Raw genomic sequence first — 56,020 nt, 5'->3', positions numbered from 1 at the left:
ATTGCGGCGGTGTCTTACTCTCCCACACCCTGTCGAGTGCAGTACCATCAGCGCTGGCAGGCTTAGCTTCCGGGTTCGGAATGGGACCGGGCGTTTCCCTGCCGCTATGACCACCGCAAAACTATGGGGAACACGGCGGGCGTGTTCGTTCTGCGGAACCCCCGACACGTGGTGGGGGGTGTCGTATGTGTGGACGCGAGCGTGTCTCCACCCGGCCGGCTTACCGGCGGGGTGGTGTGTGCACAGTGATGGTGTGTGTGCTTGTGTTACCCGACCCGAACACACCCGGAAATAGGGTGGTGGGTGAGTGATCGGCGTATTAGTACCAGTCAGCTCCACGCATTGCTGCGTTTCCACATCTGGCCTATCAACCCCATAGTCTGTAGGGCGCCTCAATGGAAATCTCATCTTGAAGCAGGCTTCCCGCTTAGATGCTTTCAGCGGTTATCCTTTCCGAACGTAGCCAACCAGCCATGCACCTGGCGGTACAACTGGCACACCAGAGGTTCGTCCGTCCCGGTCCTCTCGTACTAAGGACAGCCCTTCTCAAATTTCCTACGCACGCAGCGGATAGGGACCGAACTGTCTCACGACGTTCTAAACCCAGCTCGCGTACCGCTTTAATGGGCGAACAGCCCAACCCTTGGGACCGACTACAGCCCCAGGATGCGACGAGCCGACATCGAGGTGCCAAACCATGCCGTCGATATGGACTCTTGGGCAAGATCAGCCTGTTATCCCCGAGGTACCTTTTATCCGTTGAGCGACCGCGATTCCACAATCCACGGCCGGGTCACTAGTCCCAGCTTTCGCTCCTGCTCGACACGTCCGTCTCACAGTCAAGCTCCCTTGTGCACTTACACTCGACACCTGATTGCCAACCAGGCTGAGGGAACCTTTGGGCGCCTCCGTTACTCTTTGGGAGGCAACCGCCCCAGTTAAACTACCCATCAGGCACTGTCCCTGAACCCGATCAGGGTCCGAAGTTAAGGAATCCACTATGGCCAGAGTGGTATTTCAACGATGACTCCACACACACTGGCGTGCATGCTTCACAGTCTCCCACCTATCCTACACAAGCCACACCGAACACCAATACCAAACTGTAGTGAAGGTCTCGGGGTCTTTCCGTCCTGCTGCGCGTAACGAGCATCTTTACTCGTAGTGCAATTTCGCCGAGTTCGTGGTTGAGACAGTGGAGAAGTCGTTACGCCATTCGTGCAGGTCGGAACTTACCCGACAAGGAATTTCGCTACCTTAGGATGGTTATAGTTACCACCGCCGTTTACTGGGGCTTAAATTCTCCGCTTCGAACCGAAGTTCTAACAGGTCCTCTTAACCTTCCAGCACCGGGCAGGCGTCAGTCCGTATACATCGTCTTACAACTTCGCACGGACCTGTGTTTTTAGTAAACAGTCGCTTCTCCCTGGTCTCTGCGGCCACCACCAGCTCCGAGAAGCATGTTCTCATCACCGGGATGGCCCCCCTTCTCCCGAAGTTACGGGGGCATTTTGCCGAGTTCCTTAACCACGATTCTCTCGATCGCCTTAGTATTCTCTACCTGACCACCTGAGTCGGTAATAGGGTACGGGCGGCTAGAACCTCACGTCGATGCTTTTCTCGGCAGCATAGGATCACCGGATCACCCACCAGATGTGGGTGCCCATCAGCTCTCAGGCACATGACAGACGGATTTACCTACCTGTCGCCCTACGACCTTAGACCACGACAACCATCGCGCGGCCCGGCTACCTTCCTGCGTCACACCTGTTAACACGCTTACCTACTACACATTCAGGTCCCACCCTCAACCGTGCACCCGTCCCGAAGGACAGGAGACAGTCTCGGCCGGTTAGTATCACATGCCTCGGTATTGGCGGTTCTTCGCCGGTACGGGAATATCAACCCGTTGTCCATCGACTACGCCTGTCGGCCTCGCCTTAGGTCCCGACTTACCCAGGGCGGATTAGCCTAGCCCTGGAACCCTTGGTCATCCGGCGGACGGGTTTCTCACCCGTCTTTCGCTACTCATGCCTGCATTCTCACTCGTATAGCCTCCACCACTGGATCACTCCGCAGCTTCACCGGCCACACGACGCTCCCCTACCCAATACCACAACTCAACCAACCGGACATGCCGGCGGCTCATCACACGTGGTATTGCCACAACTTCGGCGGTGTACTTAAGCCCCGCTACATTATCGGCGCGGAATCACTTGACCAGTGAGCTATTACGCACTCTTTCAAGGGTGGCTGCTTCTAAGCCAACCTCCTGGTTGTCTTCGCAACTCCACATCCTTTCCCACTGAGCACACGCTTAGGGGCCTTAGTTGGTGGTCTGGGCTGTTTCCCTCTCGACTACGAAGCTTATCCCCCGCAGTCTCACTGCCACGCTTACACTTACCGGCATTCGGAGTTTGGCTGACGTCAGTAACCCGGTGGGGCCCATCAGCCATCCAGTAGCTCTACCTCCGGCAAGCAACACGCAACGCTGCACCTAAATGCATTTCGGGGAGAACCAGCTATCACAGAGTTTGATTGGCCTTTCACCCCTAACCACAGGTCATCCCCTCCATTTTCAACTGAAGTGGGTGCGGGCCTCCACACGCTCTTACACGTGCTTCACCCTGCCCATGGCTAGATCACTCCGCTTCGGGTCTAGGACACGCGACTGGGACGCCCTATTCGGACTCGCTTTCGCTACGGCTTCCCCACCAGGGTTAACCTCGCCACGCACCGCTAACTCGCAGGCTCATTCTTCAAAAGGCACGCCATCACCCCGAAAGGCTCTGACGGCTTGTAAGCACATGGTTTCAGGTACTATTTCACTCCCCTCCCGGGGTACTTTTCACCATTCCCTCACGGTACTCTCCGCTATCGGTCATCAGGGAGTATTTAGCCTTACCAGGTGGTCCTGGCAGATTCACACGGGATTACACGAGTCCCGTCCTACTCGGGAACCATCACACACAGCCGGCACACGTTTCGTCTACGGGACTCTCACCCACTCCGGTCAGGCTTCCCAACCTGTTCGACTACACACACCACAACCATGCCCAGGGAATGCAGACCCCGGACGGATAGCCCCACAACACCGCACATGCAACGCCTGCACGCTTGACACACACACGGTTTAGGCTCTTCCGCTTTCGCTCGCCACTACTCACGGAATCATTCTTATTTTCTCTTCCTGTGGGTACTGAGATGTTTCACTTCCCCACGTTCCCCCCACACACCCTATATATTCAGATGCGGGTCACGACACATGACATGTCGCGGGGTTCCCCCATTCGGACACCCTCGGATCACCGTTCGTTTACCAACTCCCCGAGGCTTATCGCAGGTTACAACGTCCTTCATCGGCTCCTGATGCCAAGGCATCCACCATGCGCTCTTGAACACTCACACACACCCCCACGCAGCCGAAACCACGCACCGGGCGCATCCGAGTCGGATAACACAAGAAACACAACAACAAAATCACACAGAACACCCCACACACATATGCGCGCAGGATGTCCAGATACTCGCGTCCACTATACGATTCTCAAACAACCAGCAGACCCCACCCCGCACACCGACCCGAAGGCCGGCACGGCAGCAGGACCGCCATCCACAGAAAAACACCCACCCACAAACGTGGGGGCCTGTTCTCCCAGGACCCAACAGCGTGTCCGTCCCCCACCCACCAGCAGCACACAGGCCACCGACAGGCAGGCACCACCCCCAGGACCCGAAGACCCCGAAGGCAGCAGTTCTTATGATGTTCCACCCATGAGCAACCACCCCGCACACACATGGCACGGGCATGGCAACACTGAAATGTGTTCGCTCCTTAGAAAGGAGGTGATCCAGCCGCACCTTCCGGTACGGCTACCTTGTTACGACTTAGTCCCAATCACCAGTCCCACCTTCGACGGCTCCCCCCACAAGGGTTAGGCCACCGGCTTCGGGTGTTACCGACTTTCGTGACTTGACGGGCGGTGTGTACAAGGCCCGGGAACGTATTCACCGCAGCGTTGCTGATCTGCGATTACTAGCGACTCCGACTTCACGTAGTCGAGTTGCAGACTACGATCCGAACTGAGACCGGCTTTCTGGGATTCGCTCCGCCTCACGACATCGCAACCCTCTGTACCGACCATTGTAGCATGCGTGAAGCCCAAGACATAAAGGGCATGATGATTTGACGTCATCCCCACCTTCCTCCGAGTTGACCCCGGCAGTCTCCTATGAGTTCCCACCATCACGTGCTGGCAACATAGAACGAGGGTTGCGCTCGTTGCGGGACTTAACCCAACATCTCACGACACGAGCTGACGACAACCATGCACCACCTGTACACCAGCCCAAAGGGCTGAACCATCTCTGGCACATTCCGGTGTATGTCAAGCCTTGGTAAGGTTCTTCGCGTTGCATCGAATTAATCCGCATGCTCCGCCGCTTGTGCGGGCCCCCGTCAATTCCTTTGAGTTTTAGCCTTGCGGCCGTACTTCCCAGGCGGGGCACTTAATGCGTTAGCTACGGCGCGGAATCCGTGGAATGGACCCCACACCTAGTGCCCAACGTTTACGGCATGGACTACCAGGGTATCTAATCCTGTTCGCTCCCCATGCTTTCGCTCCTCAGCGTCAGTTACAGCCCAGAGTCCCGCCTTCGCCACCGGTGTTCCTCCTGATATCTGCGCATTTCACCGCTACACCAGGAATTCCAGACTCCCCTACTGCACTCTAGTTCGCCCGTACCCACTGCACGCGCAAGGTTGAGCCTTGCGTTTCCACAGCAGACGCGACAAACCACCTACGAGCTCTTTACGCCCAATAATTCCGGACAACGCTTGTACCCTACGTATTACCGCGGCTGCTGGCACGTAGTTAGCCGGTACTTCTTCTGCAGGTACCGTCACCCGAAGGCTTCTTCCCTACTGAAAGAGGTTTACAACCCGAAGGCCGTCATCCCCCACGCGGCGTCGCTGCATCAGGGTTTCCCCCATTGTGCAATATTCCCCACTGCTGCCTCCCGTAGGAGTCTGGGCCGTGTCTCAGTCCCAGTGTGGCCGGTCGCCCTCTCAGGCCGGCTACCCGTCGTCGCCTTGGTAGGCCATCACCCCACCAACAAGCTGATAGGCCGCGAGCCCATCCCCAACCGAAAAACTTTCCACCACCACTCCATGCGGAGAATGGTCATATCCGGTATTAGACCCAGTTTCCCAGGCTTATCCCAGAGTCAGGGGCAGGTTACTCACGTGTTACTCACCCGTTCGCCACTCATCCACCCACAGCAAGCTGCAGGCTTCAGCGTTCGACTTGCATGTGTTAAGCACGCCGCCAGCGTTCGTCCTGAGCCAGGATCAAACTCTCCATAAGAAAAATACAATCCCAGCCAAAAGAAAAAGACAGAGAAACAAAACAAAATTCTGCTACTCCACCAAATTTTCAATCAACCAGTAAAACAAAAAACTGGCATCACAAAAACAAACAAACACGCTATTGAGTTCTCAAAGAACAGACGCACTTCGACTCACCCGGCGCTGCGCCGGCCTCCTCGAGGCAACTTGTCCATCTTACCAATCGATCTCGCTCTGTCAATCCGGCGTGCTGCCGGCCGTCAGATTCTCAATCGGATGTCCGCCTCGGTACCCGGCTCGGGGGCCGCTCTCCGTGAGGCGAACGATTAACCACTCTAGACCGATTCGATCTCGCTTTGCAAATCCCATTCCGGTGATCTGCGCCACACGGTTCGCCGTCCGGGTGACCCCGTCATGCTGTGCCGTGAGCGGTGCTGCTCTTCTGCTGTTCCAGTGGAAGCGGGGCTCAGTGATCCGTTCGTATCCGACCGATCCGGCCCGCTCGCTTCGGTGTTTCCGTCGAGCAACAGGGACGACTCTAGATCGACTCTCCCCGGTGATGCAAATTGGGGTCGAGATCCCGGCTGACGGGACTCGCGTCCCGGGCGGGCTCGACCATTGGGCCGGCCGCTGACAACCGGCGCGGGTGCACGGGCGAGGCGCGATTCAGCCGGCTCATTCGTCATCGACGGGTTCGGTGAGGTCCGCGGACTGGTTGCGGACGTTGCCGACCTCCCTGCTCACGCGGTAGCGCTCGACGGCTGCCGGATCGAAGCCTGCGAGGAGCTCGTCGAGCACCGATTGCGCCTCGTCCGCGCCCGCCGTCGGGTCGATCCATGCCGGGATGTCCCGCGCACGGATCATCACCGGCATCCGGTCGTGGACCTCGGCGAGGTGCCCCGCCGAGGCGGTGGTGAGGATCGTCGACGAGACGAGCCAGCCGTCGCGCACCGCGGGATCGGCGGAGTCGTCTCCCTCGCCCTCCGGTTCGGGCCGCCGCCGGAACTCGAAGAGCCCCGCCATGTAGAGCTGGCCCTCCGGAGCGTGCATGAGCCAGGGCGTCTTCGCTCCCGAATCGTCGGCCTGCCATTCGTAGTACCCCGCGACGGGGATCGCACATCGCCGGCGGGCGAACGCCGCCCGGAACATCGGTTTCGACGCGACGGTCTCGGAACGGGCATTGAACGCGCGGAAACCGATCTTCTCGTCCTTCGCCCAGCCCGGGACGAGACCCCAGCGCGCCGACTCGAGTCGCCGCACCGCCTCCCCGGTCTCCGCCGGCCGGTCGACGATGATCGGCAGGACCGCCCCGGGCGGCACGTTGTACCGGGGCGAGAACCGGTGGCCCACCGTGTCGATATCGAGCTCGTCGACGAGATCGGCGGGGTCCAGGGACATGTTCAGGCGTCCGCACATGGGGTCATCCTCTCATCCGCGCCCGCCGCGCGGGAGAGGGCGACTCCGGTGATCGCCTGCCGCGCGGGAGAGGACGACACCGGCGACCGCCGGCGAGCGGAGCTCGCCGTGGCCTCGGCAGCGGCCAGGTGGGACGGCGCCTCGCCGGGAGGCTCCCAGTGGGTCCCGCCGAACGGATGTCGGCACTCGTCGCGGGAGGACTCCCGGCACGCGTCGCCGCAAGGTTGCAGATGCTCATCGCCCGACGGATGCCGGCACTCGTCGCCGGATGTCTCCTGACACACATCGCCGGGAGGTTCCCGGCACGAGTCCTCGCTGCGACTCCCGGCACCCGTCGTCACTGGGACTCCGGACTGCGGCTCCGAGCACGCGTCGTCACTGGGACTCTCGGCGCGCTCCCTCATTACACTGGGGCGAGACCGCCGCCGGACAGGAAGTCGCCCGACAGGAAGAGAGGGTCAGTCGATGCCCGCCGAGTTCGACCCCATCGAGGAGTCGCGCAAGCAGTGGCTCGCGCACGGGTGGGCCGACGAGGCCGACGGCATGTCCCTGGTGACCTCGGTCATGCGCGTGCACCAGCTGCTGCTCGCGCGGGTCGACCGCACGCTCAAGCCGTTCGCCCTGACCTTCTCGCGGTACGAGGTGCTCGCGCTCCTCTCCTTCACCCGTCGCGGTTCCCTGCCGATGAACAAGATCACCAAGCGCCTCCAGGTGCACGCGACCTCGACGACGAACTCCGTCGACCGGCTCGAGGCCGCAGGGCTCGCCGCGCGCCGGCCCCACCCGGCGGACGGACGCACCACCCTCGTCGAGATCACCGAGGCCGGCCGCGACCTCGTCGCGCGCGCCACGGCGGCCCTCAACGCGGAGGTGTTCCTCTCCCCCGGACTCGACGGGACCTCGCTGCGTCGCCTCCTCGGCGACCTCGGCGCGCTCCGCACCGGACTCGAATCGCTCGACTGACTCCGCCGCCGGCGGGCTACTGCGGCCGTCGTCCGAAGAATTACTTGGACGTCCAACTTTCTGCCCCTAGACTGGCTCTCGAATGCGCCACGACGACGTGAAGGAGTTGCCATGGCCCGCAGCACCGCAGCTGCCCTGACCTTCGGACTCACCGACGACCAGATCGAGCTCGCCGACATGTGTCGGGAGTTCGCCGATGCCGAGATCGCCCCGCACGCCCTCGACTGGGACGCGGACCACCACTTCCCCGTCGATGTCATCAAGCGCACCGCCGAGCTCGGCATGGGCGGGATCTACGTGCGCGAGGAGCACGGCGGCTCGGGCCTCGGCCGGATGGACGCCGCGCTGATCTTCGAGGCGCTGTCGACCGGCTGCCCGTCCGTCGCGAGCTACATCTCGATCCACAACATGGTCGCCTGGATGCTCGACAAGTACGCCACGCCCGAGCAGCAGGAGAAGTGGCTCGTCCCGCTCACCGCGTTCGAGGCGCTCGGCTCCTACTGCCTCACCGAGCCCAACGCCGGCTCCGACGCCGCGGCGCTGCGCACCACCGCCCGGCGCGACGGCGACCGCTACATCCTCAACGGCGTCAAGCAGTTCATCTCCGGCGCCGGCGAGACCGATCTCTACCTCGTCATGGCCCGCACCGGTCAGGAGGGCTCCCGCGGGATCTCGACGTTCGTCCTCGAGAAGGGGATGGACGGCCTGACCTTCGGTGCGAACGAGAAGAAGATGGGCTGGCGCGCCCAGCCCACCCGCCAGGTGTTCATGGAGAACGTCAGCGTCCCGGCCGAGAACCTCATCGGCGAGGAGGGCGAGGGCTTCAAGATCGCGATGTCCGGGCTCGACGGCGGCCGCCTCAACATCGGCGCCTGCTCCCTGGGCGGCGGTCAGGCCGCGCTCGAGAAGGCCATCACCTACATGGGCGAGCGGCAGGCCTTCGGCACCGAGCTCACCGGATTCCAGGCGCTGCGCTTCACGCTCGCCGACATGCAGGCCCGGCTCGAGTCCGCGCGCTCGATGCTGTGGCGGGCCGCCGCAGCCTATGACGCCGGCGATCCGAACACCTCGCTGCTCTCCGCGATGGCCAAGCTCACCGCCACGGACACCGGCTTCGAGGTGGCCAATGACGCCCTGCAGCTGTTCGGCGGCTACGGATATCTGACAGAGTATGGAATCGAGACGCTGGTCCGCGATCTCCGCGTCCACCAGATCCTCGAAGGCACGAACGAGATCATGCGGGTGATCATCTCCCGCAAGAGCACAGGAGTGGGATAAATGGCGACCTCCCCCGATGACGAGGCGACTGTCATCATTCGAACCGTCGGTGCGCTCGGCCGCATCGAGCTCAACAAGCCCAAGGCGATCAACGCCCTGAGCACCGACATGGTCCAGACGATCGACGCCGCGCTGCGGCAGTGGCAGACCGACACGCAGGTGGCGGCGGTGCTCATCACCGGACGCGGCGAGCGCGGGCTGTGCGCCGGCGGCGACATCAAGGCGATCCATCGCGACATCTCCGAGGGCACGAACGCCGAGAACATGACCTTCTGGGCCGACGAGTACGCGATGAATCACGCGATCGCGGAGTACCCCAAGCCCTATGTCGCGATCCTCGACGGCATCACCATGGGCGGCGGCGTCGGCGTGTCCGTGCACGGCTCGCACCGACTCGTCACCGAGACCACGAAGATCGGGATGCCCGAGACCGGGATCGGCCTGTTCCCCGACGTCGGCGGCACCTACCTGCTCGCCCAGCTCCCGAGCGAGGTCGGCATGTACATGGGCCTGACCGGTGAACCGGTGGGCGCCGGCGCCGCGATCGCCTACGGCCTCGCCGACACCTACATCGACCGCGACCGCATCCCCGAGCTCATCGAGGCCCTCGAGGCCGAGGCGTTCGCCGTCGACACCGTCATCGCGCGGTTCGCCGAGGAGCCCCCGGAGAACGAGCTGTCGGTCGCCGAGGGGTGGATCGCCGCATGCTTCTCCGCGGACTCCGTGGTCGAGATCATCGACCGCCTGCGCCGCCACCCGAACGAGGACGCGCAGAAGACCGCGGACCTGCTCGAGACCAAGTCGCCGCGCTCGCTCGCGGTGACCTACGAGATGATCCGCACCGCGAAGGACATGAAGCTCGAGGAGGTCCTCGAGCGCGATCTCCGCGCTGCCACGGAGATCGGCAAGCGACCGGACCTCGTCGAGGGCATCCGCGCCCAGGTCATCGACAAGGACCGCAACCCGCAGTGGGATCCGCCCACCCTGGCCGGGATCACCGAGGACGAGATCCGGGCCATTCTCGACACCGAACAGGAGAGGACGGTCTTCTCATGACCGATTTCGACACCGTGCTCGTGGAGAAGGGTGACGGCTACGGCATCATCACCCTCAATCGCCCCCAGGCGCTCAACGCGCTCAACATGCAGGTGCTCACCGACGTCACGACGGCGGCCGCGGAGCTCGACGCCGACGACGAGGTGTCGGCGATCATCATCACCGGCGCGGACCGCGCCTTCGCCGCCGGGGCCGACATCAAGGAGATGCAGAGCCTCGACTTCGCGACCGCCTACAAGGCCGACTGGTTCGCCGGCTGGACCCGGCTGGCCGATGTCCGCGTGCCGATCATCGCCGCGGTCAACGGCTTCGCGCTCGGCGGCGGCTGCGAGCTCGCGATGATGTGCGACATCCTCATCGCCTCGACCAAGGCGAAGTTCGGGCAGCCCGAGATCAACCTCGGCGTGCTGCCGGGCATGGGCGGGTCCCAGCGCCTCACCCGCGCGATCGGCAAGGCCAAGGCGATGGACCTGTGCCTCACCGGCCGGATGATCGGTGCCGAAGAGGCCGAGCGCTCGGGCCTCGTCGCGCGCGTTGTCGAGCACGAGGAGCTGCTCACCGAGGCGAAGGAGATCGCCGCGGTCATCGCGGGCAAGTCCCAGATCGCCTCGGCGCTGGTCAAGGAGGCCGTCAACGTCGCGTTCGAGACGACGCTCGAACAGGGACTGCGCTACGAGCGCCGGCTGTTCCACGCCTCGCTCGCGACGAACGACCAGAGCGAGGGCATGGCGGCCTTCATCGAGAAGCGGGAGCCGAACTTCACCCACACCTGAGTGCCCGCCGCGCGGCGGGCCGTCGGGTCGCCCCTCGGATCGGACGTTCGTTCGCTCCTTCACGCACCGCCTCGGCGCGTCGACCCTCGCGCACGATCACGAGTTCCCCCTGGTCACAGACATGGACCAGGGGGAACTCCGCATTCAGTCAGCCCTGACTCTTTCGCCTGCCCTGCGGGTGCGTTAAAGTTCAGGAGAGGGCGCCCGCGCGCGCCCGCGTCATCGTCGACACTCCGAGGAGAACTCATGGCACTGCCCGAGGTGCTCACCCGTCCGCTGCGACTGCCGGTCATCGCGTCCCCGCAGTTCATCGCCTCCGGCCCCGAGCTCGTCAAGGCCCAGTGCCAGGCCGGCATCATCGGCGCGTTCCCGACCCTCAACGCCCGGCCGCTGCCGATGCTCGACGAGTGGTTCACCGACATCCGCGAATCCAACGAGGCCTACGCCAAGGCCAATCCGGGCTCCCCGGTCGGCACCTTCGCCGCGAACCTCATCGTCCACCGGACGAACAACCGGCTCGAGGAGGACCTCGAGCTCGTCGTCAAGCACGAGGTGCCGCTCGTCATCACCTCGCTCGGCGCCCGCGAGGACGTCTACGAGGCGGTGCACTCCTACGGCGGCGTCATCCTCCACGACGTCATCAACAACCGCTTCGCGCACAAGGCGATCGAGAAGGGCGCCGACGGGCTCATCCCGGTGGCCGCCGGCGCCGGCGGTCACGCTGGCTCGCAGTCGCCGTTCGCTCTCGTCCGGGAGATCCGGTCATGGTTCGACGGCCCGATCGCGCTCTCCGGGGCGATCGCCCACGGGCAGTCGATCCTCGCCGCCCTCGCGACCGGGGCCGACTTCGCCTACATCGGATCCGCCTTCCTCTCCACCCCGGAGGCGAACGTCCAGGACGGCTACCGGCAGATGATCGTCGACTCCGATGCCGACGACATCGTCTACTCCAACCTCTTCACCGGTGTGCACGGCAACTACCTGCGCGGCTCGATCGAGGCGGCCGGCCTCGACCCGAACGACCTGCCCGAATCCGATCCGTCGAAGATGAACTTCGGCTCCGGGGGCAATCAGAAGGCCAAGGCCTGGAAGGACATCTGGGGCTCCGGTCAGGGAGTCGGCGCGATCTCCGAGTCGCTGCCGACCGCCGAGCTCGTCGAGCGGTTCGCCGCCGAGTTCGACCAGGCGAAGAAGGACCTCTTCGCGCGCGTGGGCGCCTGAGTGACCCGAATCCCGACCGCGGGCCCGAGCACCGAGTGCTCGGGCCCGCGTCGTCGCTCCTGCGGAGCGGGGAGCTGAGCACATGGGCGTCATCGTCGCGGCGGCGTTCGCCTTCATCTGGTCGACCGGGTTCGTCGTCGGGCGGTTCATCCACGGCGCGGCGGAGCCCAACACCTTCCTCGCGCTGCGCTTCGCCATCGCCGCGGCGCTCCTGTTCGGCGCATGCGCGCTCGTGCGCCCGCGCATGCCGGACCTCAGGACCGTGGGCGCCCACCTGGGGATCGGGGGCCTCGTCAACGGCGTCTACCTGTGCCTCGTCTACGTCGCGATCGCCGAGGGGCTGCCCGCCGGCATCATGGCGCTGTTCGGCGGGTGGCAGCCGGTCCTCACCGTCATCGTCGCCGCGGTCGCCCACCGCTCCCTGCCGCGCCCGAGCGTCGTCATCGGGATCGTCGTGTCGCTCCTCGGACTCGGCCTCGTCCTCGGACCCGGGGCGAGCACGGGAGTCGTCACCGCAGGTCTCGTCGTCATGGCGCTCGCGTCGATCACCGCCCTGACGATCGGCACGATGCTCCAGCCTGCGGTGCGCAGCGCGGCGATGCTGCCCACGCTGGCCTGGCAGATGACCGGCGGGGCGATCGTCGCCGTGGGCGGGGCCGTGCTGCTCGGCGAGAGCCTGCCCGAGCCGAGCGCGCGCCTCATCGGTGCGCTCGCGTGGTCGGTGCTCGGGATCTCGGTCCTCGGGATGGCGCTCATGCTCCACCTCGTGCGCACCACCTCACCGACGACCGTGGCGATCGTCGTCCTCGCCGCTCCCCCGCTCGCGGCGATCCAGACCTACCTGCTGTTCGGCGACACCCTCACGCCGTTCCAGATCCTCGGGGTCGTCGTCGCGCTCGCCGGCGTGGGAGTCGCCCGGGTGGCCGCTCAGAGCAGCCAGAACACGAGCCCCACGAGCATGAAGTAGAGGGAGTTCGGCAGGGCCAGCAGCATGGTCTTCACCGGATCGACCTTCGTCCTGAGCGTCGCCCCGACGAGACCGCACACGACGAAGGCGGTGAGCCCCACCGGCGGCAGGTTCTGGGCGCCCGAGGCGATGTGCGAGGCGCCGAGGGCGACGTGGACGGGGTCCGCCGCCGAGGCGAGGAGCAGCGGGGCGGCGAACGGGACGACGACCGTCTGCGCGGTGGTCTGGGAGCCGGTGAGCATGCCGAGCACCGCGAGTCCGATGAACCCGCCGAAGGCAACGGCCTGCAATTCGAGTCCCGCGGCGGCCGCAGACACCTGGTCGACCGCGCCCGAGGCGTAGAACATGCCGACCATGAAGCCGGCGCAGAGCTGGATGAGGAGGGTCTGGCGCACGTTCCCGATCCCGGTGGCGACGATGCTGCCGGCCTCGCGTCGAGCGCGCGGATAGCACAGCGTCACGAGCGTGGCGACGATGATCGCGAGGACGACGACGTGGACGAGGCCCTTGACGATCGGCACCGTCTCGAGGGTCGTGACGACCCCGCCGAGCCCGGGCACAGCGGTGAAGACGTTGAGGCCGAACCCGCTGTTGAGGATCACGATGACGATGAGGACGAGGAGCGGGCCGAACACCGGCCAGGTGCGGCGGAGCATCGTGCCGAGGGACTCGGTGGGGGCGGAGCTCCGGCGTCAGGGACCGGCCGCGGACGAACCGGAACGATTCGAGGACGGCGAGGACGAGCGCGACGGTGACGGTGGCGTAGGCGATGAGGACGACGGGCCCCGGATCGGTCTCGACGAGTGAGGAGGAGAGGAACAGGGCCTGGGCGATCGGCGGCATGATCGAGCCGATCGAGGCGCCGACCATGATCATCATCGCGATCTGCTCGGGCTTGACCTTGAGCTCGGCGAGGGCGGTGATGACGAGGAAGCCGATGACGGTCGCGGCGGCGATCGCGTCGCCGAGCAGGGAGCCGGCGAGGGTGAGCGTGATGAAGATCGCGGCGATGAGGCCCTTGGGCGAGCGCCCGAACAGGCTCCGGAGAGTGTCGAGCACCGCAGTCATCGTGCCGAGCCGCACCTGGGACTCGGCGTAGATCGAGCCGAACAGGCTGAGCGCCATGACCCAGGCGAGCTTGTCGATGCCGTCGACGACGCCGAGGGCGAACTCGCCGGGGCCGACGCCGCCGATGACGGCCGCGGAGATGCCGGCGATGACGAGGGCCGCCCGGATGTCCCCGCCGATGAGCGGGATCGGCTTGACGAGCGCGACGAGGAACAGCAGGGCGATGGGGACGATGACGACGAGCACGGGGCACCTCGCGAGCGGTCGGAAGCGAACGGGTGTGACTCACACCATACTCCCAGGTGCCCATCGGATCCCTGCCGCGGGCCGATGATGGACACGTCGCGGCTCCGCCTCCGCGCTACCCTGGTCCCGACGACCGATCTCGCACCGGAACGGAGGCTCCCGTGCTCAGACTCCTCACCATCATCGCCATCGTGATCGGCGTGCTCGTGATCCTGGTCGTGCTCGCTGCGATCACCGTGGGAGTCATCCTCCTCGTCCGGCGCAGCAGAGCCCATCGCCCGCCGGCGTCGCCTCCCGGCCTGCCGCCGTACACCCCCGGACCTCACGGTCGGGCGTCTGAGGACCGGCCGGGCACGCAGCGGTGACGACGCAGCACTGCAGGTATTCGGTGGACGGCCGCAGGTGAATGACGACAGCGTCCCCGCTGCCGCGATGGTGCGCGGCGAGCGAGGGCGCTCGGAGGTCGGTGACCGGGGTTCTCAGAAGTCCCAGTCCTCGTCCTCGGTGTTGACGGCCTTGCCGATGACGTAGGAGGAGCCCGAACCGGAGAAGAAGTCGTGGTTCTCGTCCGCGTTGGGCGAGAGCGCCGACAGGATCGCCGGATTGACGTCGGTCACGCTCGACGGGAACATCGCCTCGTAGCCGAGGTTCATCAGCGCCTTGTTGGCGTTGTAGTGGAGGAACTTCTTGACGTCCTCCGCCAGCCCCACCGGATCGTAGAGGTCGTGCGTGTACTGCACCTCGTTCTCGTACAGCTCGAAGAGCAGCTCGTAGGTGTAGTCCTTGAGCTCCTGTTTCTTCGCGTCGTCGACCCGCTCGAGCCCGCGCTGGTACTTGTAGCCGATGTAGTACCCGTGCACGGCCTCGTCGCGGATGATGAGGCGGATGAGGTCGGCGGTGTTCGTGAGCTTCGCGTGGCTCGACCAGTACATCGGCAGGTAGAAGCCGGAGTAGAAGAGGAACGACTCGAGCAGGGTCGAGGCGACCTTGCGCTTGAGCGGCTCGTCGCCCCGGTAGTACTTGAGGATGATGTCGGCCTTGCGCTGCAGGCTCTGGTTCTCCGTCGACCAGCGGAAGGCGTCGTCGATCTGGCGCGTCGAGGACAGCGTCGAGAAGATCGAGGAGTACGACTTCGCGTGCACGCTCTCCATGAACGCGATGTTCGTGTACACCGCCTCCTCGTGCGGGGTGAGCGCGTCCGGGATGAGCGACACCGCGCCGACCGTGCCCTGGATGGTGTCGAGCAGTGTCAGTCCGGTGAAGACGCGCATGGTGAGCGTCTTCTCCTCCTCGGTGAGCGTCGCCCACGACTGCACGTCGTTGGACAGCGGCACCTTCTCCGGCAGCCAGAAGTTGGCCGTCAGGCGGTCCCAGACCTCGGAGTCGATCTCGTCGATGATCCGGTTCCAGTTGATCGCGTCGACGTGCGACACGAGGGTGAGCTTCTCACTCATGGTCTCTCCTCACAGATGTGTGTGCGTGTCCGGCCTGCTCAGAGCATGCAGGAGACGCAGCCCTCGACCTCGGTGCCCTGCAGCGCGAGCTGCCGGATCCGGATGTAGTAGATCGTCTTGATCCCCTTGCGCCACGCGTAGATCTGCGCCTTGTTGATGTCGCGGGTCGTCGCGGTGTCCTTGAAGAACAGCGTGAGCGAGAGCCCCTGGTCGACGTGCTTCGTCGCCTCGGCGTAGGTGTCGATGATCTTCTCGTAGCCGATCTCGTACGCGTCCTGGTAGTAGTCGAGGTTGTCGTTCGACATGAACGGCGCCGGGTAGTAGACGCGGCCGATCTTGCCCTCCTTGCGGATCTCGATCCGCGAGGCGACGGGGTGGATCGACGAGGTCGAGTTGTTGATGTACGAGATCGAGCCGGTGGGCGGCACGGCCTGGAGGTTCTGGTTGTACATCCCGTGCTCGGCGACCTGCGCCTTGAGCTCGGCCCAGTCCTGCTGTGTCGGGAGCGACACGCCGGCCTCGGCGAACAGCTCGGCGACGCGCGCGGTCCGCGGCGCCCACTCCTGCTCGATGTACTTCTCGAAGTACTCGCCGGAGGCGTACTTCGACTTCTCGAACCCGGCGAACGTGCGGCCGCGCTCCTTGGCGATCTCCATCGACGCGCGCACGCAGTGGTAGGCGACGGCGTAGAAGTACATGTTCGTGAAGTCGAGGCCCTCGTCGGAGCCGTAGTGGATCCGCTCGCGGGCGAGGAAGCCGTGGAGGTTCATCTGCCCGAGGCCGATCGCGTGCGACATCTCGTTGCCGCGCGCGATCGACGGCACCGAGTCGATGTCCGAGGTCTCGGACACCGCGGTGAGGCCGCGGATCGCGGTCTCCACGGTCCGTCCGAAGTCCTCGGAATCCATCGTCAGCGCGATGTTGAGGGAGCCGAGGTTGCACGAGATGTCCTTGCCCACCTCGGCGTAGCTCAGGTCCGCGTTGTACGTCGTGGGCTCCGAGACCTGGAGGATCTCCGAGCACAGGTTCGACATGGTGATGCGACCGTCGATGGGGTTGGCCCGGTTCACCGTGTCCTCGAACATGATGTACGGGTAGCCGGACTCGAACTGGATCTCCGCGAGCGTCTGGAAGAACTCGCGCGCGTTGATCTTCGACTTCTTGATCCGCGCGTCGTCGACCATCTCGTGGTACTTCTCCGTCACCGAGATCTCGGTGAACGGCACTCCGTAGACCTGCTCGACGTCGTACGGGCTGAAGAGGTACATGTCCTCGTTCGTCTTCGCGAGCTCGAAGGTGATGTCCGGGACGACGACGCCGAGGCTCAGGGTCTTGATCCGGATCTTCTCGTCGGCGTTCTCGCGCTTGGTGTCGAGGAACCGGTAGATGTCCGGGTGGTGGGCGTTGAGGTACACCGCGCCCGCACCCTGGCGCGCTCCGAGCTGGTTCGCGTAGGAGAAGGAGTCCTCGAGGAGCTTCATCACCGGGATGACGCCGGAGGACTGGTTCTCGATCTTCTTGATCGGCGCACCGGCCTCGCGGATGTTCGTCAGCGAGAACGCGACGCCGCCGCCGCGCTTGGACAACTGCAGCGCGGAGTTGATCGAGCGGCCGATCGACTCCATGTTGTCCTCGATGCGCAGGAGGAAGCACGACACGAGCTCGCCGCGCTGCTTCTTGCCGGCGTTGAGGAAGGTCGGGGTGGCCGGCTGGAAGCGGCCGGTGATGATCTCCTCCATGAGCGCGGCGGCGAGCTTCTCGTCACCGCGGGCGAGGAACAGCGCGACCATGACGACGCGGTCCTCGAAGCGCTCGAGGAAGCGCTTCCCGTCGAAGGTCTTGAGCGTGTACGAGGTGTAGAACTTGAACGCGCCGAGGAAGGTCTGGAACCGGAACTTGTGCTTGTAGGCGGCCTGCGAGAGGCGCTGGATGAACTCGAAGGAGTACTGGTCGAGCACCTCCTTCTCGTAGTAGTCGTGCTCGACGAGGTACCGCAGCTTCTCCTCGAGGTCGTGGAAGAAGACGGTGTTGGTGTTGACGTACTGGAGGAAGAACTGACGTGCGGCCTGCTTGTCGCGCTCGAACTGGATGCGGCCGTCCGCATCGTAGAGGTTGAGCATCGCATTGAGCGCGTGGTAGTCGAGGTCGGTCTCCTCGCGGATGATCGCCTCTAGATCGCGGTCGTGCGTAGTCGTTGACACAGTGAGTCCAATCCTTCGTCGACGGAGTCGACATCGTCGTCGGTGCCGAGGAGCTCGAACCGGTACAGCACCGGCACCTGGCACTTGCGGGCCACGATGTGGGCCGCCTTGCAGTAGTTCTCGCCGAAGTTCGTGTTCCCGGCCCCGATGACCCCGACGAGATTGTCACGGTTGGCCTTGACGTTGAGGAACTTGATGATCTGCCTGGGCACCGACCCCCGGTTGGGGCCGGCGCCGTAGGTGGGAGTGATGAGCACGAACGGCTCGTCGACGTGGAGCGTCTCCGACCGCGTCAGCAGCGGCAGCCGGAGGACCGGGTGCCGGAGCTTGCCGGCGAACCGGTGCGTGTACTCCGAGCCGCTCGAGTAGTAGACGACGAGCATCTCATGCGATGGCGGAGGCCGCGCCCTGTCCCGTGCCGAGGGTCGCGATCTTGTCCGGGCGGAAGCCCGACCAGTGGTCGTCGGCGGTGACGACGACGGGTGCCTGCATGTAACCCATGGCCTTGACCACGTCCAGAGCGTTCGGGTCGACGCTGAGGTCGACGGCCCGGTACTCCACGCCCTTGGCATCGAGGGAGCGGAAGGTGGCGGTGCACTGCACGCAGGCCGGCTTGGTGTACACGGTGATCATTCTGCTGTCCTCCGAAGACATCGATTCGCGGAGCGGAACCCGGTCGATCCCCGGATCCTCGCGGGTTCGCCGTGATCTCCGCGATCCCGACGCAACCACTAGATGTTGTGTTCGTGATCGAGAGTACCCCTAGATCGTGTGTTACACCAGTGTCATTCCGAGGGTGTCGAGCGCTGTGCACACGACGTGCACAGGACGTGCACACCCGTCCACAGACGGGGAATCACACCGGTGTGGTTCGGTCACCTGGAACGATGAGCGCGGCGGTCGCCCCGACCCCCGTTCGCGAGGTCGTTCCGTCCACCGCCCGTCCCCAGGGAGCGGGCCGTCGTCCACAGGAAAAATTTCTTCTCCGACGGTGTGTCCGATCGATGGGAGCATGTGACGGGACTGGCACAGCACTCCCCCGGATCGCGCCGCGGCCCGGTCTAGTCTGAGATCACCGGTCCCCACCGAGCACTCCCCCGGGAGAGCCGGAGCCGGTCCCGCAGCCGGGGACGGCACGGCGGGACCGGCCCCCAGCCGGCCGCACCCGCGCACCGCGCGCCCCGCCACCCACCTGAGAGGACACCCGATGAGCCAGCCAGCACCGGCGAACACGCAGGAGATCAGCCAGGCCTCGGAGATCCTCACCGCGGTCGAGAAGCACCTCGATCGCTTCGTCGTCGGGCAGGGGCGGCTCCGGGAGACCCTCGCGCTCGGACTCCTCACCGGCGGCCACCTCCTCCTCGAGTCGGTGCCCGGCCTCGCCAAGACCACCGCGGCCGCCGCGCTCGCCGGCGCCGTGGGCGGCGAGTTCGCCCGGATCCAGTGCACTCCCGACCTCCTCCCGAGCGACATCATCGGCTCCCAGATCTACAACTCGACCTCGGGCCGGTTCGAGATCCAGCTCGGCCCGGTGCACGCGAACATCGTCCTCCTCGACGAGATCAACCGCTCGAGCGCGAAGACCCAGTCCGCCATGCTCGAGGCGATGCAGGAGAAGCAGACGACGATCGGCGGCACCCGCTTCGACCTCCCCTCCCCCTTCCTCGTCATGGCGACCCAGAACCCGATCGAGCAGGAGGGCACGTACCAGCTGCCCGAGGCGCAGCTCGACCGGTTCATGATCAAGGACGTCCTCGACTACCCGAACCCGGGCGAGGAGCTCGAGATCCTCCGCCGCCTCGACGCCGGGGTGTTCGACCTCGACCGGCCGCCGGCCCCGGCGTGCTCGCTCGACGACGTGCGGACCCTCCAGCGCTATGCGCGCAGCATCTATGTCGACCCCGCCATCAGCCGCTACCTCGTCGAGGTCGTCGCGGCCACCCGGAACGCCGCCCGCTACATCGGACCGCTCGCCCAGTTCATCGAGTGCGGCGCCTCCCCGCGCGCCTCGATCGCCTTCACCAACGCCTCCCGCGCGCTCGCGATGGTGCGCGGTCGCAACTACGTCATCCCCGAGGACGTCAAGGACCTCGCGGTCCGCATCCTGCGCCACCGCATCCTCCTCAACTTCGAGGCCGTCGCGGAGAACATCCCCGTCGAGCACGTCATCGGCGAGCTCCTCAAGACGATCAGGACCCCCTGATGGCCGCCCTCCTCACCAAGGTCAAGGCGCGGATGACCATCCACGCCCACCGGAAGACGCGCGGTCTGCTCCAGGGCGACTACGCCTCGGTGTTCCACGGCCACAGCCTCGACTTCGACGACCTCCGCGAGTACGTGCCCGGCGACGAGGTCCGCGACATCGACTGGAAGGCCACCGCGCGCCACTCGACCCCGCTCGTCAAGCGCTACGTCGCGCACCGCCGCCACGCGCTCGCGCTCGTCGTCGACTCCGGCATGGACTTCGATGCGATCGCCGCCTCCGGCGAGCCCAAGCGCGAGCTCGCGATCCTGCTCGCCGGGATGGCCGGCTACCTCGCCGTCCGCCACGGGGACGACGTCATGCTCGTCCACGGCGACGCGCGCACGACGCACTCCTCGCCCATGAAGGGCACCGAGGCCCACCTCGAACAGCTCCTCCGCCGCATCCAGGCCGCCGGCCGGAGCGCGGCAGGCTCCCGCATCAGCGCCCAGCTCACGTGGGTCGCCGAGCACCTGCGGCGACGGATGATCGTCCTCGTCATCGCCGACGAGTCGCCGGTCACCGAGGAGCACCTGCCGCTGCTGCGCCGGCTCGCCGCCCAGCACGAGATCATGTGGCTCACCATCGCCGACGCCGACCTCTCGACCCTCGGGGGCGAGGCCGGGGCGCCGTACGAGATCACCGCCGCCGAGCGCGGCGGGCTGCCCGACGAACTCCTGTCCGGCGCCGCGCTGTGGGACGAGTACCACCGTGCCGAGGCCGCCCGCCGCCGGGAGACCGCGCTCACCCTGCGGCGCGCAGGCATCGCCCATGTCCGGGTCGCGCACTCCCAGGAGGCGCTCGGACAGCTCCGCCGACTCATGAAGAGGCAGCGCCGTGAACGCCGCTGAGCTCCATCCGGTCCTGCCCGCCTCCGACTGGTGGCTCGTCGCCGCCGCGGCGGGCATCGTCGGCGGGATCGTCCTCGTCGGGTGGCCGCTGCTCGTCCGCCTGTGGCGGGCCTCGGGCTCCCGCGCCGACCGCCTGGCCCGGGTGCCCGCGCACACCCGGCGGGACTACCTCGTCAAGATCGACGAGCTCGAGACCGCCTGGCGCCGCTCGGAGCTCGGCGACCGCGAGACCGCTCAGCGCCTCGGTACGGTCGTGCGCGATTTCGCGCGGGCCGCGTGGGGCATCGACGTCGGGCACATGACGCTCGCCGAGCTCCGCGCCCAGCGCATCGAGCCGATCGCCGACGCGGTCTCCCGGCTCTACGCCGCGGAGTTCTCCGACGAGGCCGCTCTCGACTGCCCGGCGGAGTTCGCCGCCTCCCGGAAGCTGGTGGGACGATGGTCCTGAAGTTCTGGTGGCTCGCCCTCGCCCTCCTGCCCGTCGCCGGGCTCACCGTGTGGCTGCTCTCCCGTCCCGGCAGGGCCGCAGCCGGCCGCGTGCCGGTCGCCCGCCTCCACCGCCTCACCGCGCTGCGCGCGTTCGCCCAGCGCCGGAAGGCCCTCCTCATCGGTGCGATCGCCGTGTTCCTCGTCGCGGCGTTCACCGCGCTCAGCGCCCTCGTCGGCATCGCGCGGCCGGCCCGCACGGAGACGATCAATCCGGAGCGGCACCTGCGCGACGTCATGCTCTGCCTCGACGCCTCGGGGTCGATGACTTCGTACGATGCCCAGATCCTCGAGTCGTACCTCGAGATGCTCGACTCCTTCGACGGCGAGCGGATCGGGATGACGGTGTTCAACTCCACCGCGGTGTCGGTGTTCCCGCTCACCGACGACTACCAGATGGTCGAGGAGTTCCTCGCGGAGGCGAAGCGCGGGTTCGAGACCGGCGGCCTCGAGGGCACCGACTTCCTCGCCGGCACGGTCGACACCGCGATCGGCGGCTCCTCACTCATCGGCGACGGACTGACCTCGTGCGTGGACAACTTCGACCGGCACGGCGAGGAGCGCTCCCGCTCGATCATCTTCGCCACCGACAACCAGCTCGCCGGCACCCCGATCTTCTCCCTCGACGAGGCGACCGACATCGCGGTGGAGGAGAAGGTCCGCGTCTACACACTCGCACCCCGCTCGCTGTTCGCGGGTTCCGAGATCTCCGAGCTGCAGACGACCGCGCGCGACACCGGCGGCGCCCACCACCAGCTCGGCAGCGCCCAGGCCGTCGGCGGGATCGTCGAGGACATCCAGCAGCAGGAGGCGCAGAAGACGAGCGCGAAGTCGATCACCCTCGTCCACGACCAGCCGGTGGTGCCGCTCGTGCTCACCCTGCTCGGGATCATCGCGTGCTTCGTCCTCGCCTGGAGGTTCTCCCTGTGAACGCGACGCAGCTGATCTTCCAGCCGATCCTCCCGTGGGCCGCCCTCGCGGCGCTGTTCGTCCTGCTCGTCGGCGGATGCATCGCGCTCGCCGTCCTCACCCCCGCCCGGCGCGGCCGCTGGATCCTCCGCGCCGCCGCGCTCCTCGTGCTCGGCACCGCGTTCACCCGGCCCGGGGTCCCGCTGCAGACGGTGAGCCAGACCGCCGCCGCGGCCGCCGACGTCTTCGTCCTCGTCGACACCACGGCCTCGATGGTGGCCGAGGACCAGGGCGGCGGGCAGACGCGCCTCGCCGGGGTCAAGGAGGACATGACCGAGCTCCTCGAGCAGGTGCCCGGAGCCCGGGTGAGCATGATCGCCTTCGGGTCGAGCGCGGCGGTGCGGGTGCCGCTCACCACGGACCACTCGGCGTTCGCCTCTGCGATCGAGACCATCGGGCCCGAGGTCACCCTGTACTCCGGCGGCAGCTCGGTGACCGAGGCCCGGGATCTGCTGCTCGAGCGGCTCGCCGACGCCGAGGAGCAGAACCCGGCCAATGCGCGCCTCGTCTACTACTTCGGGGACGGGGAGCAGACGGCGCGGTCGGAGCCGCAGTCGATGGCCGAGATCGGCCCGCACATCGACGGCGGCGCGGTGTTCGGCTATGGCACGACCACCGGCGGGCCGATGAAGGAGACGCGCTCGTACTACTCCGCGGACGAGGAGGCGGACTACATCGAGGACCCGAGCACCGGGGACCGCGCCCTCTCCGTCATCGACGAGGACAACCTGCGCACGATCGCGGGCGACCTCGGCGTCGACTACCACCACCGGACGACCGGCACTCCGCTGTCCGCCGTCCACACCGCTCCGCAGTTCGACGAGATCCTCGTCGACACCGAGGGGTTCGGCGGCATCACCGAGTACTTCTGGATCCCGCTGCTCGCGGTGTTCGCCTGGATCGTCGTCGAGGCGACGTTCGCGATGCGGCGCGTCCGCGCGCTCGCTCGGCTCCATTCCACGATCACCGAGGGGACGCCATGACCACCGGAACCCAGGATCGACCCGCATCCGCCGCGGGGACCGCGGACCGCACCCCGACCGGCGACGGCCCCCGCCGGCGCCCCGCGCGCCGAATGCGCCCCGCCGTGCTCATCAGCCTCATCGCCGGGGTCCTGCTGTTCGCCCTGAGCGCCTGCGCGCTGTACCTCAGCGGCCTGCTCAGCTCGGCCAAGGAGGCCTCGGAGTCCGGCGATCAGCGCTCCGCGGTGACGTCCGGCCAGCGATTCGAGCGGCTCAGCCCGTTCGAGCGGCACAAGGGACCCTTCGCCGTCGGCACCGCCGAGGCATTCGACCGGAACTACGACCGCGCGCGCCCCGCGCTCGAGCGCGCCCTCGAGCTCACGCCGGTGAAGGACGAGTGCGCGGTGCGCCTCAACCTCGCCTACGTCCATGAGAAGGAGGCGGAGGCGTTCCGCGACGCCGACGACGTCGAGAGCGCGAACACCTCCTTCGAGACCGCGCGCACGCTCCTCACCGAGGCCCCGGAGGAATGCCGTCCCGAGGGCGGCGGACAGGACCAGGCGATGGACGAGGCCGAGGAGCGCGTCGGCACCGCCCAGGACGAGATGAACAACCCCGGCGGGGGCGACGGCGACGAGGAGGGCTCCGGGCAGGACGGCGACGCGGGCGGCGAGGACGGGTCCAGCGAGGAGAACGGCGGCGAGGACGGCTCCGACGGGGAGACCGGAGGCACGGGCGAGGAGGGCGACTCCGGCGGCGGGCCGGCCGGGGAGACCGACGGCGAGACCGGCGGCGACCCGCGGCGCGAGGAACTCCGCGAGCGCCAGCAGGAGTCCCAGCAGCGCCAGGACGAGTCGAACGAGCGCAGGGACTCCGGCGGGTACTCCGACAAGCCCTGGTGACCGGGGGCCGGGCCCTTAAGCTCGGTGTCGGTCCGGTGCAGGCCCGGTGCCGGCCCAGCGTTGGGCCGGAGCAGGCCCCGGCGCTGGGCTACTCACCGGTAGCCCGATCTGGAGTACGGTGTCCTCAACGCTTCATCGGGGCCGACGGCGATCCCCTCGGCCCGACATCGCAGGAGGACCACGATGACCGATCAGACACCCCTCGGACCGGCGGACTACAGCCTGACCCCGCGCTTCGCAGGCCCGCCCACCTTCGGCCTGCTGCCGCGCCTCGACGAGGTCGAGGCGGCGCGACCCGGCGCTCCCGTCGACGTCAAGATCCTCGGCGTCCCGTTCGACGCCGGGGTGAGCTACCGCCCCGGGGCCCGGTTCGGGCCCGCGCACATCCGTCAGGCATCGAAGCTGCTCCGGCCCTACAACCAGGCGACCGACATCCACCCGTTCGCCGCACAGCAGATCGTCGACTGCGGGGACCTCGGCGTCAACCCCTTCGACATCGAGGCCGCGATCACCGCCGTCGAGGAGTCCGCCGACGCGCTGCGCGCCGACGGTGCGAAGCTCCTCACCCTCGGCGGGGACCACACCCTGGCGCTGCCCAATCTCCGCTCGGTGCACCGCACCCACGGGAAGATCGCCGTGCTCCACTTCGACGCGCACCTCGACACCTGGGACACCTACATGGGTGCTCCCTACACCCACGGGACGCCGTTCCGCCGGGCCTCGGAGGAGGGGCTGCTCGACCTCGAGCGGTGCATGCACGTCGGCATCCGCGGCCCCCTCTACGGGCAGGAGGACCTCACCGACGACGGTGTCCTCGGATTCCGGATCCTCCGCGCCGACGACTACGAGTTCCGGCCGCTGCCGGCCATCGTCGCCGACATCCGGCGCCGGCTCGGCGACGCCCCGGTGTACCTCTCGATCGACATCGACGTCCTCGACCCGGCCGCCGCCCCCGGCACCGGCACCCCGGAGGCCGGCGGGATGACGAGCCGGGAGCTCCTCAACTCGCTGCGCGGGCTCCAGGGCCTCGACATCGTCGGCGCGGAGATCGTCGAGGTCGCGCCCGCCTACGACCACGCGGAGGTCACCGGGCTCGCCGCGGCGCAGGTCGGCTACGAGATCCTCTCCCTGTGGGCCGCCGGCCGCGGCGGGGCCGACCGCCCGACCGGGCCGGTCGCCGAGCACCTCACCGGGGGTGCCGAGTGAACGACCTGCACACCGCCGCAGCAGCGACCCCGTCGGACACGCTGCCCGCGGCGAACCGCAACGGCGGACTCGCCGTCGTCGCCACGCTCGCGGCCCACGGGGTCGACACGATCTTCGGCATCCCGGGCACGCACAACCTCGAGCTCTACCGCCACCTGCCGCACTTCGGCATCGCCGCTGTGACTCCCCGCCACGAGCAGGGAGCGGGCTACGCCGCCGACGGCTACCACCTGCTCAGCGGCCGGCCCGGGGTCGTCATCACGACCTCGGGGCCGGGCCTGACGAACGTCGTCACCGCCGCGGCCACCGCCTACGCCGAGTCCCGGCCGATGCTCATCCTCTCCCCCGGCGTGCCCACCGGCATGGAGGGCGCGGACGCCGGGCTGCTCCACGAGACCAAGGACTCCTCCGGCGCGCTCAGCCATCCGCTCGTCTCCTCCCGCCGAGCCCGGACCGCCGAGGGGGCCGCCCAGGCCGTCGCCGATGCGTTCGCCCTCTTCGCCTCGAGCCGCCCCGGGCCGGTCCACATCGAAGTCCCCCTCGACGTCCTCGAGGGACCGTGGTGGGGCACCGCTCCGCACCCGCTCGCCCCGCGGCTGCCGCGCGCTACCGCGGACACCGTGGACCGGGCCGCCGGTCTGCTCCGGGGCGCCCGCCGACCCCTCATCATCGCCGGCGGCGGCTCCCGGCACGCCGCGGACCGCCTCACCGCGCTCGCCGAGCGCCTCGATGCGCCGGTGGCGACGACGTGCAACGGCAAGGGCGTGCTCGACGAGTCCCACCCGCTCGCCCTCGGCTCGAACATCCGGTTCGGTGCCGTGCAGGAGGCGAGCCGGGACGCCGACGTGCTCCTCGTGCTCGGCACCGAGCTCGCGGACTCCGACCTCTGGGGCGGATCCGTGGGAGCGCAGAACGGGCCGGCGCACGACCCCGCGGGATCGGCCGCGCCCGGCCCCGCCGGCACCACCGACGGCCTGGCGCTCGAGTCTGCGCGCGACGTCCGCGCCCCGCGCCCCGACGGGCAGCAGGTCATCCGCTGCGACATCGACCCCGATCAGCTCAACAAGAACCTCATCGGCGACGTCCTCGTCCACTCCGACACCGGGATCTTCCTCGACGCGCTCCTCACCGCCCTCGACGCGGGCCGCGGCGGTGCGGACGGCGACGGAGCCCCGCAGGGGTCCGTTGCGAGTGCCGCTGCGGACACCACCGACGGGCGGCGCCGGGCGGAGGACCTGCGCACGGCGTGCGCCGCCGAGTTCGACGAGGCGGGCATCGGCTCCCGGATCACCCGCGCCGTCGCCGCGGCGGGCGGCCCGGACGTCGTCATCGGCGGGGACTCGTCCCAGGTCACCTACGACGGGACCGTCCACGCCCTGCGCGCCCGGCGGCCCGATCAGCTCCTCTACATGCCGGGCTTCGCGACCCTCGGCTACGGCATCCCCGCAGCCCTCGGGGCGAAGATCGCCGCGCCCGAGCGGGCGGTCGTCGCGCTGTTGGGCGACGGTGCGGCGATGTTCTCTGTGCAGGAGGTCATGACGGCCGTCGAACTCGGACTCGCGATCCCCTTCGTCGTCGTCGACAACGGCGGCTACGCGGAGATCGAGGACCAGATGACCGCCCGGGACATGGCGCCGTTCGCCGTCCGCCTCGCGCGGCCCGATTTCGCCGCCCTCGGCCGGGCGATGGGCGCCCATGGCACCACCGTGGACGTGCCCGTCGAGTCCCCGAAGTTCGACTCCGCCGTGCGCGCGGCGGTCTCCGCAGCCCTCACCGCCGATCGTCCGACAGTCATCCACGTTCTCGCTCCCCGCTGAGCCACCGCGCTCCGCATCCGGTCCGCCGCCGCACCGCTGTCCACCCCTGAGGAGATTCCCATGGACGTCGCCATCGTCCTCCTGTACCTCGCCGCCATGATCGCCTTCGGGTTCTGGGGCCGCATGCGCGCCAAGAACCAGGAGGACTACCTCGTCGCCGGCCGCCGGCTCGGCCCCGTCCTGTTCACCGGCACCATGGCCGCCGTCGTGCTCGGCGGCGCGTCCACGGTGGGCGGAGTGGGACTCGGGTACGAGTTCGGCCTGTCGGGCATGTGGCTCGTGTTCTGCATCGGGCTCGGCATCGTCCTGCTGTCGTTGTTCTTCGCCCCGAAGATCCAACGGCTCGAGATCTACACGGTCTCCCAGATGCTCGAGCTGCGCTACGGCTCCGGCTCGCGCCTGGTCTCCGGCCTCATCATGACCGCCTACGGGCTCATGATCTCGACGACGTCGACGGTGGCCTACGGCACGATCTTCCACGCCCTGCTCGGCATCGACCGGGTGCCGGCGATCCTGCTCGGCGGGACGGTGGTCATCGTCTACTCGATGCTCGGCGGCATGTGGTCGATCACCCTCACCGACTTCGTCCAGTTCATCATCCAGACGATCGGGATCTTCCTCATCCTGCTGCCGCTCGTCATCACCGAGGCGGGCGGATTCGGAGCGATCAGCGCCGAGCTCGGGCCCACGGCGTTCGACCCGGTGGCGATCGGGCCCGAAGCGATCCTCACCTACTTCCTCATCTACACGCTCGGACTGCTCATCGGCCAGGACATCTGGCAGCGCGTATTCACCGCCCGCACCCCGGGGGTCGCGCGGTGGGGCGGGCTGTCCGCCGGCATCTACTGCCTGCTCTACGCCGTCGCCGGCGCGCTCGTCGGCACCGCCGCTCAGGTCATCGTGCCCGGGATCGAGGTGAGCGACGACGTATTCGTCGCCGTCGTCGACTCGTCGATGACGCCGGTGCTCGCCGGGCTCGTCCTCGCTGCCGCCCTCTCTGCGGTGATGTCGACGTCGTCGGGCGCACTGCTCGCCGCCTCGACGGTGTTCCGGCAGGACGTCGTCGAACCCGTGCTCGCCTCCCGCGGTGCTCCCCGCAACCGGATCGGCAGCGCGCTGCGCGGCGGACTCGTCCGCGAGACCGGCGACGAGGTGCGCGACTCCCGCCTCTACCTGCTCAGCCTCGGCGCGGTGACGATCGTGCTCGCCTGCATCATGCCGAGCGTCGTCGAGGCGCTCACCGTCGCCTACAACCTCCTCGTGTGCGGTCTGTTCGTGCCGATCCTCGGCGGCCTCGTCTGGCGCCGCGGCACGATCATCGGCGTGCTCGCGGGGATGATCGTCGGCGCGCTCACCACGATCGTCATCATGGTCGTCGCCGGCATCTACGCGAACCCGGCGATCTACCTCGGACTGCTCGCCTCCGCCGTCGCCTACGTCGTGGGCTCGCTCGCCTCGCGGCCGACCGAGCCCGAGATCCTCGCGGCCTGGCGGGAGCGCATCGCGCGCTGACCCGCCGTGCGCACGGGGTCGTGCGAGCGGGGAGGGTGCGGGAGCGTCAGCTGCGGAGGAGCGCGGCGAACCCCGCGATCATCGCCCGCGCGTCGACCTCGGTCCCCGGCTGGGCGGCCTCGGCCCCGGCGATGAGCGCGTCCTTGTCGAAGCCGAGCGCGGCGAGCTTCGCGGCGTCCCAGCTCCGGACGTTCTCCGGTCCCGCCTCGGGATGGAACTGGAGTCCCCAGGCCCGCTCCCCCAACCGGAAGGCCTGGATCTCGCAGAGCTCGCTCCGGGCGAGGAGCACGGCGCCGGGCGGCAGCGCGGTGATCCGGTCGACGTGGCTCTCGATGAACGCGGTCGAGGTCCGCAGCCCGCCGAACAGCGGGTCCGCGGCGGCCTCGGCAGTGAGGGTGATCGGTGTGGATCCCTTCTCCGGGGCGCCGGATTCGGCCGCCACCGCTCCCCCGCCGACATGGGCGAGGAGCTGGCCGCCGAGGCAGATCCCGAGCTGCGGCATGCCCCGGTCGAGCGCGTGCCGGACGAGGTCGGCCTCCGGGCCGAGCCACGGCGCACCGGCGGTGTCGTCGGGCATGTACCCGCCGCCGAGCATGATCATCCCGTCGTAGTCCGCGAGCGCCGCCGGCTCCGGGACCGACCCGGCCGCGCCGACGCGGACGTCGATGTCGAGGTGCTCGTCGATGAGCCACTGGGTGAGCCGGCGGGGTCCGGATTCGATGTCGTTGACGATGAGGAGTACGCGGGGCATGGGCGGTTCGGATCCTTCCGGGTCAGTGGTCGCCGGTGGTCGCGGCGTGGCGCGGGTCGTGGGCGTCGAGGACGGCGAGGACGTTCTCGTACCCGAGCTTGAGGAGCTCGGCGTCGCTCCAGCCGCGCCGCCCGAGCTCCTCGAACAGCGCGGGATAGGCCGAGGCGTCGTCGAGCCCGGTGGGCATCGAATCGGTCCCGCACAGGTCCGCGCCCAGGCCCACGTGATCGATGCCGACCTGCTCGCGCAGGAGGTCGCAGTGGTCGGCGACGTCGGCGGGCGTGACCGCGGGCGGGGTGCCGACCTCGCCGTCCTCGACCCAGCGCCGCCGGGCGTCGGTGACGAAGGAGGGGACGAACGTCACCATCGCCCCCCCGCCGTTGCCGGGCAGCCGGTCGAGCACGTCGGCGGGGATGTTGCGCGGGTGCGGGTTGAGCGCGTGCACGCAGGAGTGGCTGAAGATCACCGGCAGGTCGGTGATGTCGAGGGCCTGGTGCATGACGCTCGGGGCGACGTGGGAGAGGTCGACGATCATCCCGATCCGGTTCATCTCCCACACGACCTCCCGGCCGAATGCGGTGAGCCCCCCGTGGCGGGCCTCGTCGGTCGCGGAATCGGCCCAGCTGTGGGTCGTCGACCACGTGAGCGTCATGTACCGCACGCCCAGCCGGGCGTACATCCGCAGCACGTCGAGCGACTCGTCGATCTGCTGTCCGCCCTCGACGCCCAGCAGCGAGGCGACGCGGCCCGTCCCGCGTGCGGCGCGCACCGCGGCGGCGGTCGGGGCCCACACGAGGTCGTCGGGGTAGGCCTCGACCATCCGGTGGACGAGGTCGATCTGCTCGAGCGTGGCGCGCACGGCCTCCGGTCCGGTGACCGAGCTGTGGACGTAGACGGACCAGAACTGGGCGGCCACCCCGCCCGCATGGAGCTGGTCGAGCGTGGTGAAGGGCGACACTGCGGCGGAGCGGAGGTCCGCGACCGAGCGATCGCGGGTCTCGCGGAGATGCCAGGGCAGGTCGTTGTGGCCGTCGAACACGTCGATCATGTCAGTCGTCCTCTCCGGCGGGATGGGCCGCGCCGTAGATCTCGGGCTGGAGGTACGCGCCGATCGCCTCGCCGGCCCGCCGCATGAGCGGCATGACCTCGAGCACCCGGTCCGTGTCCGGCTCCCAGTTGGCGAACACCGCATAGGCGACCCGGGATTCCCGGGTCATCGCGACCCCGGCGTCGCAGCGCACGGTGGAATCGGTCCCGGTCTTGTTCCACACCCACGAGCCGCGGGTGTAGTAGTAGTGCGCGAGCGGGTCCGGCTCGAAGGCCGAGGCGACCATCGAGGTGTCGGCGCCCGCTCCGAGCCACCGCCGGAGCACCTCGGAGTGCGCCGCATCGAACAGCTCGTCGCGGGCGAGCCGGGCCATGAAGTCGGCGATCTCGCCGGCGGTGCCGCTCGACAGGCGCGCCGGGGCACCCGCGGGCCGCGGCCAGCGGAGGAAGTCGTGGAGGGCGGAGTCGGTGTAGCCGAGCTCCGCGACGGATTCGGCGACCCGGTCGAGGCCGACCCGGCGGAGCAGCACGTTGGTGGCGAAGTTGTCGCTGAACGCGCCGATGAGCATCCCGATGTCGAACACGCTCAGGCTGTCCTGCTGGAGGAGGTACCACAGCCCCGATTCGTCGACCCGCTCCGAGGGCCGGCGGCGCAGGCGCTCGTCGAGGGACAGCTCCCCGCGGTCGACCATCCGCAGGGCGGCGTGGAGGAGGAAGATCTTCGCGATGCTCGCCGTGGACAGCACACGGTCCGGGCCGTGGGAGAACAGGGTGCGGCCGGTGTCGATGTCGACGGCGAGCGCCGAGAACTCGACGCCGGGCAGCGCGGTGAAGTCGAGGGCGGCGCCGGTGCCGTCGTGCGGGTGCGGGTTCACGGATCCTCCTGCGGGTCGATGACGGTGAGGACGGGCGGTCCGTCCGCCGGGGCGGTGAGCTCGGCGGTGACACCGAGGGGGACGCTCAGGGCGTCGGGGGCGTGGCCGAACCCGAGCTCCCACACGACGGGCACGCCGAGGTCGGCGAGCGTGTCGCGCATGAGCGGCTCGACGGCGTCGAGGGGCCCGCAATCCTCCCACGAGCCGAGCACGACGGCCTGCGCTCCGGACAGCCAGCCGCTGCGCGTGAGCTGGAGCATGAGGTTGTCGAGTCGGTAGAGCTCCTCGTCGACGTCCTCGAGGAGGACGATGCCGCGCGCTTCGGTACCGGGGACGGGGTTCTCCGGGGCGCCGAGCGAAGCCGCGAGCAGGCTGAGGTTGCCGCCGGTGAGGCGGGCGCGGACCGGGGCGCCGGGCGCGGTGGGGACGAGGGTGCGCGCCGCGGGGCCGGACACCGTGCGTCCGCGCCACGGTGCGAACAGCCAGGAGCGCACGTCGGCCGCGATGGCCGTCGAGGTGCGGAACACCGCATTGCCGACCATCGGGCAGAACAGGGTGGGCACCCGCAGGTGGTGCGCCCAGGCCTGGTGGAGCGCGGTGACGTCGGAGGAGCCGGCAAGCAGCTTGGGGCGGCCGTCGGGGCGGAGCGCGTGGGTCCCGAGGAGCGGGAAGTCGAGGGAGTCGAGCAGCCGCATCGCCCCGTAGCCGCCGCGCAGGCAGATCACCGCGCTCGCGTCGGGGTCGCACCACGCGGCGGTGAGGTCGGCGGCGCGCTGCTCGTCGGTGCCGGCGAGGTACGGATAGTCCGGGTGGACGGCGCGCACGTGGGCACCGGGCACGACCTCGAGCCCCCAGGACTCGAGGGTCCGCACCGCGAAGGCGTACCCGGCGTCGTCGGTCGGCCCGGAGGCGGCGATGAGGTGCACCCGGTCCCCGGGCGCGAGCGGTGCGGTGTCGAGGAACGCCTCGGCGGCGGTGCGTCTCACCCGCTCACCCGGTCGAGCCGGAAGCTCGGCACCGCGGCGAGCAGGGTCCGGGTGTACTCGTGCTGCGGGTCGAGCAGCACCTGCTCGACCGGGCCGTGCTCGACGATCCGCCCCTCGTACATCACCGCCACGGTGTCGGCGATGTTCCACGCGAGCCCGAGGTCGTGGGTGATGACGAGCGCGGTGAGGCCGAGCTTCCGGCGCAGTTCGAGGATGAGGGAGAGGATCTCGCCGCGGACCGAGGCGTCGAGGCTCGCCACCGGCTCGTCGGCGATGAGCACCTCGGGCTCGAGGGCGAGCGCACCGGCGATGACGACGCGCTGGCGCTGGCCGCCGGACAGCTCCTGCGGGATCGACTCGAGATAGTCCTCCGCCGGCGTCATCTCGGTGTTCGCGAGGACTTCGAGCACGCGCGCCCGCTCGTCGCCGTCGAACCGCTGGACGCGCAGGCCCTCGGCGACGGACTCGTAGACGCTGAGCTTGGGATTGAGCGAGCCCGAGGGGTCCTGGAGGATCATCTGGACCTCGCGCCGGAAGGCGCGCAGCTCGGCCGGGCGGCGGCCCAGCGGTGCGCCGCGGAACCGGATCTCCGACCCCGGGTCGGGCTCCTGGAGCCCGAGCAGGCTCCGGGCGAGCGTCGTCTTGCCGCAGCCGGACTGGCCGACGACGGCGAGGATCTCGCCGCGGTGCAGCGCGAGGTCGACGTCGCGGACCGCGCCCACGTGCCGGCCCCGCGCGGAGAACGAGACGCTGAGGTTCCGGGCCTCGAGCACGACCTCGTCGGTCATGCCGAACTCCGCGCCGTCGGCGGCGCCGGCGATCCGGGCCGGCCTCCGGGTCACCGGCCGCAGGCGGGAGCCGCGGTCGCCGATCGTCGGGAAGGCCTCGGCGAGCTCCCGGGTGTACTCCTCGGTCGGGTTCCGGCAGACCTCGGCGGAATCGCCGATCTCGACGATCTCGCCGTCCTTCATGATCGCGAGCCGCTCGCACACCTCGGCGAGCACGGACAGGTCGTGGGAGATCATCAGCAGGGTGATGCCGCGTTCGGCGACGAGCCGCTGGAGGACCTGGAGGACCTGGCGCTGGACGATGACGTCGAGGGCGGTCGTGGGCTCGTCGGCGATGATGACGTGCGGTTCGCAGGCGAGCGCCATCGCGATCATCACGCGCTGCTTCTGCCCGCCGGACAGCTCGTGCGGGTAGGCCTTCGCCTTGTCGGCGCTCAGGTCGACCTGGGCGAGGAGGTCGTGCATCCGGGCGGTGCGCTCCTCCTTCGTGCGCCAGCCGTCCTTGACGTGGAGCTCGAGCGCCTCGAGGATCTGCCGGCCGACGGTGCGCACGGGGTTGAGCGAGTGGAGCGCTCCCTGGAACACGATCGAGGCGTCCGACCAGCGCAGCGCCCGGAGCTGTCCGAAGTTGAGCTCGGAGAGGTCGCGGCCGCCCACGAGCACCCGGCCGGTGAGCGTCGCGTTCGACGGCAGCAGCCGGAGCAGGCTGAGGATGAGCGTCGACTTGCCGGAGCCGGACTCGCCGGCGATCCCCAGGGTGCCGCCGGCGGGCACGGTGAGAGAGACCCCGCGCACCGCAGCGATCTCGCCGCGCCGCGTGTTCGAGGAGTAGCGGATGGTGACGTCGTCGAATTCGATCTCCTGCATCAGCGGCTCCTCAGGGTCGGGTTGGCGATCGCCTCGAAGGCGCGGCCGACGAGGGTGAAGGCGAGCACGACGATGACGATCGCGATGCCCGGGGTGAGGATGTACCACCAGTACCCGCTCGTCGCGGCGGACACGTCCATGGCGTTCTTGAGGATCGTGCCCCAGGACTGCTGCGTGGTGTCGCCGAGTCCGAGGAAGGCGAGCGTCGACTCGGCGATGATCGCGGTGCCGACGGTGAGGGTGGTGTTGGCCATGACGAGCGGGAGCACCGCGGGCAGCAGGTGCTTGACGATGATGTGCCAGTGGCCGGCGCCGAGCACGCGGGCCCGCTCGATGTAGAGCCGGGATTCCGCGGACAGCGTCTGGGCGCGCACGACGCGCGCGGTGCCCGCCCACGAGGTGATGCCGATCGCGAGCACGATCGTCCACACGCCGCGATCGAGCACGGAGGACAGGACGATGGCGAGCAGGAGCGAGGGCAGCACGAGGAAGAAGTCGATGACCCGCATGATGAGCCCGCCGACGAAGCCGGTGAAGTGCCCGGCGGCCATGCCCATGATCGTGCCGATGACCATCGACATCGCGGTCGCGGCGAGGCCGACGAGGAGCGAGACGCGCGCGCCCCACACCATGCGGACCCAGAGCTCGCGGCCGAAGTTGTCGGTGCCGAGCGGATGCTCCGCCGAGGGCGGGGCGTAGCGCGGCTGGTCGAGCTGCTGGGTGACGTCGAGCAGCGAGCGGTCGGCGATGACCGGGGCGAGGAGCGCGATGAGCGCGACGATGACGAGGACGACGGCGCCGAACACGCCGGCGGGGTCCCGGAGGAACATCTTCCAGGCGCGCCCGGCGGCGGCCTTCCGGCGGTTGAACGCGACGGCGCGCGGGGACGGTGCGGTGGCGGCGGTCATCTCAGGCCCTCCTGACGCGCGGGTCGAGCTGGCGGTAGAGGAGATCGGCGATGAGGTTCATCACGATGATCGCGGCGGAGAACACGACGAAGGTGCCCTGCAGCAGCGGCAGGTCCGGCCCGCTGATCGCCTCGTAGGTGAGCTTGCCGAGGCCCGGCCAGGAGAACACCGTCTCCACGGTGACCGCGCCGGCGATAAGCCCGCCGATGTGCATGAACACGAGCGTCACCGTGGGCAGCAGGGCGTTGGGCACGGCGTGCTTCCGGCGCACCCCGTCCTCGTTGAGCCCCTTGGCGCGGGCGGTGGTGAGGTAGTCCGCGGTCATCTCCTCGAGCAGCGAGGCGCGCATGACGAGGACGTACTGCGCGTAGACCACCGCGACCATGGTGATGACCGGGAGGATGAGGTGCTGGGCGACGTCGAGGACGTAGGCGAAGGTGCCGGGTTCGACGCCGGGCGAGACCATGCCGCCGGTGGGCAGCCACTGGAGCGTGCCCCCGAACACCATGAGGAGGAGGAGGGCGAGCCAGAAGGTCGGCACCGACCACAGGACGAGCGAGGTGCCGGTGGAGATCTTGTCGAACGCGGAGTTCCGCCGCCACGCGGCGAGCTGGCCGATCCACAGGCCGAAGACGATCGCGAGGATCGCGGCGGTGCCGGTGAGGAGCAGGGTGGGCCAGGCGTACTGCGCGATGAGCGAGCTCACCGACTGCTGGTACACGTAGCTCTCGCCCATGTCGCCGGTGAAGATGCCGACGAGGTAGTCCCAGAACTGCACGAGCAGCGGCTTGTCGAGGCCGTACTCGGCGCGCAGCGCGGCGACCTGCTCCGCGGTCATCGGGCGCTCGCGGGCGATCTTCGCCACCGGGTCGCCGGGGAGGATCCGGAAGGCGAAGAAGCCGAGGAGGATCACCATGAGCATGCTGATGGCCGCTCCCCCGAGCTTCCGGCCGAGGTAGGACAGGAACGAGGTGCCGGCAGGCGGCTCGTCGATGTCCTGACCGCCGGGGGCCACGGGGTCGGGCCGGACGGTGCCCGAGGCGGCGGTGCCGTCGGCGGCGAGCGCGGCGGGTGCGGTGCCGGCGGCCGGTGTGCCGGCGGGCACCTCGGCGCCGGGCCGGGTGTCGTCCGGCTCGCGGCCGGGTGCTGCGTCGCCGGGCGGGCCGGCCGGTGGTGGTGCGGACACGAGGTCTCCTCTCGTAGCTGTGCGGTACGGTCACCGCACAGCGGTCCGGCGCCCGATCACCGGGGTGATCGGGCGCCGGCGCGGTGCATCAGGCGCGGTCGTCGGCGCTCTTGCGACGGGTGATCACGTAGATCACGCCTCCGACTCCGGCGAGCACGGCGATGCCGACGCCGACCCACAGGGCGATGTTCATGCCCTCGGACTCGCCTGCGGCCTCGCCGCTCACCGGTTCGACGGTGTAGAAGCCCCAGTAGCCGGCCTGCCCGGCGATCATGCCGTCCGCTTCGGGCTGGGTGGTGAATCCGTCGAAGCGGTCGGAGCGGTAGGCCTCGAGCGCCTGCGGGTACCACAGGGCGATCTGCGCGGTGTCGGAGTAGTTGAGGCGCAGCGCCTCGCGCACGAGCTCCTCGCGCGCCCCCTCGTCGAGCTCGGTGTGCTGCTGGGCGTAGAGCTCGTCGAACTCGGGGTTGCAGTAGCCGTCCTGCGAGGACGGCCCGTTGCCCTCGGCGTCCGGGCGCGACTCACACGTGTTGATGCCGAGCTGGTAGTCGGGGTCCGGGTTGATGCTCCACCCGGTGACGTACATGTCGTAGTCGCCGGCGAGGGTGCGGCTCGAGATCGTGTCGGAGTCGGTGGCCTCGACGTTGAGCTCGACGCCGAGGTCGGCGAGCCACGGCGTGAGGAACTCGCCGATCGCCTGCTCCGGCTGCGAGGAGGAGTCGACGAGGAGGCGCAGCGAGAGCTTCTCGCCGTCCTTCTCGCGGATGCCGTCCGCGCCCTCGGCCCAGCCGGCGTCCTCGAGGGTCTGCTTCGCGGCCTCGATGTCGTGCTCGACGATGGCCTCGTCGTCGTCGGGCAGGTGCCACTTGGGGAACGCCGAGGGGACGAAGCTTGTCGCCGGGTCGGCGTAGCCCTGCATGACCTGCTCGCGCAGGGTGTCGATGTCGATGCCCTGACGCAGCGCGCGGCGCACCTCGACGTCGGTGAGCGCCTCCGCGCCGGTGCCGTACTCCTCGCCGTCGGGGGTCTCGGCCCCGGAGTTGAAGCTGATCGAGGTGTAGCGGCGGCCGGTGCCGGCGTTGATCTCGACGTCGTCGGCGCCCTCGAGCGCGGTCACCTGCTCCGGGGTGAGCCCGGTGATGAAGTCGACCTCGCCGGAGCGCAGCGCCTGCACCTGGGCGTCGGAGTTCGTGTAGTAGATGTACTGGATCGTGTCGATCGCAGGAGCCCCGCGCCAGAAGTTCGGGTTGGCCTTGAGGGTGATCGACTGATTCGGCTCGTAGCTCTCGAGGATGAACGGGCCGGAGCCGACGACGTCGGTGTCCCCGGGGTCTCCCGCCGGGTCGTCCTTCGCCGACCACACGTGCTCGGGGACGACGGGGATCTCGGTGCCGGGGTTGGGCGCCTGCGGCTCGGTCAGGGTGATGACGACGGTCGAGTCGTCCGGGGCCTCGACGGAGTCGAAGTTCTGCACGAGGCTGCCGTTGGCCGCTCCCATGCCCTCCGGATCCTCCATCATCTGCGTGTAGGTGTAGACGACGTCCTCGGCGGTGATCGGCTCGTCGTCGGACCAGGTCATGCCGTCACGGAGGGTGAAGGTCCAGGTCTTCCCGTCCTCGCTCGTCTCCCACGACTCGGCCAGGCCCTCGGTGGGCGAGCCGTCCTTCGCGTCGTACTAGACGAGGTTCTCGTAGACGTAGCGGTTGATGCCCGTCGAGGTGAGGTAGATCGTCGTGAAGGGGTTGAAGCTGTCGATCTGACCGGCGGTCGCGATCCGCAGGGTGCTCTCCTCCGCCGGCGCGGACACCGCCCCTGCCGTCGACTCCTCGGTCGCGGAATGGGCGACCGGGACGACCGCGGGGGCGAGGGTGAGAGCGGTGGCGGCGGCGACAGCGGTCACCATCCGGGGAAAACGTGGGGATCGGATGCGTGACAACGCCATGGGGTCTCCTTATGAGCTACTTCACATCGACAGAGAAGAAGCTACCGCTCTCGATGCGGCGCTTCAAGCGACCGGCCGCGTCAGGCCCACCTGTCCGACATTCGAATGAATGCCCAGGTCTTGGCACTGTTGTGCGAAAAGTGCGATACGTCCCGACTGCGGGAATGCCTCGTAGACGGGGTGCGCTCGGGAGGGAGGAGCGCACTCTGCCCGCATCGGTTCAGTGATCACCGAGGGGCGATCACCACGACGCACAGAGGCCCGCGTCGCACTCCGAGCACGCGGCGAGCACCTGACCCGGCCTGTCACCTCTTGAGGAGTTGCGGCGATCCGGCCCACTCCGGGCGATGGGCGTTCGGCCGCCCCAGGAAGTCTTCGCGATGCTGCTTGGGAGACTAATCGGTACTGCTATGCCAAAGTTGGACGAGAATCGTTACGGCGCGAAGGAATCTGATGGGCTTTCAAACACCTCTGTACGAGCTGAGCGACTATTTGAAATGGACCACGAACGGGAAGATCCAACTTCCCGACTTCCAGCGGAGTTACAAGTGGGAAGACGAACGCATTCGCCAATTGCTTGTCACGATCCTCAGGGGCCATCCGCTCGGAGTGGTGATGCTTCTCAAGACGGGGAACGATCAAATTCGCTTCAAGCCCCGACCGGTTGAGGGCACGAATGTTCCAGCTGACGCCCAGATCGATTCACTTCTTCTCGATGGCCAACAACGACTGACATCCCTTACCCAGGCGCTCACGGGCGAGGGTGTGGTAAACACCATGGACGCCCGTGGGAAGCGGTTGCAGCGTCGCTATTACGTGGATATGGATCTTGCCCTGCAAGGCGAGGAATGGATGGAGGAAGCGGTTCGGTCGGTTCCCGGCGATGGCCTGGAGCGCAAGAACTTCGGCAAGGATATCGTCCTCGATGTGTCGACGCCGGAAAAGGAACGAGCACACAAGCTATTTCCCTTGCGACTCCTCTACGATCAGATGAACGCTTCGCTGTGGCTCGCAGAACTGGGTGACATCCACATGTTGTCGCGTTTCATGGCCGACGTCATTGCACCCGCGAACACCTATAACATCCCAGCCATTGAACTCGACAATCAGACAAGTAAGGCAGCCGTGGCGACGGTGTTCGAGAAGGTCAACACGGGCGGCCTCGCCTTGAACGTGTTCGAACTCCTTACCGCAACGTTCGCGGGCGACAAAGAATACTTCGATAAGCATGGAACAGACTTCCGCCTCAATGAGGATTGGGAGCACGCGCAGAAAGCGTTCTCTGCGTACCCAGCTCTGAGTCACTTGGAGAGCACTGACCTACTTCAAGCTGTGACGTTGCTGGCCACTCGCAAGCGCAATCTCACCAGCAGCGGATCGAGGCGTCCGGCTACTAGCGCCAAGCGAGAAGATGTATTGAAGCTCACATTGAGCGACTACCTTGAATGGGTCGGTCCCCTGCGTGAGGCATTCGCGTGGGCGTCGAACTTCTTGGCCGATCTCCACATCTTTGATAGCCGTTTCCTGCCGTACCCGAAGCAACTGGTGCCGCTAGCGGTACTCAAGGTTGTGATGGGCAGAGATGCAGATCTGGTCGGACCCAGAGCGCGGTTAGTACGTTGGTTCTGGTGCGGAATACTCGGCGAGCTTTACGGCAGCGCCATCGAAACTCGTTTCGTGCGCGATCTGGAGCAGGTGCCGGATTGGGCGCTTGGCCGAGCAGGTGCTCAGACTCCGAACACCATCAACGACGCTACTTTCGTTGAGTCTCGCCTACTCTCTTTGCGCACCCGGAATGCCGCTGCCTACAAGGGCATCTATGCGCTGATCCTCAACAACGGCGCCCGCGACTGGATGCAAGATCTCCAACTGGATAAGGCCCAGTACGCCAGCCTCGCGGTTGATATCCACCACATCTTCCCGCAGAAGTGGTGCAACATGAACGGCATTGACGACGAGCACCGTGAGAGCATCGTCAATAAGACAGCGATTTCAGCCGTGACGAATCGCACTATTGGAGGTGCGGCACCCTCGCAGTACCTACAAGCGATCGAGCACAAAGCGCAGATCCCCAGCAAGCAGGTTGACGGACTCGTCGCTTCGCACTTGGTGCCCAGTGAAGCATTGCGCGCCGATGACTTCGACGGCTTCTTCGCCGCCCGGCTTGAGGCTCTATGCGTATTGGTGGAGAACGCGATGGGCAAGTCAGTTCCCCGAGATCTCGATCGAGGTGAAGCAACGGAGGATTCCTCTCAGTTCGAGGGTGTCGAACTCCAGAACGGCACAGATAACCGAATTGATCAGCCAGCACGCTGAGTCCATTGCCGTGGCAAGTCGACAGGAGGGAAGAGCTGTCAAGCATGTCCAACACTTCCCCCCCCCCGATCAGGGTGGCGTTCAGGGGCAGGTGTCGAACTCGATGCGCTTGGCGAACCACTACTCGTCGTCAACACATGGATAACCGGCTACGGGGTGGACCCAGGAATCCAGCACGTCAGAGATATCGGACAGGGTCGCGTTGCGGCTGGCGACCGCGCCCACGAGGTTGTTCGCAACATCATCGGGCGCCTCGATACAGACCTGATTCACGTATGGAAGGGCGATTGTCGCCAGCCACCCCAACGGTCCATTGCCGTCAGCAAGTCCGTGGGTGTTTACCACCGGATCCAGCAGCGCAGTCGCTTTGAGAAACACGTTCGGGTGGGCCTTCGCCTCCAGTGAGGTCGTCGACCAGAGCCAGCCGATCCTCGGCCGTCAGGAAGACGGTCAACGACCCAGTCGCTCGAGGACTTCCGCATACCGGTTCCGAACACGCGCTGACGATGCGGCAACGGCCTCGACATGCCCTTGACGCTCCGCCACGACGTGAGTCGATTGAATGGCTACTTGATGCGTGCCATGGGCGTTTGCCTCGGCCGGCGCGACCAACGCCCACTCGTCGTCCTCGTTCAACCGCGACTTCATCGCCATACCTTCATGGTCCCAAAGTTGTATTCGACTCCATTTTACCGACTCCCCAGCGCGGGCTGAATCAGACGAGCGCGGAATGCCTCAGCAGCCCAGCCATAGTTTCGAAGTACACACCAGCATCGCTGGCCTCGCCGGCTCAAAGTCCCCGATGGCACGACAGAACGGCCGAAAGCGACAGCACTCGACCCCTCCGCACGGTGGAGCTCAGGGGGTTGCCGATCTGCCGAGTGCCCTTCGCCCGGCCGGGGTCATGCGCCCCTCGGCCTCAAGCCTGTCCGCGATGGCGAGGTTCCGTGGTGAGGTTGTCCCCGTCGTGCGGCGCGGGGTGAACTTCTGCAGATACGAAGTTCCGTCGTGAGCGCGCCGCGTGCTCTCGCTCCACCCGAAGGCGATGCCTGCTTCCAGAAGGTCGTGGAACGTGATCGACGGCTTCGGACTTCGCGCCTTCTCCAACCGGACCCAGAGCCCGGGATGCCGGTCGTGATGCACCGCCAGCCACGACCAGAGCCCCTCGACCGAGGCGAAGGCCTACGTCGGCAGGTCACGTGGTGTCATCTCACCAAGAGCAGATGCCCTCCGCGCATGCGGACAGGTTCCTGCAGCACCCGATTCACGGGTCGGCTACGCCCCTCCGGCCCGGGCAGGCGAGGCCAGAATCGCGACAAGCGGAAGAGCCCCGGAATCGCAAAGGATTCCGAGGCTCTAACGTGGAGATGGCGGGAATCGCCCTTATCGGTTCCTCACCAGGAGAAACGTGGATCAGGTAGTGACCATGACCACCACTGAACCAAAAAGTGGTGCTCCGGCGGTGCTACCAACACCCCGGAGCGCGGCAATCAGTGCCAGCTGACTGCGGCTCCGATTCTACCAATCGGGTCTGACACGAGGACTGCACCTGCATTGTCGCAGGGCGGTCCTTTCTCGTTCCTACGCCCGATAACCAGTGAACGCCCGGACAATCCACCGAACCGACGCGCCGGGGGTCGGAGCCACGCCAGGCCAGGCGACAGGCTAGGGCAACACCCAAGACTCTCGAGAACACCGAGGGTCTACGGGCGATGCCGCGAATGTCGCTGAGCGTGGATCGGGGGCGGCGGGCCTTTTGGGGCAGGGGACTTTGCAAGCCCGCCCGTGGGTCCGCTCGGGGTGTCCGTGCTTCGGGCTTCCCGGAAACTTCCCAGGCGAATGTTATCTACAGGTCCCCAGCACGGGTGCTGACCGTTTCGTTGAAGTCTTGTTCCGTCAAGAAGTGGCACCAGGGAAGGCCGTTCTGGCCCTTCAAGCGCAGGCGGTTCGCACCTGACCAACATGCAAGCTCGATGTGGGCGTCGCGGAGTCGGTACAAGAGTTCAACCGCGGGAAGCAGGTCTGTGTCACACGAGAATAGAACCTGAGCGTCATACTTCTGCTCTAGCGCGTCAGATACCAGCCGAATGGCAAGCTCGACATCGATGCCCTTCTCTCGACTGTCGAAAGAGCCATCGTCGTAGTGCGTGTACTTGAGATCGCGGTACGTGACTCTGCACCCGCTCTGTATCCACTCCTGACGTAGAAGCTCGAAGCTGCTTGCCTTCTCGGGCTGATGCTCAGGATTCGGCCGGCCCCGGAAAACCTCGACACCCGCAACTACAGACGGCTGGATCTTTCGCTTCCTGACGATCCTGTCGGCGAGCTTCCTGGGGTTCGGTGGAGTCATGTATGGCGGCGATCCGTACTCGGTGTACAGATCATGGCCAGTCTTGTGCACGTTCTCGTAATCGAAGTAGAACCCGATCCGTTGCAACTGGCGCTGAGGCATGTCACTGGGGGTCGGACTCATCACGGCTCCTGCGGAAACTGGGAAAAAATTCCCCGCCAATCCGCTAGGACGACGGGGAGCAATAACCTCATTGTTGTGAATAACTTTCCCCCTGTCAACTAATTTGTTGACGGGCTTCCAATAATCTGGGCGCACCCAGCCACAGCAGGTTCCGGCCCGACTTCCTTGAGCTGCGACCACTCCACACCACCCCCACCGGCGAGATCACACCCCGGCGAGCGGCCCCACCGGCGTGAGCCGCGATCGGCCGAGGGCGATGGTAGAGGGCTTCCCGGACGGTGATGCTGTCGGTGTCATCGCCGGCGAACCGGCTGCGCACCGTGTCCGCGTCGAACGCCTCACCCGTGGCGGCGAGCCGGTCGATCTCAGCACGGATCAGACCACACTCAGACGGCACGGAAACAGGGGCAGACGGGACGATCAGACCCTTCTCGACCAGTCCCGCGCCACAGCACGGCGAACGGCTCGCATCTGGGCCTCAGTGGCCAGCCCGCCGTAGATGTGCTCGGCGGTATGCCGGGTGGTCGCGGACGGGTGTTCGGCGCGGTGCTCGAGGACACCCTGCTCGACTCTCCCCAGACCCCTGCTCATGGTCTAAGTGTACCGGAACAGGGATCCTCGCGGGACCTGCTCAGACGCCAACTGCCTTCCGCAGGGCCGGCAGTCTCGGAACCTCGATCCACCACTTGCTCCCCTCCTGCGAGCACGGCACCTTCACGGCACCCGCAGCGGCCACAACCTCGTGGTACGCCTTCGCAGTCCCCGCCGCGATGTAGCCGATCTTCACGCCCTCCATCGACCCGACCGTTACAGCATTCGGATCCACAGGGTTATCGGGCTCCGCGACCAGGACGACGAACCTCGGACACGGATCCTCCCGCTGCTCGAATGTCAGGTAGTTCCCGATGCCCACGATCTTCATGCGTCTCGTCAGCAGATCCGGGAACGCCCTCACCCTCGAGAACGACACCGTGAACCCCGCTGCCGGATGCACCGGCTGCCGGTCACGCTTCGGAGTTGGGCGGGGTGGAGTAGCCGGCCGAGGATCACTTCGGCCACGCTCCACGCGAACGACAGGCAACGGCAGCTGGCCCTTGAAATGCCGCTTGAACCACTCGATCACACCCATGCCGAGATCCTAGCCGCGACGAGAGAGGGAAGCTCTGCCTTGCAGCTCGGGTGCCTCAGGACACGGTGGGGAGGCCTCCCCCAGGTAATGCAAACCCAGCCGTGGAAACAGCAGACTGATCTGTGGATTTCGGCCGTGTGTGTGTCGCTATGCCGCGCGTGCGCCCTGGGCCGGAAGGGGACCGGGGGCGCCCCTGGGTGTCAAGGAGTCATACAGGTCAAAAGGGGCGTCAAACAGCCGTCTGAGGCGGGGAGATTTCGCTAGGTGCCGGACGGGGTGGCCCCTGCCCCTCGGTCGACGAGGGTGGGGCGTGGTGCTTGGTGCCACCCTATACCCCGTTCGGATACCCCGGTCGGACGAGGGACCGCCCCGAACAGGTGGTGTCCTGTTCGGGGCGGTACTGCCGGCACTGGGGTGTTCTGCTCAGAGTCGGATCTGGCTTCGTGCGGTGGCGGCTCGCTTCTTCGCCGCAGCGTGGATGGTTTCGTAGCGGGCGTTGACTTCGCTGGGTTCGGTGGCGAGCTCGACGGTGATGGGCATGCCGAGCGCGTCCCACACGGTGAGCATCTTGCCGTCTGCTCGTCTACCTCCTGCGAGCCGATGGTTCTCGGTCTGCTCGAGGGTGGGTGCCATGAACCGCAGGTGCGGTTCTCGGTGTGCGACGCCGGGGTTCTGGCGGGTGATGAGCGGGAACACGGATCCCCAGTGGGTGAGGATCGTTTCGGTGACAGCGAGGGCTTCCTGTGCTTTTCGGCGCTGTGCGGCGTCCTCGGTGAGTGTTCCGCCCTTGATGTCGTAGAGGTCGACGGGGCCGAGCGACTCGTGTGCGGATTCGAGGGTGTCGACGGCCGCGGTGAACTTCTCACGGATCTTCTTGGTGATGGTGTCGGCGTGGTCGATGTAGTGCTGCAGTCGGGCCTTGGATTGTTCGATCCGGTGGAGCTGGTCGGTGTTGAACCGCTGGGCGAGGAGTTCGCGCAGCAGTTCGTCTCGCACGCCGGGGTCGGTGATCGGGTCGGTGCCGTTGGCGTAGCACTTGAACACGCGGTCCTTGAGGTCGCCGGCGGGTGCGCCGATTGCGGGGCGGCTGGCGAACTCGGGGATCTTGACGCCGATCGCGGTCAGGGCCTTCTGCACGAGGCCGGCGGTGGTGGTGTTGTCGTCGTAGTTGTTGCTGATGGTGTTGAACATGGGTGCTCCTCATTTGTTGAACAGGCGGGTAATTGCTGTCAGGTCGGTAGGCTCGTCGGGTTCGGTGGGCTCGTCGGGTGGGTTGTCGGGGTCCGGTGTGCCGGGTGTGCCGAACAGCCGGCGGACGAGTTCGGTTTCTTCATCGGTCATGGTGTGTCCTTCCTGGGGTGGAGTTCGACGTATCCGTAGCGGGTGAGCGCGGCGGGGAGTCGGGCGGTGATGTCTGCGAGGAGGTAGTCGAGGATGTCGGCTTTGGTGCGGGCTTTCTCCTCGAGGTCGAGGAGGTATCTGCCTCCGGCGAGGAGTTCATCGACGCGGGCTTGCAGCTGGTCGGCGCGTTCACGTTCGGTCTCGTACCGGGCTTTCCAGTCGGTCATGGCTGGTCCTTGGGGTTGAGGGTGTTCATCTCGGTTCGGAGCTGCGCCACGGCTTCCTCGAGCCGGTCGAGGCGCTTCTCGAAGGTCCGCACGGCTGGTTTGAGGGCCGCGGTCTCCCGGCTGTTCCGGGTGAGCTTGTCCCAGAGCAGGCTGAGCCGCTGGTCGAGGCGGGCGTCGTCGGTGCCGAAGTCGGTCATCGCTGTGCCTCCTCGGTGAAGGTCTCCCGGAGTTTCTGCCGGGTCGGGACGCCGAGGGCTTCGGTCACGTCGACGATCGCGGCGAACGTCTCGAGGATGTCCGCGATGGTGCCCTTGAGGGCGGTGACCTTGAAGGCCTCGGACTGTCCGGCGAGAGCTTCGTTCAGGCGGTCGATGATGGTCTTCCGGTCATCGTCGAGACTGGCGATGGCGGCTGCGGTCACCCGGTCGAGGTCGCGTTCCACGTCGTCGATGTTGAGGACGCCGGCGAGGTCGCCGTTCTGGTCGTAGCTGGGAATGATGCGGTCGGTCATGGGGCGGGCCTTTCAGTGGTGGGGTCGGTTGCGGTGCCGGCGACGAGAGTGTGCTCTGCCTGGGCGTTCTCCACCTCGCAGCCGGGGTGGATGGTGGAGTCGTCGGTCGGGATGAGGGGGAGGCCGCAGGCGGCGCACCAGTGGCCGGTGATCGGCCACTGGTGCCCCTCGTCGTCTGTCCAGCGGTCGGTCATGCTGATCGCCTCCCCTCGACCTGACAGCGGACGCAGGAGCCTTGGTGGAGGACGTTGCCGCAGGCGGCGCAGGTGGTGTCCCGCCCCTGCTTCTGGGGTGCGGGGTCGGGTGAAGGTGGCGCGTAGGTGGCGGTGGTCGCAGAGTCCTGATCCCTGACACCTTCGCTACCTTCGGTGCCACCTTGAGTGCTGACCTGCCAGACCCAGCCGCCCCCGAAATCGGACTTCGCGGAGAGGATCCTGGGGTTCTTGGACCGGCGGCGAGCATCCTTCGATGACTGATCGGAGAATCCCGCTGCGCGTCCCGCTTTGAGTACGTCGCCGGCAGGAGCTTCCGGCGGGGTGCGCTCGAGCAGGTAGTCGAGGACGAACTGCTGAGCCTCGTTCCGGTCCTCGGCGTCGCCGCTGAACCCGGCTCGTAGAACATCGGAGACCGATTTGTCGGACTCACCGAGCAGGGTGAACCGTCCGGTGACCGCAGGCCCCTTCGGAGTCTCCACGAGCGCGCTGTCGATCCGGTAGGCGAGGTTCGGCAGATCGTCGCGCCCGAGGCTGTTCTTCACCTGCGAGAGGATCCGCCCGCCGTTCTCATCGTCCTCGTCACGAGCGAACCCGAACACCGAGCGCGGCACGTTCTTGAACGCACCGGATCCGGTGATGAGCGAGGCAGGATCTCCGCTGGAAGACTTGTTGAAATGCGCGATCCCCAGGACGACTGCACCGGTTCGATCCGCGATCCGTGCGAGGGGATCCAGTGCCGTGCGGACCTCCCTTTCACGGTGGGTGTCGATCCTCGCACCGATGACCGACATGAGCGGGTCGATGACGACGAGGCCGACATCGTTCTGCACGATCGCTTCCTCGAGCAGATTGTTGTCCGCGGGCAGCGACATCTCGACCTGCTCGTCGATGTCGTTGACGACTTCGAACCTGCCGACCATGCTGCGGTCCGCGCCGGCGGCGATGAGCCGAGGGACGAGGGTGTGCTTCCACGAATCCTCGACCGCGACGTAGAACACGCGACGCGGCTGTGCGTGGAACGATCCGGGGAGAGCCCCCGCAGCGATCTGAGCGGCCAACCAGATCCCGAACGAGGACTTCCCGGTCCCTTCCCTGCCGGCGGCGACGGAGAGCGAACCGGAAGGGATGCGTCCCTCGCCGTTGTCCTCCCACGCCCACACGACCGGCTCAGGCTCGATCTCCGATGCCCAAGTGATCTGAGCCCGGCGCTGCGGCCTGGGGAGATCCACCAGTTCCTCGGGTGAGTAGTTGAACACTTCGCTCATCGGCGCTCACCCCGATTCCGGGAGTCACCGCGTGCCTCGGCCTCGGCGGTCATCTTCTCGCGGGCGGCGCGGGCATTGAGCCCGTCGATGGTGCCACGGATGACGGCGCTGATCTGCCCTTCAAGGTATTCGCCGGCCCGGACCTGCCTCGCCACGGCCTCGATGAAGCTGGTGTCGGTGAGGCGGGCCTGCTGCTCTCCGTGCCGGTAGCCGGTCGAGTAGGCGATGTCGTAAAGTCGGCGGGCTTCTTCGGTGTCGAATGTCCTGCTCACTGCGCCTCACCGTCCTCGACGGGGGTGATGCGGCAGAGGATCGCACGAGCATCTGCGCCTCGGGCGTTGGCTCGCGCTACTGCCCGCTCAGCGGAACGGAGGCTGAGGTAGAGCCGGCGCCGGTATCGTCCGGTCCGGTCCTCGACGAGCACGACGAGCGCGTGAGCCCGGTCGAGATCTTCGTCTGCCAGTGCCATCTGGGCTACAATCGAGCCAGATCCTGCGCCCACCACATTGCTGGATTTCATCGCCTCGGTTTGCCCGCCGAGGCGATTCTCTTTTGTGTGGATCACGCAGAGTCACCGCCGTTCTGCTTGGTGAAGGTGGTCGGGTTGACCTCGCGGCGGAGCTTCATCAGATCGTCGTAGGCGATGCGGATGACGCGCTTTCCGTATCGGTAGGCTCGCAACTCCCCGTTGGAGATCCACCGGCGGATGGTCGGTGCTGAGGTGCCGGTGATTTCTGCTGCCTGAGCGATGGTGAGCTCGGGCGTGATCTTGGTCGGCATGGGTGCTCCTTTCGGATTTGGGCATGAAAAAACCCCGACTGTGTGAGTCGGGGTTGGGTGGTTGGACTATGGATTTTGGGCATAAAAAATGCCCCGGTGAAGGGGCATGACTTCTAGGGCGTGTCCGATAAATGGTGTAGCCACGCAATAGCCGCATTGAGCACGACTGCTGCGCGGTAGACGATGGCGAGTTTGTCGTAGCGGGTGGCCAGGGCCCGCCACTGCTTCAGGCGGCTGTAGCCGCGCTCGATGACGTTCCTGCCCCGGTACTTCTCGGCGTCGAACTTCGGCGGCCTGCCGCCCTTGGAGCCGCGGCGCTTGCGGTGGCCCTGTTGATCGTTCGGCTCGGGGATGACTGCTTCAATCCGGCGGCTGCGCAGGTAGGCACGATTGGCCCGCGAGGAGTACGCCTTATCGCCCAGCAGTGCTGTCGGCCGGGTGCGGGCGCTACCGAGTCCGGGGCGCTGGACCCGCAGCTGATCCATGAGCGGGATGAGCATCGGGCAGTCGCCGTCCTGGCCGGCGGTGCACACGGTGACCAACGGCAGTCCGTGGCCGTCGACGAGCTGATGGGTCTTCGTCGACAGCCCACCCCGGGACCGGCCCAGCGCGTGGTCAGGCGGCTCGACGTCCGGATTCGTGTAGTTCGACGAGTCCCTTTTTTAGGCGCGTGATGTTCGTTGCGTGTTGATGAGCACGCGCGATCGTGGAGTCCACCGACAGCGACCAGTCGAGCTGGCCGGCCGCGTCAGCGTGAGCGGCCAAGCGGGCCAGCGCGGTGTCCCAGGTGCCGTCGTCGGCCATCCGGCGATGCCAGGTCCATACCGTCTGCCACTTGCCGAACGTCTCGGGCAGATCCCGCCAGGCGATCCCGCACCGGTAGCGGTAGATGATGCCCTCGACCATCTGGCGGGCATCAGCGAAGGGCCGGCCCCTGCGGCCGGTCGGAGCAGGCAGCAAGTCAGCGATCAGAGACCATTGAGCATCCGTGAGCAGTTGGAATCTCGACATGCTCCCAGGCTCTCAGCCAGCGAACCACATCATTGTCAGACACGCCCTAGGTGAGGTCGGTGAAGAATTCGGTATCTGCGCCAGAAGGTAGCTTCGCGGTCGGAATGGATCGGTTAACTAGCCGGTGTCTGCGCCGGGGGGCGTACCCTCGGACGGTCCCCCCGACGCGAGATCAGGCTGGGTCAGCTCCCCGTCATGCCGACAGGCTGAGCGTTGCAGGTGTCGGTTGCTTCTCCTTCCAGACGTGGATCCTGGGCCGGTAGTGCAGTGTCGACGGCGAACCATCTGACACAGCCCCCCGTGTGCGAAACTCGGCTGGGTATACCCCCCGACATCTCGCCAGGCTGGGCTTGCTGCCACACCGGGATCAATCGTGCGGAAATCCCTGAGTCTTACAGCAGCGGGTGATTCGGTTGCCGTTGATCGGCTCTGCCTCAGCTGGCGCCCCGAATCGGACACTCATTCGATTCGAGCAGGACTCTATACCCCAAGAGTGCTCACTGCAACCATTTGCGCTCACAAGTTCCGCACTTCGCTCGACAGGGAGCTCGCGAGCATCGCCAGCCGGTCGCGGGTCGCGTGCTGGTACTTCGCCACCACCTCGGCGGAGGTGTGGCCGGCGAATCGCTTGAGCTCCTCGAGAGTCGCCCCCGCCTGCCCGATGCGCGTGAGCGCCGTGTGCCGGAGCGCGTGGAAGGTGAACCCGTCGAGCCGGTCGTCCGGGTCAGCACTGTCGTTGTATGTCTCCACCGCGGCATTGAAGGCGTTGCGCAGGGTGTTCGGGTGGATCCAGTCGTCGCCCTTCGGGGTGCGCGGGAAGAGCAGCATGTCGCGTTTTCGCCCGACGTGCTCCCGGAGGTGATCGTTCACCGTCTCGGTGAGGGCCGGCGGGATCGGCACGGAGCGGGTGCCAGCATCGGACTTCGGGCGGGTCTCATACAGGCCGCTCCCCCTCGCTTGGACCTGCCGAACGATGCGGATCCAGAGAGTGCCGTCCACAGCTGTGGATATGTCGCGGCGGCGCAGGGCGATGACTTCTCCGAGGCGCAGCGCCGACCACGCGGCGAGGTTCACCGCCAGCGCGTAGCGGGGCGGCATGTTGCTGACGAGGGCGGCGACCTGCTCGGGGGTGGCGACCTTCTCCCCGTCGTCGTGGTGGTGCTTCGGCTGGTGCTTCGTCGCACCGGGCACACCGCACGGGTTCTCCGAGATCAATGGGGTGAAGGTCGCGGACTGGCCCTTGGCCTTCCCGGTCGCGTAGGTGAAGAGAGCCGACAGGGTGAGGTAGACGTTCCGGGCGACACCGGAGCCCTTCTCCCGCAGCAGATCCGAATACCAGTCCTCGACCTCGGCGGGGGTGACGACGGTGGCCGGGACTTCTCCGAACACGGGGCGAATGTGGCTGTTGTAGCGGGACTGGTAGGTGTAGATCGTGCCTCGGCTCCGGCCGGCGCGCTCAAGGAAGGTGAACCACTCGTCGGCGAGGGTGTCGATAGTGACCGCGGACTTGGCCTTCTCATCTGCTGCGCGGCGGCGCTCTGCTCGAGCTTCGGCGGGCGGGATGAAGATGCCGCGGGCGATCTCTCCGCGGGCGATGCTGAGGGCGGCGCGGGCGTCTCCGATGGTGAAGAAGGAGCCGATGGTGTGCCGGCGCCCCTGGGTGTAGATCCGGGCGCGGTACTGCCCGTTGTGCAGCCGGTCGATCCCGCGGGGCAGATCGGAATACTTCTTCGGCATTGGCTCCCCCTCCAGTTGACCGGTTTTGGACCAAATGGGACCACCCATGACCCACCGATTGACCAACACCATGCTACTCTGTGAGTGATTGTGAACACTACTGACCACACCGAGAGGGCCTAGATTCCGCGCCAGAAAGCGGAAGAGCCCCGGAATCACTAAGGATTCCGAGGCTCTAGCGTGGAGATGGCGGGAATCGAACCCGCGTCCGTCAGCATTTTACCGGGTCTTCTCCGGGCGCAGTTCGTGAAGCAGCTTCTTAGGTCCTGGTCATCGCACGAACACGTGATCCAACGAACGGAGTTGAGTAAGAGTCCCGCCGGCACCCCCAACATGTACCGGCAGCAGTGGCTTCCTTGCTGACGCCAGGAGCTAGAGCGGAAGCAACTCTAGGCTGACGGATTCGCAGCTCGCGCTATCAGGCGGCGAGGGCGAAATCGGTGCGGTTATTGGATTTAGCACCTATTGTTTTGCAGAGGACATTAACGAGTTGACTCTGCATTCTCGGCCCGCTTCTCCCGACGCCATGTCCGACGTCGAAACCGATCATCCCCTTATTCAGTTACCACACCGGCCGCGCCTGCACGGAAGCGAACCCGCACAGCCATCGAGCCGGACTGCTGATGCTACTCCTCACAACCGCCGGCCGTCCACTTTCATTCCCGCGCCGCGAGCACCCGGCCTCGGAGCTCCCAGACCCAGCCGCTCGAACCGAGCAATCGAACCCGAGCGCCGAGGCCCCGCGATCCGCGGATCCGCGCGGTTTCCACACCGTCGTCCACAGTTCATCCCGGGTTCTGCACATCTCATGGCACTCCCTGTGGAGAACCATCATCGTTGCAGGTGAGAGAGGTAGGACAGACAACCGGCTCGAAAGTGGACATCATCTCGCAGGCCTGATACACGCGGTTGTCCACAGCAATTCCCACAGGGTGCAGCTGGTCACATATTGCGTCGCAGGGACATCGCCCGCTGTGCTTCGCGCGCATCCTGCTTCTCCCGCAGGGCCTGCCGCTTGTCCCAGTCCTTCTTGCCGCGCGCCACCGCGATCTCGACCTTGACCCGCGACCCGACGAAGTAGAGCTCGAGCGGCACGAGGGTCCGACCTGACTCCTTGAGCTTGTGGGAGATCTTGAGGATCTCGTCCCGGTGGAGGAGCATCTTCCGCCTCCGTCGAGCGGCATGGTTCGTCCACGTGCCCTGGAGGTACTCGGGGATGTAGACGCCCTCGAGCCACGCCTCGCCCTGGAAGATCAGGCCGAACCCGTCGGTGAGGGATGCGCGCCCTTCGCGGAGGGACTTGACCTCGGTGCCGGTGAGGACGAGTCCGGCTTCGTAGGTGTCCTCGATGTGGTAGTCGTGGCGCGCCTTGCGGTTGCGCGCGATCGTCGTGATCGAGTCCTTGCCGCCGGTCTTCGGCGCTGCGGCGGCCGCCTTCTTCCCGCTTCCCTTGGCCATGTCCCTCCTCCCGGGCTGATTCCGTGCGCCGGTTCGGCGCCTGCGCTGGGTGCACGGCCGGTCCGTTCCGGTGCCGAGCACAGATCCACCAGTGTACAGGCCCGGTGCGCGGCGGCGGACCTACTGGATGAAGGGCATCGGGTTGACGTAGGCGCCGTTCTGCATGATCTCGAAGTGGAGATGGCAGCCGGTCGACGACCCCGTCGTGCCGGCCCGGGCGATGACGTCGCCCTGCGAGACCCGGTCCCCGGCGCGCACGGTGATGCGGGTGTTGTGGTTGTAGGTCGAGGCGATGTTCTGCCCGTCGACCTTGCCGTGGGAGACCACGACGCGGTTGCCGTAGCCCCCGCCCCAGCCGGCGGACACGACGATGCCGTCGCCCGACGCCCGGACGGGATCCCCGCACGGGATACCGAAATCGGTGCCGGTGTGGAGGCGACGCGAACCGGTGATCGGATGGATGCGGTAGCCGAACGGCGAGGTGATCGGATACCCCGGCGCGGGGTTGCGCAGCTCGCCGTTGCCAGGCAGCGTCTCGCCGCGCTCCGCGGCCTCCCGCTCCCACTTCTCGACCTCCTCGGCGAGGCGCTCCTGCTCCTCCCGCTGACGCTCGAGCTCCTCCTCGGTCCGCGCCCGGTTGTCCTCGATCGTCTGCGACGCCCGGTCCTTGGTGTCGATGAGCGAATCGAGGTCGGTCTTGCGCTGCCGGGCATCCTGTTCGGCAGCGGCCTTGGTGAGCACAGCGGCGGCCGCCTCCTCCTTGAGGTCCTCGATCTCCACGGCGATCGCGTCAAGCCGGTCCTGGTTGTTCCGGTTCGTCGTCCGCTGCTCGGACAGCCGGGTGATGGTCCGCTGCTGGGAGCGGACGGCGGAGTCCACGCGTCCCAGGCCCTGGGCGCCGTTCTCGCTCGACGCCATCTGCAGGAGCAGCGCGAGGTCCGAGGTCACGCCTGAGTTCTGATAGGCCTGGCGGGCGATCCGGGTGACCGCGCCCTGGCTCTCCTCGAGCTCCTGCTCGCCCTCGTCGATCTCGGTCCGCAGATCGTCCTGCGCGTTCTGCGCCGAGGTCATGCGGGCGGCGAGCTCCTCGTCGTGGCGCTCCGCCTCGGCGAGCTCGTCCTCGGCCCGGGTCAGCGCGTCCTCGGCCTCGGGCATCGCCTCCTCGGCGGCCTCCTTCTCCGCGATGACCCGCGCGAGCTCCTCGTCGAGCCCCTGGAACTCGCGGGTGAGCTCGTCGACGCGCTCGTCGACCGCATCCTTCTTCTCCTGCGGGTTCGCGGCGAGGCCGGCGACGGGCAGGAGGACGGTGAGCGCGGCAGCCGTGGCGGCGAGGACGGTGCGCCGCCGTGCGCGGTGCAGGACGCCCGGGCGAGTGCGGTCGACCGGGTCGCCGCCGGGCACGGCCGGGCGGCCGAGGCGAGCGATCGGCCCGTGCTGCGTACGGCTCCAGGAGCGGGTGCGAATCATGCGATCAGACCTTCATGTACCGGCGCAGGGTGAGGACGGAGGACACCCCGGCCATGAGGATGCCGATGACGACGAGGACGGGGGCGACGAGGAGGATGTCGCCCAGGGAGATGAGCTCGAAGCTCGCGGCCTGCTCCTGGAGCCAGCCCTGGACGCCGAACTGCACGACGAGCCCGAGGACGAGCGCGGCGAGCAGCGCACCGATCACCGCGGCGATGACGCCCTCGAGGATGAACGGCATCTGGATGAAGGCGTTGGAGGCCCCGACGAGGCGCATGATCCCGGTCTCGCGGCGGCGGGAATAGGCCGACAGGCGGATCGTCGTCGCGATGAGGAGCACCGCGCATAGGAGCATGATCACCGCGATGGCGAGCGCGACCGCGGTGGCGACGTTCATCAGCGAGAACAGCTGGTCGAGGAGCTGGTTCTGGTCGACGACCTCCTCGACCCCGGGGGTGGCGGAGAAGTACTCGTTGATGATCTCGTACTGCTCGGCATCGGTGAGCTTGATGCGGTACGACTCCTGCATCTGCTCCTCGGGGATCGTGCCCTCGAGCGAGGTGCCGGCGAACTGCTCCTCGAACAGCGCATGCGCCATCGCCCGGTCCTCGAAGTGGACCTCCTCGACATAGGGCGCGAGGTCCTCGCCGTCGAGCGCGGCGCTGATCGCCTGCTTCTGCTCCTCGGTCGCCTCGCCCGCGGCGCACGTCGGCACCTCGGAGTCCGGCGGGCAGAGGAAGAGGGCCACCTGGACGCGGTCGTACCAGTAGTCCTTCATCCCGTTGATCTGCATCTGGAGAAGGATCGCCGAACCGACGAACAGGAGCGACACGAAGGTCACGAGGACGACGGAGAGGACCATCGAGACGTTGCGCTTGAGGCCGACGAGGACCTCCGAGAAGATGAACGAGAGCCTCATGCGCCCACCTGGTACGTTCCGCGCTCGTCGTCGCGCACGATCGAGCCGTCGCGCAGCTCGATGACGCGCCGTCCCATCCGGTTGACGATGTCGCCGTCGTGGGTGGCCATGAGGACGGTGGTGCCGTTGCGGTTGATCCGGTCGAGCACATCCATGATGTCGGTCGAGGTCATCGGGTCGAGGTTGCCGGTGGGCTCGTCGGCGAGGAGGATGCCGGGCTTGTTGACGACGGCGCGGGCGATCGCGACGCGCTGCTGCTCGCCGCCGGAGAGCTCGTGGGGCAGCCGCTTGTGCTTGCCCTGGAGGCCCACGGTCTCGAGGACGTCGGGCACGAGGGTGGAGATCGCCGCCGAGGACTTGCCGATGACCTGGAGCGCGAAGGCGACGTTGTCGAAGACGTTCTTGTTCGGCAGCAGGCGGAAGTCCTGGAACACGGTGCCGATGCTGCGCCGCAGGTAGGGCACCTTCCAGGACGGCATCCGCACGATCGACTTCCCCGCCACGCGGATCCGACCGCGGGTCGGGACCTCCTCGCGGAGGACGAGGCGGATCACCGTCGACTTGCCCGAGCCCGAGGCGCCGACGAGGAAGACGAACTCCCCGGCCTCGGCGGTGAAGGAGACGTCGTCGAGGGCAGGTTCGGCCTTGGAATCATAGGTCTTCGTCACCGATTCGAAGGTGATCACGCAGCAGTATCTCAATCGCCTGGAGGACGGGGAACACTCCGACTATACGGAGCATCCGACCGGGATCGCCGGACCCGGCGCCCGAACGGCCGGGGCGTGTCCCCGCGACCCGGGACGCGGGGACACGGGGCGGTGCTGACCGAACCCGGACCCGCGTGTCGTGGCGGCCGCTCCCCCGGGCCTCCGTGTCGCGGGAGA

The 56,020-nt window shown here is 67.1% G+C and carries 53 protein-coding genes, 3 rRNA genes, 1 other RNA gene and 1 pseudogene; 17 read left to right on the top strand and 41 right to left on the bottom strand.

Annotation, left to right across the window (positions count from 1 at the left end; all coding sequences use genetic code 11):
• Position 1: 1 nt before the first annotated feature.
• From rrf to C1A17_RS13980, 4 genes are all read right to left on the bottom strand, one after another.
• Positions 2-118, bottom strand: a 5S ribosomal RNA gene (rrf, locus tag C1A17_RS13995).
• A 181-nt stretch (positions 119-299) separates the two neighbouring features.
• Positions 300-3,408 (bottom strand): 23S ribosomal RNA (locus tag C1A17_RS13990).
• Positions 3,409-3,839: 431 nt separating this feature from the next.
• A 16S ribosomal RNA gene (locus C1A17_RS13985) occupies positions 3,840-5,366 on the bottom strand.
• Together the 16S, 23S and 5S rRNA genes form the textbook arrangement of a ribosomal RNA operon.
• Before the next feature lie 656 nt (positions 5,367-6,022).
• Positions 6,023-6,763, bottom strand: a complete 741-nt coding sequence (locus C1A17_RS13980) for an SOS response-associated peptidase (RefSeq protein ID WP_101653541.1) — start codon at positions 6,761-6,763, stop codon at positions 6,023-6,025.
• A 465-nt stretch (positions 6,764-7,228) separates the two neighbouring features.
• On the opposite strand from C1A17_RS13980, the gene C1A17_RS13975 reads away from it, so the two are divergent.
• From C1A17_RS13975 to C1A17_RS13950, 6 genes are all read left to right on the top strand, one after another.
• Complete coding sequence (locus tag C1A17_RS13975; protein ID WP_101653540.1) at positions 7,229-7,726, top strand: MarR family winged helix-turn-helix transcriptional regulator; 498 nt, start codon at positions 7,229-7,231, stop codon at positions 7,724-7,726.
• A gap of 111 nt (positions 7,727-7,837) precedes the next feature.
• The gene (locus C1A17_RS13970; RefSeq protein WP_101653539.1) at positions 7,838-9,004 is read left to right on the top strand and encodes an acyl-CoA dehydrogenase family protein; all 1,167 of its coding nucleotides are present in this window, start codon (positions 7,838-7,840) and stop codon (positions 9,002-9,004) included.
• Positions 9,005-10,060: an enoyl-CoA hydratase/isomerase family protein gene (locus tag C1A17_RS13965; protein ID WP_101653538.1), complete on the top strand. Its 1,056-nt coding sequence runs from the start codon at positions 9,005-9,007 to the stop codon at positions 10,058-10,060.
• Positions 10,057-10,833, top strand: a complete 777-nt coding sequence (locus C1A17_RS13960; RefSeq protein WP_101653537.1) for an enoyl-CoA hydratase — start codon at positions 10,057-10,059, stop codon at positions 10,831-10,833. Before C1A17_RS13965 ends, C1A17_RS13960 begins: the two co-directional genes overlap by 4 nt.
• A gap of 246 nt (positions 10,834-11,079) precedes the next feature.
• Positions 11,080-12,054, top strand: a complete 975-nt coding sequence (locus C1A17_RS13955; protein WP_101653536.1) for an NAD(P)H-dependent flavin oxidoreductase — start codon at positions 11,080-11,082, stop codon at positions 12,052-12,054.
• A gap of 82 nt (positions 12,055-12,136) precedes the next feature.
• Positions 12,137-13,021 carry a DMT family transporter gene (locus C1A17_RS13950; RefSeq protein ID WP_101653535.1) on the top strand — a complete coding sequence of 295 codons (885 nt, stop codon included), beginning with the start codon at positions 12,137-12,139 and terminating at the stop codon, positions 13,019-13,021.
• Here C1A17_RS13950 and C1A17_RS13945 read toward each other — a convergent pair.
• Both C1A17_RS13945 and C1A17_RS14855 read right to left on the bottom strand, forming a co-directional pair.
• On the bottom strand, positions 12,982-13,677 hold the full coding sequence (locus C1A17_RS13945) for a hypothetical protein (RefSeq protein WP_101653534.1): 696 nt from the start codon (positions 13,675-13,677) through the stop codon (positions 12,982-12,984). The two genes, C1A17_RS13950 and C1A17_RS13945, sit on opposite strands and share 40 nt — an antisense overlap.
• A gap of 88 nt (positions 13,678-13,765) precedes the next feature.
• Positions 13,766-14,335 (bottom strand): annotated as a pseudogene (locus C1A17_RS14855) (hypothetical protein); the annotation flags it as partial.
• A gap of 161 nt (positions 14,336-14,496) precedes the next feature.
• On the opposite strand from C1A17_RS14855, the gene C1A17_RS13930 reads away from it, so the two are divergent.
• Positions 14,497-14,700, top strand: coding sequence for a hypothetical protein (locus C1A17_RS13930; RefSeq protein ID WP_101653531.1), 204 nt, complete (start codon positions 14,497-14,499; stop codon positions 14,698-14,700).
• Between the two features lie 114 nt (positions 14,701-14,814).
• On the opposite strand, the gene nrdF is transcribed toward C1A17_RS13930, so the two are convergent.
• Genes nrdF through nrdH form a run of 4 tightly spaced genes read right to left on the bottom strand, consistent with a single transcriptional unit; the run spans position 14,815 to position 18,623 of the window.
• A complete protein-coding gene (gene nrdF, locus C1A17_RS13925; protein WP_101653530.1) occupies positions 14,815-15,789 on the bottom strand; it encodes a class 1b ribonucleoside-diphosphate reductase subunit beta in 975 nt (324 codons plus the stop codon).
• Between the two features lie 38 nt (positions 15,790-15,827).
• Positions 15,828-17,990, bottom strand: a complete 2,163-nt coding sequence (gene nrdE / locus C1A17_RS13920; RefSeq protein WP_101653529.1) for a class 1b ribonucleoside-diphosphate reductase subunit alpha — start codon at positions 17,988-17,990, stop codon at positions 15,828-15,830.
• Positions 17,960-18,373, bottom strand: coding sequence for a class Ib ribonucleoside-diphosphate reductase assembly flavoprotein NrdI (gene nrdI / locus C1A17_RS13915; RefSeq protein WP_101653528.1), 414 nt, complete (start codon positions 18,371-18,373; stop codon positions 17,960-17,962). The genes nrdE and nrdI overlap by 31 nt, the downstream gene beginning before the upstream one ends.
• A 1-nt stretch (position 18,374) precedes the next feature.
• Positions 18,375-18,623 (bottom strand): glutaredoxin-like protein NrdH, encoded by a 249-nt coding sequence (nrdH, locus tag C1A17_RS13910; RefSeq protein ID WP_101653527.1) that lies wholly within the window; start codon positions 18,621-18,623, stop codon positions 18,375-18,377.
• Between the two features lie 574 nt (positions 18,624-19,197).
• On the opposite strand from nrdH, the gene C1A17_RS13905 reads away from it, so the two are divergent.
• From C1A17_RS13905 to C1A17_RS13865, 9 genes are all read left to right on the top strand, one after another.
• Entirely contained in the window at positions 19,198-20,193 is a 996-nt protein-coding gene (locus C1A17_RS13905; protein ID WP_101653526.1) for an AAA family ATPase, read from the top strand.
• Positions 20,193-21,083 (top strand): DUF58 domain-containing protein, encoded by an 891-nt coding sequence (locus C1A17_RS13900; RefSeq protein WP_101653525.1) that lies wholly within the window; start codon positions 20,193-20,195, stop codon positions 21,081-21,083. Before C1A17_RS13905 ends, C1A17_RS13900 begins: the two co-directional genes overlap by 1 nt.
• Entirely contained in the window at positions 21,070-21,531 is a 462-nt protein-coding gene (locus C1A17_RS13895) for a hypothetical protein (protein ID WP_101653524.1), read from the top strand. The genes C1A17_RS13900 and C1A17_RS13895 overlap by 14 nt, the downstream gene beginning before the upstream one ends.
• Positions 21,522-22,499, top strand: a complete 978-nt coding sequence (locus C1A17_RS13890) for a vWA domain-containing protein (RefSeq protein ID WP_101653523.1) — start codon at positions 21,522-21,524, stop codon at positions 22,497-22,499. The genes C1A17_RS13895 and C1A17_RS13890 overlap by 10 nt, the downstream gene beginning before the upstream one ends.
• A complete protein-coding gene (locus tag C1A17_RS13885) occupies positions 22,496-23,521 on the top strand; it encodes a vWA domain-containing protein (protein WP_101653522.1) in 1,026 nt (341 codons plus the stop codon). The genes C1A17_RS13890 and C1A17_RS13885 overlap by 4 nt, the downstream gene beginning before the upstream one ends.
• Positions 23,518-24,402 carry a hypothetical protein gene (locus C1A17_RS13880; protein ID WP_101653521.1) on the top strand — a complete coding sequence of 295 codons (885 nt, stop codon included), beginning with the start codon at positions 23,518-23,520 and terminating at the stop codon, positions 24,400-24,402. The genes C1A17_RS13885 and C1A17_RS13880 overlap by 4 nt, the downstream gene beginning before the upstream one ends.
• A gap of 183 nt (positions 24,403-24,585) precedes the next feature.
• Positions 24,586-25,608, top strand: a complete 1,023-nt coding sequence (speB, locus tag C1A17_RS13875) for an agmatinase (protein WP_101653520.1) — start codon at positions 24,586-24,588, stop codon at positions 25,606-25,608.
• Entirely contained in the window at positions 25,605-27,425 is a 1,821-nt protein-coding gene (locus C1A17_RS13870; RefSeq protein WP_342750318.1) for a thiamine pyrophosphate-binding protein, read from the top strand. Before speB ends, C1A17_RS13870 begins: the two co-directional genes overlap by 4 nt.
• A gap of 60 nt (positions 27,426-27,485) precedes the next feature.
• Positions 27,486-28,937 carry a sodium:solute symporter family protein gene (locus C1A17_RS13865; protein WP_101653519.1) on the top strand — a complete coding sequence of 484 codons (1,452 nt, stop codon included), beginning with the start codon at positions 27,486-27,488 and terminating at the stop codon, positions 28,935-28,937.
• 46 nt (positions 28,938-28,983) lie between these two features.
• Here C1A17_RS13865 and C1A17_RS13860 read toward each other — a convergent pair whose 3' ends face one another.
• The 9 genes from C1A17_RS13860 to C1A17_RS14670 form a co-directional block, all read right to left on the bottom strand.
• A complete protein-coding gene (locus tag C1A17_RS13860) occupies positions 28,984-29,688 on the bottom strand; it encodes a type 1 glutamine amidotransferase (RefSeq protein WP_101653518.1) in 705 nt (234 codons plus the stop codon).
• Positions 29,689-29,710: 22 nt separating this feature from the next.
• On the bottom strand, positions 29,711-30,736 hold the full coding sequence (locus C1A17_RS13855) for a dipeptidase (protein ID WP_101653517.1): 1,026 nt from the start codon (positions 30,734-30,736) through the stop codon (positions 29,711-29,713).
• A 1-nt stretch (position 30,737) separates the two neighbouring features.
• On the bottom strand, positions 30,738-31,610 hold the full coding sequence (locus C1A17_RS13850) for a serine hydrolase (protein ID WP_101653516.1): 873 nt from the start codon (positions 31,608-31,610) through the stop codon (positions 30,738-30,740).
• A complete protein-coding gene (locus C1A17_RS13845) occupies positions 31,607-32,596 on the bottom strand; it encodes a S66 peptidase family protein (RefSeq protein ID WP_101653515.1) in 990 nt (329 codons plus the stop codon). The genes C1A17_RS13850 and C1A17_RS13845 overlap by 4 nt, the downstream gene beginning before the upstream one ends.
• Positions 32,593-34,251 (bottom strand): ABC transporter ATP-binding protein, encoded by a 1,659-nt coding sequence (locus C1A17_RS13840; protein WP_101653514.1) that lies wholly within the window; start codon positions 34,249-34,251, stop codon positions 32,593-32,595. Before C1A17_RS13840 ends, C1A17_RS13845 begins: the two co-directional genes overlap by 4 nt.
• Positions 34,251-35,159, bottom strand: coding sequence for an ABC transporter permease (locus tag C1A17_RS13835; protein ID WP_101653513.1), 909 nt, complete (start codon positions 35,157-35,159; stop codon positions 34,251-34,253). The genes C1A17_RS13840 and C1A17_RS13835 overlap by 1 nt, the downstream gene beginning before the upstream one ends.
• A 1-nt stretch (position 35,160) precedes the next feature.
• The gene (locus tag C1A17_RS13830) at positions 35,161-36,345 is read right to left on the bottom strand and encodes an ABC transporter permease (protein ID WP_245873775.1); all 1,185 of its coding nucleotides are present in this window, start codon (positions 36,343-36,345) and stop codon (positions 35,161-35,163) included.
• Between the two features lie 88 nt (positions 36,346-36,433).
• Complete coding sequence (locus tag C1A17_RS13825) at positions 36,434-37,987, bottom strand: ABC transporter substrate-binding protein (RefSeq protein WP_245873839.1); 1,554 nt, start codon at positions 37,985-37,987, stop codon at positions 36,434-36,436.
• Between the two features lie 33 nt (positions 37,988-38,020).
• Positions 38,021-38,287 carry a hypothetical protein gene (locus tag C1A17_RS14670; protein ID WP_245873773.1) on the bottom strand — a complete coding sequence of 89 codons (267 nt, stop codon included), beginning with the start codon at positions 38,285-38,287 and terminating at the stop codon, positions 38,021-38,023.
• 453 nt (positions 38,288-38,740) lie between these two features.
• Between C1A17_RS14670 and C1A17_RS13820 the strand changes: the two genes are divergently transcribed.
• Positions 38,741-40,603, top strand: coding sequence for a DUF262 domain-containing protein (locus C1A17_RS13820; RefSeq protein ID WP_101653512.1), 1,863 nt, complete (start codon positions 38,741-38,743; stop codon positions 40,601-40,603).
• 120 nt (positions 40,604-40,723) lie between these two features.
• On the opposite strand, the gene C1A17_RS13815 is transcribed toward C1A17_RS13820, so the two are convergent.
• From C1A17_RS13815 to ftsE, 22 genes are all read right to left on the bottom strand, one after another.
• On the bottom strand, positions 40,724-40,981 hold the full coding sequence (locus C1A17_RS13815; RefSeq protein ID WP_245873771.1) for a hypothetical protein: 258 nt from the start codon (positions 40,979-40,981) through the stop codon (positions 40,724-40,726).
• A gap of 72 nt (positions 40,982-41,053) precedes the next feature.
• Positions 41,054-41,257 carry a CopG family transcriptional regulator gene (locus C1A17_RS13810; protein WP_219618285.1) on the bottom strand — a complete coding sequence of 68 codons (204 nt, stop codon included), beginning with the start codon at positions 41,255-41,257 and terminating at the stop codon, positions 41,054-41,056.
• 1,192 nt (positions 41,258-42,449) lie between these two features.
• Entirely contained in the window at positions 42,450-43,076 is a 627-nt protein-coding gene (locus C1A17_RS13805; protein ID WP_146000643.1) for an NYN domain-containing protein, read from the bottom strand.
• A 420-nt stretch (positions 43,077-43,496) separates the two neighbouring features.
• Positions 43,497-43,667, bottom strand: a complete 171-nt coding sequence (locus C1A17_RS14320) for a hypothetical protein (protein ID WP_180953344.1) — start codon at positions 43,665-43,667, stop codon at positions 43,497-43,499.
• A 40-nt stretch (positions 43,668-43,707) separates the two neighbouring features.
• On the bottom strand, positions 43,708-44,205 hold the full coding sequence (locus C1A17_RS14120) for an HIRAN domain-containing protein (RefSeq protein ID WP_146000642.1): 498 nt from the start codon (positions 44,203-44,205) through the stop codon (positions 43,708-43,710).
• A gap of 423 nt (positions 44,206-44,628) precedes the next feature.
• Positions 44,629-45,396 carry a hypothetical protein gene (locus C1A17_RS13795; RefSeq protein WP_101653510.1) on the bottom strand — a complete coding sequence of 256 codons (768 nt, stop codon included), beginning with the start codon at positions 45,394-45,396 and terminating at the stop codon, positions 44,629-44,631.
• Between the two features lie 9 nt (positions 45,397-45,405).
• Positions 45,406-45,546, bottom strand: a complete 141-nt coding sequence (locus tag C1A17_RS14315) for a hypothetical protein (RefSeq protein ID WP_180953343.1) — start codon at positions 45,544-45,546, stop codon at positions 45,406-45,408.
• Positions 45,543-45,773, bottom strand: coding sequence for a hypothetical protein (locus C1A17_RS13790; RefSeq protein ID WP_101653509.1), 231 nt, complete (start codon positions 45,771-45,773; stop codon positions 45,543-45,545). Before C1A17_RS13790 ends, C1A17_RS14315 begins: the two co-directional genes overlap by 4 nt.
• Positions 45,770-45,970, bottom strand: coding sequence for a hypothetical protein (locus C1A17_RS13785; RefSeq protein WP_101653508.1), 201 nt, complete (start codon positions 45,968-45,970; stop codon positions 45,770-45,772). The genes C1A17_RS13790 and C1A17_RS13785 overlap by 4 nt, the downstream gene beginning before the upstream one ends.
• Positions 45,967-46,284 carry a hypothetical protein gene (locus tag C1A17_RS13780; RefSeq protein ID WP_101653507.1) on the bottom strand — a complete coding sequence of 106 codons (318 nt, stop codon included), beginning with the start codon at positions 46,282-46,284 and terminating at the stop codon, positions 45,967-45,969. The genes C1A17_RS13785 and C1A17_RS13780 overlap by 4 nt, the downstream gene beginning before the upstream one ends.
• On the bottom strand, positions 46,281-46,478 hold the full coding sequence (locus C1A17_RS13775) for a hypothetical protein (RefSeq protein ID WP_101653506.1): 198 nt from the start codon (positions 46,476-46,478) through the stop codon (positions 46,281-46,283). The genes C1A17_RS13780 and C1A17_RS13775 overlap by 4 nt, the downstream gene beginning before the upstream one ends.
• The gene (locus C1A17_RS13770) at positions 46,475-47,764 is read right to left on the bottom strand and encodes an AAA family ATPase (protein WP_101653505.1); all 1,290 of its coding nucleotides are present in this window, start codon (positions 47,762-47,764) and stop codon (positions 46,475-46,477) included. Before C1A17_RS13770 ends, C1A17_RS13775 begins: the two co-directional genes overlap by 4 nt.
• Entirely contained in the window at positions 47,761-48,036 is a 276-nt protein-coding gene (locus C1A17_RS13765; protein ID WP_101653504.1) for a hypothetical protein, read from the bottom strand. Before C1A17_RS13765 ends, C1A17_RS13770 begins: the two co-directional genes overlap by 4 nt.
• Positions 48,033-48,233 carry a hypothetical protein gene (locus C1A17_RS13760; RefSeq protein WP_101653503.1) on the bottom strand — a complete coding sequence of 67 codons (201 nt, stop codon included), beginning with the start codon at positions 48,231-48,233 and terminating at the stop codon, positions 48,033-48,035. Before C1A17_RS13760 ends, C1A17_RS13765 begins: the two co-directional genes overlap by 4 nt.
• A gap of 92 nt (positions 48,234-48,325) precedes the next feature.
• Positions 48,326-48,544 (bottom strand): helix-turn-helix domain-containing protein, encoded by a 219-nt coding sequence (locus C1A17_RS13755; protein WP_101653502.1) that lies wholly within the window; start codon positions 48,542-48,544, stop codon positions 48,326-48,328.
• A 113-nt stretch (positions 48,545-48,657) separates the two neighbouring features.
• Positions 48,658-49,555, bottom strand: a protein-coding gene (locus C1A17_RS13750; RefSeq protein ID WP_101652361.1) for an IS5 family transposase whose coding sequence is annotated in 2 segments (ribosomal slippage) — positions 48,658-49,197 and positions 49,199-49,555 — 897 coding nt in all. Because the reading frame shifts where the segments join, the coding sequence is not laid out codon by codon here.
• Positions 49,556-50,071: 516 nt separating this feature from the next.
• On the bottom strand, positions 50,072-51,292 hold the full coding sequence (locus C1A17_RS13745) for a tyrosine-type recombinase/integrase (protein ID WP_180953342.1): 1,221 nt from the start codon (positions 51,290-51,292) through the stop codon (positions 50,072-50,074).
• 178 nt (positions 51,293-51,470) lie between these two features.
• Positions 51,471-51,846, bottom strand: a transfer-messenger RNA (tmRNA) gene (gene ssrA / locus C1A17_RS13740).
• Positions 51,847-52,234: 388 nt separating this feature from the next.
• Positions 52,235-52,750, bottom strand: a complete 516-nt coding sequence (smpB, locus tag C1A17_RS13735; RefSeq protein WP_245873769.1) for an SsrA-binding protein SmpB — start codon at positions 52,748-52,750, stop codon at positions 52,235-52,237.
• A 120-nt stretch (positions 52,751-52,870) separates the two neighbouring features.
• A complete protein-coding gene (locus C1A17_RS13730) occupies positions 52,871-54,217 on the bottom strand; it encodes a peptidoglycan DD-metalloendopeptidase family protein (RefSeq protein ID WP_101653500.1) in 1,347 nt (448 codons plus the stop codon).
• A gap of 4 nt (positions 54,218-54,221) precedes the next feature.
• Positions 54,222-55,136, bottom strand: coding sequence for a permease-like cell division protein FtsX (ftsX, locus tag C1A17_RS13725; protein ID WP_101653499.1), 915 nt, complete (start codon positions 55,134-55,136; stop codon positions 54,222-54,224).
• Complete coding sequence (gene ftsE, locus C1A17_RS13720; RefSeq protein WP_101653498.1) at positions 55,133-55,822, bottom strand: cell division ATP-binding protein FtsE; 690 nt, start codon at positions 55,820-55,822, stop codon at positions 55,133-55,135. The genes ftsX and ftsE overlap by 4 nt, the downstream gene beginning before the upstream one ends.
• Positions 55,823-56,020 lie beyond the last annotated feature (198 nt).

The sequence above is a fragment of the Brevibacterium ihuae genome (assembly GCF_900184225.1).
In the GTDB taxonomy this organism is placed as follows: domain Bacteria; phylum Actinomycetota; class Actinomycetes; order Actinomycetales; family Brevibacteriaceae; genus Brevibacterium; species Brevibacterium ihuae.
The sequence above is the reverse complement of the archived record's forward strand: the minus strand, read 5'-3'. Positions and strand labels throughout refer to the sequence as shown.

What these genes read in the sequence shown, in the direction of transcription:
- C1A17_RS13775 (WP_101653506.1), bottom strand. Translation starts at nt 46,478, where the DNA reads ATGACCGACCGCTGGACAGACGACGAGGGGCACCAGTGGCCGATCACC.
- C1A17_RS13860 (WP_101653518.1), bottom strand. Translation starts at nt 29,688, where the DNA reads ATGCCCCGCGTACTCCTCATCGTCAACGACATCGAATCCGGACCCCGC.
- C1A17_RS13880 (WP_101653521.1), top strand. Translation starts at nt 23,518, where the DNA reads ATGACCACCGGAACCCAGGATCGACCCGCATCCGCCGCGGGGACCGCG.
- ftsX (WP_101653499.1), bottom strand. Translation starts at nt 55,136, where the DNA reads ATGAGGCTCTCGTTCATCTTCTCGGAGGTCCTCGTCGGCCTCAAGCGC.
- C1A17_RS13945 (WP_101653534.1), bottom strand. Translation starts at nt 13,677, where the DNA reads ATGCTCCGCCGCACCTGGCCGGTGTTCGGCCCGCTCCTCGTCCTCATC.
- C1A17_RS13780 (WP_101653507.1), bottom strand. Translation starts at nt 46,284, where the DNA reads ATGACCGACCGCATCATTCCCAGCTACGACCAGAACGGCGACCTCGCC.
- C1A17_RS13950 (WP_101653535.1), top strand. Translation starts at nt 12,137, where the DNA reads ATGGGCGTCATCGTCGCGGCGGCGTTCGCCTTCATCTGGTCGACCGGG.
- C1A17_RS13975 (WP_101653540.1), top strand. Translation starts at nt 7,229, where the DNA reads ATGCCCGCCGAGTTCGACCCCATCGAGGAGTCGCGCAAGCAGTGGCTC.
- C1A17_RS13970 (WP_101653539.1), top strand. Translation starts at nt 7,838, where the DNA reads ATGGCCCGCAGCACCGCAGCTGCCCTGACCTTCGGACTCACCGACGAC.
- C1A17_RS13760 (WP_101653503.1), bottom strand. Translation starts at nt 48,233, where the DNA reads ATGGCACTGGCAGACGAAGATCTCGACCGGGCTCACGCGCTCGTCGTG.
- C1A17_RS13840 (WP_101653514.1), bottom strand. Translation starts at nt 34,251, where the DNA reads ATGCAGGAGATCGAATTCGACGACGTCACCATCCGCTACTCCTCGAAC.
- nrdF (WP_101653530.1), bottom strand. Translation starts at nt 15,789, where the DNA reads ATGAGTGAGAAGCTCACCCTCGTGTCGCACGTCGACGCGATCAACTGG.
- C1A17_RS13810 (WP_219618285.1), bottom strand. Translation starts at nt 41,257, where the DNA reads ATGGCGATGAAGTCGCGGTTGAACGAGGACGACGAGTGGGCGTTGGTC.
- C1A17_RS14320 (WP_180953344.1), bottom strand. Translation starts at nt 43,667, where the DNA reads ATGAGCAGGGGTCTGGGGAGAGTCGAGCAGGGTGTCCTCGAGCACCGC.
- C1A17_RS13890 (WP_101653523.1), top strand. Translation starts at nt 21,522, where the DNA reads ATGGTCCTGAAGTTCTGGTGGCTCGCCCTCGCCCTCCTGCCCGTCGCC.
- C1A17_RS13790 (WP_101653509.1), bottom strand. Translation starts at nt 45,773, where the DNA reads ATGACCGACTGGAAAGCCCGGTACGAGACCGAACGTGAACGCGCCGAC.
- C1A17_RS13855 (WP_101653517.1), bottom strand. Translation starts at nt 30,736, where the DNA reads ATGATCGACGTGTTCGACGGCCACAACGACCTGCCCTGGCATCTCCGC.
- C1A17_RS13955 (WP_101653536.1), top strand. Translation starts at nt 11,080, where the DNA reads ATGGCACTGCCCGAGGTGCTCACCCGTCCGCTGCGACTGCCGGTCATC.
- C1A17_RS14120 (WP_146000642.1), bottom strand. Translation starts at nt 44,205, where the DNA reads ATGGGTGTGATCGAGTGGTTCAAGCGGCATTTCAAGGGCCAGCTGCCG.
- speB (WP_101653520.1), top strand. Translation starts at nt 24,586, where the DNA reads ATGACCGATCAGACACCCCTCGGACCGGCGGACTACAGCCTGACCCCG.
- C1A17_RS13960 (WP_101653537.1), top strand. Translation starts at nt 10,057, where the DNA reads ATGACCGATTTCGACACCGTGCTCGTGGAGAAGGGTGACGGCTACGGC.
- C1A17_RS13785 (WP_101653508.1), bottom strand. Translation starts at nt 45,970, where the DNA reads ATGACCGACTTCGGCACCGACGACGCCCGCCTCGACCAGCGGCTCAGC.
- nrdI (WP_101653528.1), bottom strand. Translation starts at nt 18,373, where the DNA reads ATGCTCGTCGTCTACTACTCGAGCGGCTCGGAGTACACGCACCGGTTC.
- C1A17_RS13965 (WP_101653538.1), top strand. Translation starts at nt 9,005, where the DNA reads ATGGCGACCTCCCCCGATGACGAGGCGACTGTCATCATTCGAACCGTC.
- smpB (WP_245873769.1), bottom strand. Translation starts at nt 52,750, where the DNA reads ATGGCCAAGGGAAGCGGGAAGAAGGCGGCCGCCGCAGCGCCGAAGACC.
- C1A17_RS13900 (WP_101653525.1), top strand. Translation starts at nt 20,193, where the DNA reads ATGGCCGCCCTCCTCACCAAGGTCAAGGCGCGGATGACCATCCACGCC.
- C1A17_RS13755 (WP_101653502.1), bottom strand. Translation starts at nt 48,544, where the DNA reads ATGCCGACCAAGATCACGCCCGAGCTCACCATCGCTCAGGCAGCAGAA.
- C1A17_RS13805 (WP_146000643.1), bottom strand. Translation starts at nt 43,076, where the DNA reads ATGAGTCCGACCCCCAGTGACATGCCTCAGCGCCAGTTGCAACGGATC.
- C1A17_RS13865 (WP_101653519.1), top strand. Translation starts at nt 27,486, where the DNA reads ATGGACGTCGCCATCGTCCTCCTGTACCTCGCCGCCATGATCGCCTTC.
- C1A17_RS13745 (WP_180953342.1), bottom strand. Translation starts at nt 51,292, where the DNA reads ATGCCGAAGAAGTATTCCGATCTGCCCCGCGGGATCGACCGGCTGCAC.
- C1A17_RS14315 (WP_180953343.1), bottom strand. Translation starts at nt 45,546, where the DNA reads ATGACCGATGAAGAAACCGAACTCGTCCGCCGGCTGTTCGGCACACCC.
- nrdH (WP_101653527.1), bottom strand. Translation starts at nt 18,623, where the DNA reads ATGATCACCGTGTACACCAAGCCGGCCTGCGTGCAGTGCACCGCCACC.
- C1A17_RS13770 (WP_101653505.1), bottom strand. Translation starts at nt 47,764, where the DNA reads ATGAGCGAAGTGTTCAACTACTCACCCGAGGAACTGGTGGATCTCCCC.
- C1A17_RS14670 (WP_245873773.1), bottom strand. Translation starts at nt 38,287, where the DNA reads ATGGCGTTGTCACGCATCCGATCCCCACGTTTTCCCCGGATGGTGACC.
- C1A17_RS13820 (WP_101653512.1), top strand. Translation starts at nt 38,741, where the DNA reads ATGGGCTTTCAAACACCTCTGTACGAGCTGAGCGACTATTTGAAATGG.
- C1A17_RS13905 (WP_101653526.1), top strand. Translation starts at nt 19,198, where the DNA reads ATGAGCCAGCCAGCACCGGCGAACACGCAGGAGATCAGCCAGGCCTCG.
- C1A17_RS13835 (WP_101653513.1), bottom strand. Translation starts at nt 35,159, where the DNA reads ATGACCGCCGCCACCGCACCGTCCCCGCGCGCCGTCGCGTTCAACCGC.
- C1A17_RS13980 (WP_101653541.1), bottom strand. Translation starts at nt 6,763, where the DNA reads ATGTGCGGACGCCTGAACATGTCCCTGGACCCCGCCGATCTCGTCGAC.
- C1A17_RS13730 (WP_101653500.1), bottom strand. Translation starts at nt 54,217, where the DNA reads ATGATTCGCACCCGCTCCTGGAGCCGTACGCAGCACGGGCCGATCGCT.
- C1A17_RS13795 (WP_101653510.1), bottom strand. Translation starts at nt 45,396, where the DNA reads ATGTTCAACACCATCAGCAACAACTACGACGACAACACCACCACCGCC.